General features: G+C 46.0%; 43 protein-coding genes (1 of these 43 only partly in view). 11 read left to right on the top strand and 32 right to left on the bottom strand.

Annotated elements, in window-relative coordinates; genetic code table 11:
- Together NQ564_RS15475 and NQ564_RS15470 are read left to right on the top strand one after the other, a co-directional pair.
- Window positions 1-983: the 3' portion of a helix-turn-helix transcriptional regulator gene (locus NQ564_RS15475; protein WP_008146706.1), read on the top strand. Its footprint begins 142 nt before the window's first position; 983 of the gene's 1,125 nt are visible here — the last part of the coding sequence; the start codon falls outside the window, past its left edge; its stop codon occupies window positions 981-983.
- Between the two features lie 24 nt (window positions 984-1,007).
- Window positions 1,008-2,150: an acyltransferase gene (locus NQ564_RS15470; protein WP_008146704.1), complete on the top strand. Its 1,143-nt coding sequence runs from the start codon at window positions 1,008-1,010 to the stop codon at window positions 2,148-2,150.
- 357 nt (window positions 2,151-2,507) lie between these two features.
- Here NQ564_RS15470 and NQ564_RS15465 read toward each other — a convergent pair whose 3' ends face one another.
- From NQ564_RS15465 to polA, 6 genes are all read right to left on the bottom strand, one after another.
- Entirely contained in the window at window positions 2,508-3,431 is a 924-nt protein-coding gene (locus tag NQ564_RS15465; RefSeq protein WP_039847999.1) for a TolB family protein, read from the bottom strand.
- Window positions 3,432-3,723: 292 nt separating this feature from the next.
- The gene (locus tag NQ564_RS15460; protein ID WP_008146700.1) at window positions 3,724-5,310 is read right to left on the bottom strand and encodes a TonB family protein; all 1,587 of its coding nucleotides are present in this window, start codon (window positions 5,308-5,310) and stop codon (window positions 3,724-3,726) included.
- Window positions 5,311-5,389: 79 nt separating this feature from the next.
- Window positions 5,390-6,802 carry a DUF1080 domain-containing protein gene (locus tag NQ564_RS15455; protein ID WP_008146698.1) on the bottom strand — a complete coding sequence of 471 codons (1,413 nt, stop codon included), beginning with the start codon at window positions 6,800-6,802 and terminating at the stop codon, window positions 5,390-5,392.
- A gap of 20 nt (window positions 6,803-6,822) precedes the next feature.
- Window positions 6,823-7,926, bottom strand: coding sequence for a redox-regulated ATPase YchF (gene ychF, locus NQ564_RS15450; protein ID WP_008146696.1), 1,104 nt, complete (start codon window positions 7,924-7,926; stop codon window positions 6,823-6,825).
- A gap of 144 nt (window positions 7,927-8,070) precedes the next feature.
- Window positions 8,071-8,742, bottom strand: a complete 672-nt coding sequence (locus NQ564_RS15445) for a hypothetical protein (protein WP_008146694.1) — start codon at window positions 8,740-8,742, stop codon at window positions 8,071-8,073.
- A gap of 332 nt (window positions 8,743-9,074) precedes the next feature.
- Window positions 9,075-11,897: a DNA polymerase I gene (gene polA, locus NQ564_RS15440; RefSeq protein WP_008146688.1), complete on the bottom strand. Its 2,823-nt coding sequence runs from the start codon at window positions 11,895-11,897 to the stop codon at window positions 9,075-9,077.
- 99 nt (window positions 11,898-11,996) lie between these two features.
- On the opposite strand from polA, the gene NQ564_RS15435 reads away from it, so the two are divergent.
- A complete protein-coding gene (locus tag NQ564_RS15435; RefSeq protein ID WP_008146685.1) occupies window positions 11,997-12,971 on the top strand; it encodes a polyprenyl synthetase family protein in 975 nt (324 codons plus the stop codon).
- A 391-nt stretch (window positions 12,972-13,362) separates the two neighbouring features.
- Here NQ564_RS15435 and deoC read toward each other — a convergent pair whose 3' ends face one another.
- The 5 genes from deoC to mnmG form a co-directional block, all read right to left on the bottom strand.
- Window positions 13,363-14,295 carry a deoxyribose-phosphate aldolase gene (gene deoC, locus NQ564_RS15430; protein WP_008146683.1) on the bottom strand — a complete coding sequence of 311 codons (933 nt, stop codon included), beginning with the start codon at window positions 14,293-14,295 and terminating at the stop codon, window positions 13,363-13,365.
- A 4-nt stretch (window positions 14,296-14,299) separates the two neighbouring features.
- A complete protein-coding gene (locus tag NQ564_RS15425; protein WP_008146682.1) occupies window positions 14,300-14,632 on the bottom strand; it encodes a nucleotide pyrophosphohydrolase in 333 nt (110 codons plus the stop codon).
- A gap of 6 nt (window positions 14,633-14,638) precedes the next feature.
- Window positions 14,639-15,091 carry a D-aminoacyl-tRNA deacylase gene (dtd, locus tag NQ564_RS15420; protein ID WP_008146681.1) on the bottom strand — a complete coding sequence of 151 codons (453 nt, stop codon included), beginning with the start codon at window positions 15,089-15,091 and terminating at the stop codon, window positions 14,639-14,641.
- Between the two features lie 4 nt (window positions 15,092-15,095).
- The gene (uvrC, locus tag NQ564_RS15415; protein ID WP_039848033.1) at window positions 15,096-16,901 is read right to left on the bottom strand and encodes an excinuclease ABC subunit UvrC; all 1,806 of its coding nucleotides are present in this window, start codon (window positions 16,899-16,901) and stop codon (window positions 15,096-15,098) included.
- Between the two features lie 84 nt (window positions 16,902-16,985).
- On the bottom strand, window positions 16,986-18,863 hold the full coding sequence (gene mnmG, locus NQ564_RS15410; RefSeq protein ID WP_008146677.1) for a tRNA uridine-5-carboxymethylaminomethyl(34) synthesis enzyme MnmG: 1,878 nt from the start codon (window positions 18,861-18,863) through the stop codon (window positions 16,986-16,988).
- Between the two features lie 103 nt (window positions 18,864-18,966).
- Here mnmG and NQ564_RS15405 point away from each other — a divergent pair, with 103 nt between their 5' ends.
- From NQ564_RS15405 to NQ564_RS15395, 3 genes are all read left to right on the top strand, one after another.
- A complete protein-coding gene (locus NQ564_RS15405) occupies window positions 18,967-19,464 on the top strand; it encodes a PH domain-containing protein (protein ID WP_008156152.1) in 498 nt (165 codons plus the stop codon).
- Between the two features lie 91 nt (window positions 19,465-19,555).
- A complete protein-coding gene (locus NQ564_RS15400; RefSeq protein ID WP_008146673.1) occupies window positions 19,556-20,215 on the top strand; it encodes a hypothetical protein in 660 nt (219 codons plus the stop codon).
- 12 nt (window positions 20,216-20,227) lie between these two features.
- A complete protein-coding gene (locus tag NQ564_RS15395) occupies window positions 20,228-20,650 on the top strand; it encodes a hypothetical protein (RefSeq protein ID WP_008156154.1) in 423 nt (140 codons plus the stop codon).
- Window positions 20,651-20,672: 22 nt separating this feature from the next.
- On the opposite strand, the gene NQ564_RS15390 is transcribed toward NQ564_RS15395, so the two are convergent.
- The 8 genes from NQ564_RS15390 to NQ564_RS15355 all read right to left on the bottom strand — a co-directional run bounded on the left by NQ564_RS15390 (window position 20,673) and on the right by NQ564_RS15355 (window position 29,385).
- Window positions 20,673-21,428 (bottom strand): LytR/AlgR family response regulator transcription factor, encoded by a 756-nt coding sequence (locus NQ564_RS15390; RefSeq protein WP_008146671.1) that lies wholly within the window; start codon window positions 21,426-21,428, stop codon window positions 20,673-20,675.
- An 8-nt stretch (window positions 21,429-21,436) separates the two neighbouring features.
- Window positions 21,437-24,058 (bottom strand): sensor histidine kinase, encoded by a 2,622-nt coding sequence (locus NQ564_RS15385; protein WP_039847998.1) that lies wholly within the window; start codon window positions 24,056-24,058, stop codon window positions 21,437-21,439.
- A 154-nt stretch (window positions 24,059-24,212) separates the two neighbouring features.
- The gene (locus tag NQ564_RS15380; RefSeq protein ID WP_008146668.1) at window positions 24,213-25,412 is read right to left on the bottom strand and encodes a 6-bladed beta-propeller; all 1,200 of its coding nucleotides are present in this window, start codon (window positions 25,410-25,412) and stop codon (window positions 24,213-24,215) included.
- A 41-nt stretch (window positions 25,413-25,453) separates the two neighbouring features.
- Complete coding sequence (locus NQ564_RS15375; protein WP_008146667.1) at window positions 25,454-26,617, bottom strand: 6-bladed beta-propeller; 1,164 nt, start codon at window positions 26,615-26,617, stop codon at window positions 25,454-25,456.
- 302 nt (window positions 26,618-26,919) lie between these two features.
- A complete protein-coding gene (ybeY, locus tag NQ564_RS15370) occupies window positions 26,920-27,354 on the bottom strand; it encodes an rRNA maturation RNase YbeY (RefSeq protein WP_008146666.1) in 435 nt (144 codons plus the stop codon).
- 163 nt (window positions 27,355-27,517) lie between these two features.
- The gene (locus tag NQ564_RS15365; protein WP_008146665.1) at window positions 27,518-27,838 is read right to left on the bottom strand and encodes a nucleotidyltransferase family protein; all 321 of its coding nucleotides are present in this window, start codon (window positions 27,836-27,838) and stop codon (window positions 27,518-27,520) included.
- Entirely contained in the window at window positions 27,811-28,110 is a 300-nt protein-coding gene (locus tag NQ564_RS15360) for a nucleotidyltransferase substrate binding protein (protein ID WP_008146664.1), read from the bottom strand. The genes NQ564_RS15365 and NQ564_RS15360 overlap by 28 nt, the downstream gene beginning before the upstream one ends.
- 42 nt (window positions 28,111-28,152) lie before the next feature.
- Window positions 28,153-29,385 carry a nucleoside recognition domain-containing protein gene (locus tag NQ564_RS15355; protein WP_008146662.1) on the bottom strand — a complete coding sequence of 411 codons (1,233 nt, stop codon included), beginning with the start codon at window positions 29,383-29,385 and terminating at the stop codon, window positions 28,153-28,155.
- A 175-nt stretch (window positions 29,386-29,560) separates the two neighbouring features.
- Here NQ564_RS15355 and NQ564_RS15350 point away from each other — a divergent pair, with 175 nt between their 5' ends.
- The 5 genes from NQ564_RS15350 (at window position 29,561) to NQ564_RS15330 (ending at window position 34,034) form a co-directional block, all read left to right on the top strand.
- Window positions 29,561-30,388, top strand: coding sequence for an alpha/beta hydrolase (locus tag NQ564_RS15350; RefSeq protein ID WP_008146661.1), 828 nt, complete (start codon window positions 29,561-29,563; stop codon window positions 30,386-30,388).
- A 544-nt stretch (window positions 30,389-30,932) separates the two neighbouring features.
- Entirely contained in the window at window positions 30,933-31,895 is a 963-nt protein-coding gene (locus NQ564_RS15345; protein ID WP_008146653.1) for a 2-hydroxyacid dehydrogenase family protein, read from the top strand.
- Window positions 31,892-32,599 carry a DNA alkylation repair protein gene (locus NQ564_RS15340; RefSeq protein WP_008146652.1) on the top strand — a complete coding sequence of 236 codons (708 nt, stop codon included), beginning with the start codon at window positions 31,892-31,894 and terminating at the stop codon, window positions 32,597-32,599. Before NQ564_RS15345 ends, NQ564_RS15340 begins: the two co-directional genes overlap by 4 nt.
- 3 nt (window positions 32,600-32,602) lie before the next feature.
- Window positions 32,603-33,346, top strand: coding sequence for a TIGR02757 family protein (locus NQ564_RS15335; RefSeq protein ID WP_008146651.1), 744 nt, complete (start codon window positions 32,603-32,605; stop codon window positions 33,344-33,346).
- Between the two features lie 88 nt (window positions 33,347-33,434).
- Window positions 33,435-34,034, top strand: coding sequence for an LOG family protein (locus NQ564_RS15330; RefSeq protein WP_039847997.1), 600 nt, complete (start codon window positions 33,435-33,437; stop codon window positions 34,032-34,034).
- A gap of 27 nt (window positions 34,035-34,061) precedes the next feature.
- On the opposite strand, the gene NQ564_RS15325 is transcribed toward NQ564_RS15330, so the two are convergent.
- From NQ564_RS15325 to NQ564_RS15265, 13 genes are all read right to left on the bottom strand, one after another.
- Window positions 34,062-34,928, bottom strand: a complete 867-nt coding sequence (locus tag NQ564_RS15325; protein ID WP_021862810.1) for a VOC family protein — start codon at window positions 34,926-34,928, stop codon at window positions 34,062-34,064.
- Window position 34,929: 1 nt separating this feature from the next.
- The gene (locus tag NQ564_RS15320; protein WP_081450190.1) at window positions 34,930-36,924 is read right to left on the bottom strand and encodes a DUF2264 domain-containing protein; all 1,995 of its coding nucleotides are present in this window, start codon (window positions 36,922-36,924) and stop codon (window positions 34,930-34,932) included.
- Between the two features lie 17 nt (window positions 36,925-36,941).
- Complete coding sequence (locus NQ564_RS15315) at window positions 36,942-37,988, bottom strand: aldo/keto reductase (RefSeq protein WP_008146646.1); 1,047 nt, start codon at window positions 37,986-37,988, stop codon at window positions 36,942-36,944.
- 108 nt (window positions 37,989-38,096) lie between these two features.
- Window positions 38,097-39,554 (bottom strand): RagB/SusD family nutrient uptake outer membrane protein, encoded by a 1,458-nt coding sequence (locus NQ564_RS15310; protein WP_039847996.1) that lies wholly within the window; start codon window positions 39,552-39,554, stop codon window positions 38,097-38,099.
- A 74-nt stretch (window positions 39,555-39,628) separates the two neighbouring features.
- A complete protein-coding gene (locus tag NQ564_RS15305; protein ID WP_008146643.1) occupies window positions 39,629-42,781 on the bottom strand; it encodes a SusC/RagA family TonB-linked outer membrane protein in 3,153 nt (1,050 codons plus the stop codon).
- Between the two features lie 275 nt (window positions 42,782-43,056).
- On the bottom strand, window positions 43,057-43,404 hold the full coding sequence (locus tag NQ564_RS15300) for a hypothetical protein (protein WP_129650226.1): 348 nt from the start codon (window positions 43,402-43,404) through the stop codon (window positions 43,057-43,059).
- A 154-nt stretch (window positions 43,405-43,558) separates the two neighbouring features.
- Entirely contained in the window at window positions 43,559-47,683 is a 4,125-nt protein-coding gene (locus tag NQ564_RS15295) for a hybrid sensor histidine kinase/response regulator transcription factor (protein ID WP_008146638.1), read from the bottom strand.
- A 73-nt stretch (window positions 47,684-47,756) separates the two neighbouring features.
- On the bottom strand, window positions 47,757-50,954 hold the full coding sequence (locus tag NQ564_RS15290; protein WP_008146636.1) for a cyclically-permuted mutarotase family protein: 3,198 nt from the start codon (window positions 50,952-50,954) through the stop codon (window positions 47,757-47,759).
- 173 nt (window positions 50,955-51,127) lie between these two features.
- Complete coding sequence (locus tag NQ564_RS15285) at window positions 51,128-52,747, bottom strand: sialidase family protein (RefSeq protein ID WP_008146634.1); 1,620 nt, start codon at window positions 52,745-52,747, stop codon at window positions 51,128-51,130.
- Between the two features lie 94 nt (window positions 52,748-52,841).
- Entirely contained in the window at window positions 52,842-54,092 is a 1,251-nt protein-coding gene (locus NQ564_RS15280) for an MFS transporter (RefSeq protein ID WP_008146633.1), read from the bottom strand.
- On the bottom strand, window positions 54,089-55,285 hold the full coding sequence (locus NQ564_RS15275; RefSeq protein WP_008146631.1) for an AGE family epimerase/isomerase: 1,197 nt from the start codon (window positions 55,283-55,285) through the stop codon (window positions 54,089-54,091). Before NQ564_RS15275 ends, NQ564_RS15280 begins: the two co-directional genes overlap by 4 nt.
- 13 nt (window positions 55,286-55,298) lie before the next feature.
- The gene (locus tag NQ564_RS15270; protein ID WP_008146629.1) at window positions 55,299-56,216 is read right to left on the bottom strand and encodes a dihydrodipicolinate synthase family protein; all 918 of its coding nucleotides are present in this window, start codon (window positions 56,214-56,216) and stop codon (window positions 55,299-55,301) included.
- A 132-nt stretch (window positions 56,217-56,348) separates the two neighbouring features.
- On the bottom strand, window positions 56,349-57,563 hold the full coding sequence (locus NQ564_RS15265) for an ROK family transcriptional regulator (protein WP_008146628.1): 1,215 nt from the start codon (window positions 57,561-57,563) through the stop codon (window positions 56,349-56,351).
- Window positions 57,564-57,671 lie beyond the last annotated feature (108 nt).

The following is a 57,671-nucleotide window of genomic DNA, read 5'->3' as shown; positions in this document are numbered from 1 at the left end:
CAGCCATAAGGTTGTCTGTAAACCTTTATCTGCATGAACCGAAAGAAGCTTTCCATCCGGATATCCTGATCATGGGGGCTTTGGTGGCAGCTATGCTCGCCTGTTATGTGATTGAAGTATTGCGGCCTGGCTTTCTTACCTGCCAACGTTTTCTTCTATTTATCAGTCCGGTTATTTTCGGTGGCCTGGCCTACCTGACTTATCGGTTGTCGGGAGGTGAAATTCATACCTACTATTCGATACGGGAGGTTTTCGAATATTTCAATATGGATGTCTTGCTTCGTATGACGGTCTTTTTGCTGACCTTGTTTTATATGGTTCTGCCTGTTTATCTGATAGCAAGGTATGGTAAGGATTTCAAAGTTTTTTTATCAGAGAATGTTTCCGATCCGGAAGAATATGATTTGGAATGGTTAAAGAAAACCATGATCATTTTTATTGCTCTACATGGTTTTTATCTTGTTTTATTGCTGACCAATACGCCTTTGATGTATGCGATCGACAAAACGGTCCTGCTGTTCGTATGGTATTATTTTTTCTATAAGGCGTTATTTCTGAAGGTGGTTGTCCTGGAACATTCTTTTGAGAGTGGATGGGATCTACCGTATCAAGAAGAGGAAGATGGTGATGACGATGATGAACACCGGGTTCTCAGTAAACGTTATGCAGAGGAAGTAAATGCATGGTTTGAAAGAGAAAAACCGTATCTTCGCGAAGATTTACGCCTGACGGATTTGCAACGGATCTTTCCTATCAGCCGTTCCTATCTTTCCCAATTGTTTAACCGGGAGCTGGGACAATCGTTTTCCGATTATGTCAACCAGTTCCGGATCGAGGAAAGTAAGCGTTTGATGGATACCGAGCCGAATGTCAGTATACAGGAGATTGCCGAACGTTCAGGATTCCATTCGATCAGTACGTTCCGGAGAGCTTTCCAGAAGTGTACGGGTACGATTCCGTCGGAGTATAAGAATAGCAAATAAACACATAACGATCTTTATTCTGCCATGGACACTGTTCAAACTACTACTGCCAGACCACATATTGTCTGGCTGGATGTTCTTCGTCTTGTCGCCATCCTGATGGTGATTGCCATCCATTGTACCGACCCGTTTAACGCTTCGCCTGAATCGAGGGCCAATCCGGAGTTTAATTTTTGGGGGTCTGTTTATGGCTCTATGCTGCGTGCCAGCGTGCCGCTTTTTGTGATGATGACCGGATTTCTTTTGTTGCCGGTCAGGCAGGAAGCTTCCACTTTTTATAAGAAACGTATTCCGCGTGTGTTGTTTCCATTCCTGATTTGGTCTGTCTTGTTTGATCTGGCCCCCTGGTTCATCCAGTGGGTAGGAGGTAGCCCGGAGCTGGTGACAGATTTTTTCCCTTGGGAACCGAATCCTTCGGCCTCGTTCGTAGAGGCGTTGAAGACGATCGCTTTGATTCCTCTAACCTTTACGGTCTATGCGACGCCGATGTGGTATATCTATGCGCTGATAGGGCTTTATCTGTATATGCCGGTCTTCTCCGCATGGGTGGAGAAGGCGTCGGATAAGGCGAAGCGTATGTTTTTGTCGCTTTGGTTTATTTCGTTGTTTATCCCTTATCTGACGGAGTTTGTCTCTCGTTACCAGTTCGGAACCTGCTCATGGAATTCATTCGGCTTATTTTATTATTTTGCTGGTTTCAACGGCTATTTACTGTTAGGACATTATTTAGGGAAAAAAACGGAGGGGGCGCTTGGTAAGACCTTGTTAATGACGATTCCGCTGTTTTTAGTTGGCTATTTTATTACATGGGCCGGTTTTCGCTATATGACATCCGATCCGAATGTGAGCGAGGAGGGGATGGAGCTGTTCTTTACTTATTGTTCGCCTAACGTCTTGTTGATGACGGCGGCCGTTTTCCTGTTGGTACGAAAAGTACGGATCACCTCGCCGGTTATTTGCCGTGCCCTTGCCAATCTGACCAAATGCGGTTTTGGCTTGTATTGCGTGCATTATTTTTTTGTCGGTCCTTCTTATATGTTCGCACAGTGGATCGGGACACCTGTTCCGGCGTTGGTTCCTGTTTCGGCTGTTCTTACCTTTATTTGTTCATGGTCATTTACTTATCTGGTGAGTAAGTTGCCGCATGCGAAATATATCATCGGCTAAGGCACTTTTTTCTTGTTCGGCTATTTGTACAAATGATGTTAAATAGACATTTGAGGTGAATAACGTATCTGTATTACCTCTATTTTTGTGTTGTAAAACATAATTATGCTATACTAATGCAAGTATGTTTTGCATGAATCGTTTTAAATAAGAAGAGAGAAGCTATGAAGAAGTTTTTTAGAAAGTGCCTCAGATGCCTTGAAATATTAGGTGAATATGGAATGCAGAAATATGGTATGAAATAAGAGGTAAATGTGTGTCTGGTAAGGAATGTCGTCATGGCATTCCTTTTTTTATTTCTTGGGAGTCGTGTTTATCAATGGAAAAGCTTGGCGGTTTTGACACCGCCAAGAATGTTTATTTGGAGGAAGGAGAGGAGAGGCGGTAACTGACGAATGCTACGCGCCTGCTGTCCGGAGCCCAGGAATTGACATTGATCGTTCCCTGTCCTCCGAATAGCTTGACTAATGTTTTTGGCTCTCCTCCCGTGGCTGGCATAATCCTGAGTTCTACGTTCTTGTTGGGAAGATGCTGCTCTGGTTCCAGGTCTCCTTTATAATAGGTAATAAAGATGACGGATTTACCGTCGGGAGAGATGTGGGGAAACCAGGAATTGCGGGTTTCGTCGAATGTCATCTGGGTTTGTTCGGAGCCGTCTTTTTTCATTCTCCATACCTGCATCAAACCCGTGCGTACAGAATTGAACCAGATATATTCTCCGCAAGGAGAATATTCGGGACCATCGTCCAATCCTTCTGCTGTCGTCAGGCGTATTTCTTCTCCTCCTTCAACCGGAATAACGTAAATGTCATAATTGCCTTTCCGGTCGGCACAATAGGCGAGTTGCCGTCCATCCGGACTCCAACCGTGCAGGTAGCTGGGGGCTATCGGGGTGATCAGGCGAGGTGTCCCTCCTTGCATCGGAAGGGTATAGATGCGTGATTTGCCGTCTTCTTTTGTCCCGTGGCTGATAGCTATCTGCTTGCCGTCGGCAGCTATGACATGGTCGTTGTTGCAGCGGGTGGCAAAGCCGGTGTTTATCATTTCAGGTTCGCCGGGCGAATCGGGTGAGAGTTTGTACAGTTTTCCTCCGCTATTATACACGAGCCACCGGCCGTCGGGCGTCCAGTTTGGTGCTTCGATACGGTAGGGGAATTCTTTGACTACGGTGCGCCTACCGTTTGTTACGTCCAGTACTTCCAATATGCTGGTTACGCCGTTCTGTTGGGCGGATGCGAGCGACGTGAAGGCCGCTAAAAGAATCATACAACAGGTTTTCATAATGATTGAGAATTAATATGTGCGGAAAGATACTAAAATTAGCCGGGACGATAATAACCGTAAGGGATTAATTCTTCTTTTTCTTTGATTTCCTTCAGGTAGCATTGATCCTTCTTTATAAAGCAAATCCATCCCCAGTCCGAACGTAGGGGTGAATAGCAGCATGCTGCCGATAAAATCCCTTGAATGGAGGATAAAAGCCAAGAAAGCGAGAGCCACTTCAATGACAATGCTGGTTAGCAACGTCGTACGAAAGAATACTATATAAAGACGAATACGGGTCATGACTACATTATCTGGGAGGAAAATAGACCGGGATACCCCAATTGGTTTGTTCTACATTTTTTCCATCCTTATTTTTAGCAGGAACGATCGGAGCTTCCTGTATTAGGCGCATGGCCTCTTCATCCAATTCTTTAATACCACTGCTTTTGATGATCTTAACGTCATGTGGTTTACCATATTTGTCGATATTTGCTCCGATCAGTACCTGTTTTGCGTTTTTGGAATCCCAGTCTTTGTATTTGTTATGAACAGGAAAATAGCTTTTCCAAGTCTCCAGCGTAGCGGTATAATAAATGAGGTCTGGGTTTTCCTGCTCCGTACTGTCAATGGTTCCAGTTTCTTTTGTGCTTTTTATCTGTATGGGAATTGCTTCTGCTCCTGTAGAAGCCGTCAGTTTCTTCGCTTCCTGTTTTAATTTGCCGGTGAGAAGATAATTATTGTCATCAATGGAGATGGAATTTTTGAATTCCGTTAGCTTTTGTATCTCGGCATCCGGTAGTTTTGCGGATTTTGCCAGGACAGTCTCTAAGGCATCAAGCAGATTTCCCGGGTCCATGTTTAGGGTGAACTTGCCGTCCTGGAAATAGAAAATGGGACGTGTAATGAGCATATTTCCCAGGAAATCATTGACGAGATTGAAGTAACATCCTTTTAAAGTCTGTTTGTCTACGAGTATATTCATCCCTCCCATGCTGGTTCCGCCCACGACCTTCGTTGTGATTTCGGCTATATAGTGACCAGGCAATTCTATATAGTCATGCTTGGGGATTTCCTCTGTTTCGAACGGGATTGTAAAGATAGGAACTAAGCGGTTGGCAGCTTTATCGTAATGATATAATGAGTCTTCCTGTGCTCCCCAATGGAAAATGTAGAAGTCGAACTGTCCCGTATTTTGGTTATTGCTGACTTCATTGCTGAAATCGTCATACGTGAAAAAAGGCGTGGCATCTGTTTCCTGTATAATGTTACCTTTCATATCCTGTTGCCATATTATGGATTTATTTTCCATATAGCGGAAAGGTAGAATGCCTATTGTGACGATCTCCTTGTCTGTATCTACCTGGAAAATGCCTTTGGGTATTCGAGTCGGTAGTGGAACAGGAGGGAGGTTGTTGCCATCGAAGTCATATACGAGCAGCTGTTTTGTATTCCAGGGCAGGAGGTAGACTCTCTTGTTTTTCTCGTCTATCTGACTGTCATATATCAGGGTATATTCATTCGGCCCTTGTCCGATACTCCCGATTGTACGCAGGAAATTTCCTTCTTTGTCGAAGAGTTTGTAAGGGATCATTCTCCCGGAGTAGACACCGATATAGTTATCTGTTATATGGGTAAAATAACTTTTTACCAATGCCTCGTCTTTCGAGTCTAATTTAATGATTTTGAAGTCGTCAATGAGTTGGCTGAGCGGGATGTTCAGTGTATCTTTTATCAGGTCGAGATTACAGACGACTACGCTATCGTTTCCAACCAGTTGCCGGATAGCCACTTGCGGACAGTCGTTTAAAGAGAAATTACCGGATGGATCGGTATCGGAGCAAGCTCCCAGAAGAGATGCTGCCAAAAAAGAATAGAAGATCTGTCGTACCTTCATAATATTTATCTTTGAGGTTTGCCACAAAGATAAATATTTATGCAGTACGGAATTACTAATATATCGTAAATGTATTAAGTTACCACTTATTATACAGTACCACTTCGCGAGTGCCACGTACGCTCATGGTCGGGAACCAGAGATCTTCTGTTGTCAGACCGCATTCGTCGACGGCTTGCAGACAATATTCCAGTTTGCCGAAATCGGCATCGACATTGTTCGTACCGAAAGTGAACTTGATTCCACGTTCTTTCGCTTTGCGGATGATGTCGAAGCTTGGAATCTTATAACGTGCATTGATTTCAAGTGCGATGTTGTATTTTTCCAATACATCCAGGACGCGGTCGATACGCTCGTCGGTCCAGTATTTGGCATACTCTGCATTCAGCTCTTCCGGCAGGAAAGTCGGGTTGGCATAGATGTCGGCCGGTTCGTTGGTCAGAATCTTGACGGTTTGGTCCACTAGATGGTCCATATATTGTTCTTTGGTAACACCGTCGTAGTGTACCTCTTCGGGGCGGTATATCCTTGATAGGCGCCCTTTATGGTCCACAATGGTCATTCCGTCGGTAAAGAGGTAGTCGAATACACCTAAAGCCTTTTGTGAGAAGGTGGCTGTCCATTTGCGGCCTTCACCTTGTACGCCGCGCAGGAAAGGCATGTCTTTTACTTCGTTGTAGTATTCATACACTTCCTTGTCGTCAGCAAGCATACGGCCTACGCCACCCTCGCCCGCATTGGGAGCTACACCATAGTTGATACCGTAGTTCATCGACATGGCGTGCGCCATCTCCTTCGTCAGGCCGCCTTTCAAATGCACATGGTAGTCTATCACAGGGAAGTTCTGCTGTTGGAAACGGATGACGGCATCGTTCTGTTCGTCTATCCGCGGCATTGTGTCTGCTTCATTGACCGCGTCTTTTTTCAAACGAGTCATGTTGAGGTTACGAAAAGCGACATCACCGTTCCTGCCTTTTAGCGCGATTGAACCGTTGCTGAGCAGACGCCCGGCATATTCTTTTGTCCGATAGGGATGTTCGGGCTCAGTATAACATACTACCACCGTATCGTTTATGGCAACCGATATGTTATGCCCGCGTACCGCAATTTCGAAGTCGAACCATTTTCCGTCTTCAGCCAGCGAACGGTAGAGGTTACGTACAGAGGTGAGGCTGCCGCTTTTACGTGTGCCGTCGATGGCTCCGTTCCGGAAGGCCACTTCATAGCCTGACGTCCCGTCGGTATGGAATAGCAATGCCGCTTCCGCATTTTCCTCGGTGCGGGCCTGTCCGGTTAATATGAAGTTCTCATATTCTCCTTCGGCAAACCAAGTCGATCCGGCTGTTACGGTTATTTCATTGCCGTCGGCAGTCCCCATTTCGGGGCTGCTGAAACGGTTTAACGGTTCTGCAACGTTGTATCGTACGCAGCCGGTAAGCCCTAAGATGCTGATCAAGGCTGCGATGAACACTGTACTGGTTTTATTAATCATAATGTATTTGTTTTAGGAAATTACACATTAAAGCGGAAATGCATGATATCACCATCCTGGACGATATATTCTTTTCCTTCGACACTCATCTTTCCTGCTTCTTTTACTGCAGATTCCGAACCATAGGAGATATAATCCTCATATTTGATGACTTCGGCACGGATAAAGCCTTTTTCGAAGTCGGTATGGATCACACCGGCGCATTGCGGGGCCTTCCAGCCTTTATGGAACGTCCAGGCGCGGCATTCATCGGGACCGGCTGTCAGGAATGTTTGCAGGTTCAAGAGCTTGTAAGCGGATTTGATCAGGCGGGCAACACCGGATTCTTCCAAACCGATCTCTTGTAAGAACATCTGGCGTTCCTCGTAGGTGTCGAATTCGGCAATTTCGCTTTCGATCTTGGCCGCTACGACTAAGATTTCAGCTCCTTCGTCTTTCACAGCTTCACGGACGGCCTCTACATATTTATTCCCGTTCACGGCACTGGCTTCATCTACGTTGCAGACATACATGACCGGTTTGTCGGTCAACAGGAACAGATCGTGTGCGATCTTCTGCTCGTCTTTCGTATCGAAAGAGACGGTGCGGGCACTTTTACCCTGTTCCAGTGCTTCCTTGTATTTGCAAAGCACCTCATAAGCTATTTTAGCTTGCTTGTCACCACCGGTCTGAGCCTGTTTCTGCACTTTGGCGATCCGGCTATCGATGGTTTCCAGGTCTTTAATCTGTAATTCGGCGTCGATGATTTCCTTGTCGCGAACCGGATCGACACGACCGTCCACATGAACGATATTGTCATCATCGAAACAACGTAATACGTGCAGGATTGCATCTGTTTCGCGGATATTGGCGAGGAATTTGTTTCCCAGCCCTTCTCCTTTGCTGGCGCCTTTTACAAGGCCGGCGATGTCTACGATTTCCACCGTAGTAGGGATAACACGTTGGGGATGTTCGATTTCTGCCAGCTTGTTCAAACGTTCGTCCGGTACGGTGATCACGCCGACATTCGGTTCGATCGTACAAAACGGGAAGTTAGCAGACTGTGCTTTTGCATTCGATAAGCAGTTGAAAAGAGTAGACTTTCCTACGTTGGGAAGTCCTACTATGCCACATTGTAATGCCATTCTATTTTGTTGTTATGATTTATTCAAACTTTGTTTTCAGACTGCAAAGATAAGGATTCTTTTGTATTTATGTTGCCGGATGCAGGCGAACCGAATATAGAAAATATTGTTTGGGCGAATAAGCGGGAGAGGATTTTGAGTATTCTAATAATCCAGTATAGCCCGAACTTGCCGCTTTTCCTTTTTAGGGCATATATCGAGGCTGCTGTTTGCCATATTGAACGCTACTCCTAGGTCGATCACGCTGTTGTCTTTGCACCAGTATTCCTCGTCGTATAACAAAGTTCCCTGATGCTTGGCAAGAAGCATGTTAAATTCCCGTTGCCTGGTGTGCAGCAATACCAAATTGAGCATATCCGGCAGATGCCAGTTGTCTAAAGTCCCTTCGGAAATAGACTCGCAATAAATTAAGGCATCGAAATAATCGAGTGTCTGTTCCTGTATCTCCATTACCGAACCTTTATAAGGGATTATATCGGGTTCTATCTGCTGACCGGAAGAATCTACCCCGGTCTGTATAACCACTCCGTTTGCATAAAGATCTCCGACTGTCGGAACCCGGAAGGGGGGAAGATGGATGCCTTGCGCGATCTTATATCCTTTTTCAGGATAATAGTAAATGAAATGGCTTAGGGATGTGGTGAGGCGGATGGAACGGATATGGCTGGCTTCATCCGGTATAGCGATTGAAATACCCTGATTCAGTATCTCTGTATCCGGTGTTATGTAATGATACAAGGGGAACTGTTCGGATGTGAATTCGAATGCCGCCTTTTGTACGGATACCGGAAGATTGTCTGGGAATATGAAATACATAATTTCTCGATTGCTCCATCTGTTCCCTAAGATGGAAAACAAAATAAAAGCGTGGGAACTGCCATCTATCCAAGCAAGAGGTATCGCCAAACACCTATCCAGCAGATAGACAACAGCCCACGCTTAATGTTTATATATTTATGTATATATACAAAAAACGTGAGGCAATTGTTGTCTACTGTCCTTGCTGGATGAAAAATTGGCGATTTTCTTGCTTAAGGACAATATGATAACGCTTCTGTTTTACTATGTGATATTGCAACTCTTTGCAATAAAGTTCACGACAAAGATAATGTATAAATGATATGATTTATACGCTTTATATGTTTTTGTTAATGCGCTTCCAGCCAGTTCACCCCTTCACCGCAGTCGGCGATCAGGGGAACTTGCAGTTGGATCGCATTTTCCATTTCATCCAATACGATTTGTTTTACTTTTTCCATTTCGTCTTTGTAGACGTTAAAGTTCAATTCATCGTGTACCTGGAGGATCATCTTGCTTTTCAGGCCCTCGGTTTCGAAACGGTTGAAGATGCGGACCATGGCCACCTTGATGATGTCGGCAGCACTGCCCTGGATCGGAGCGTTGATCGCGTTTCGTTCGGCATATCCCCGCACGATTGCGTTATGGGAGTTGATATCCGGTAGGAAACGTTTACGTTTGTAAATCGTCTCTACATATCCTTTTTCTTTCGCCACCTCGATGCTTTCGTCCATGTAGGCGCGGATGTCTGGATAAGTCTTGAAGTAGCCTTCGATCAACTCTTTCGATTCTGCGCGAGGGATGTTCAGCCGTTCGGCCAACCCGAAGACAGAGATTCCGTAGATAATGCCGAAATTGGCCGTTTTCGCTTTCCGGCGCATGTCGGAAGTGACTTCTTCGACCGGAATGCCGTATATTTTGGCAGCTGTGGCGGCATGGATGTCGGCCCCGCTGCGGAAGGCTTCTATCATATGGGCATCCTGGCTGAGGTGAGCCATGATACGGAGTTCGATCTGCGAATAGTCGGCGGAGAAGAAAATACAATCTTCATTTTCGGCTGTAAAGGCTTTCCGGATTTCACGTCCTAATTCGTCGCGCACCGGAATATTCTGTAGATTCGGGTTGGTCGAGCTGAGGCGGCCAGTCGAGGTGACTGCTTGGTTGTAGGACGTGTGTATCTTGCCGGTTTCCGGGTTGATCAGTTCGGGCAATGCGTCGATATAGGTGCTGAGTAGCTTTTTCAGTCCGCGATATTCGAGCAGTTTTTCTACGACGGGATGTTTGGAGCGCATTTTCTCCAGTATTTCTTCACTCGTGCTGTAGCTGCCAGTTTTCGTCTTCTTCGCTTTTTCTTCTATCTTGAGGTGATCGAAAAGAACTTCGCCGACCTGGCGGGCGGAATTGATGTTGAACTTTATTCCTGCCAATTCATAAATTTCTTTTTCCAACTTCTTGAGTGCGGTCGTCAGTTCTTCGGATGATTGCTTTAAGGCGATGGTGTCGAGCGTCACTCCCGTATATTCCATTTCGGCTAATACATATATTAAAGGCATCTCGATATCATAGAAAAGCGATTCGAGTCCTTCTTTGTCCAGACAGGGGGCAAAATAGTTTTTCAGCTTGAGCGTGATATCTGCATCCTCGGCTGCGTATTCGGCTACCTGTGGAATGGGGACATCGCGCATGCAAAGTTGTTTTCTACCTTTCGGACCGATCAGTTCCTCGATGCGTACCGTTTTATATTTAAGGTATGTTTCGGCAAGGTAGTCCATGCCATGACGCAATTCGGGATTCAAAAGGTAATGAGCGATCATCGTATCGAATAGAGGGCCGGCTATCCGGATTCCATATTTGCGGACGACAAGGATATCGAATTTTATGTTTTGTCCGATCTTGAACGATTTCGGATTTTGCAGGGCGGGGGAGAAGTGGGCAAGAACTTTGTCTGCTTCTTCGCGGGCTGCCGGAACAGGGACGTACCAAGCTTCGTTTTCCTTCACGGCAAATGACATTCCGACCAATCCGGCCTTCATTGGGTCTATACCATCTGTTTCCGTGTCAAAAGCAAAAAAATCCTGTTCGCTCAAAAAACGCCCTAATTCTATCCTCTTTTCCTCTGTATCAACAAGATGATAAGTATGAGGGGTGGATTTTAAGTTCGCGAGAGTCGAATATTTGGGAACAGTCGTAGGTTCGGCCGCAAATTCTTCAAAGAGCGAGCCTTGAATCGGGCCTGTCGGAGCTGCTTTTTTCCTTGTGCCGGTTTTTGCCGGTGCCGGTGCTGCTTTGGACTCCGTTTTGGCTTTTTCCGGTTCTCTGTCCATTCTGTTAATAAATGTTCTAAATTCTAATTCGGTGTAAATCTCTACGAGGCGCTCTTCGTTCACTTTTTCCCGGATGCATTTGGCGGCATCGAACTGGATTGGGACATCCGTCTTGATTGTTGCCAGAAATTTGGAGAAACGGATTTGTTCTGTGTTCTCCGTAACCTTCTTCTGAAGGGAACCTTTCAGCTTGTCGGTGTTTTCCAAAAGATTTTCGATTGTTCCGAATTCGGCCAATAATTTCTGGGCAGTCTTTTCACCGACACCCGGACATCCGGGAATATTATCGGAACTGTCGCCCATCAGTCCTAAAAGATCGATCACCTGGTCGACGGATGTCAGGCCGTATTTGCCCAGAACTTCGGGTATTCCCATAATCTCGTAATCACCGCCGAAGCGAGGACGGTACATGAATATATGTTCGGACACCAACTGACCATAATCTTTATCGGGTGTCATCATATAAACCTCGAAACCTTCTTTCTCGGCTTGCTTGGCAACCGTACCGATGACATCGTCGGCCTCATAGCGCGGGACTTCCAGTATCGGGATGTTGTAGGCTTCTATGATGTCTTTGATGAAAGGGACTGACTTGCGGATATCTTCCGGTGTCTCTTGCCGTTGCGCCTTGTATTGTTCGTAGGCTTCGTGGCGGAAAGTCGGACCTTTCGGGTCGAAGCCTACCGCAATATGGGTTGGGTTTTCACGTTTCAGGACATCTTCCAGGCTGTTGATAAAACCAAAGATGGCCGAAGTGTTCATACCTTTGGAGTTGATACGCGGATTCTTGATAAAAGCGTAGTAAGAACGATAAATCAATGCATAAGCATCTATGAGGAATAACTTCATCTCTTTTAACACGTTTTAGTGTGACAATTGTCGGTAAATGTACGAAAAAACTCGCTTACTCGATACTTTTTGTTACTTTTGCGCATCTTAGGATCGATTATGAAGGATAGAAGTAAAATAGAACAACCGGTTGCTGTAGAGTTTAAACGTTTTAATGATGAGTTTGCTGCTTCGCTGCGAAGCGAAACGAATCGTTTGCAATCGGCTATTGACCAGATACTGAATGCGAGCGGAAAACATATCCGCCCCTTATTGGTACTTTTGGCCGCTAAAGCATGCGGACAGGTAACGGATAATACGATTAATTCGGCTGTTTTGCTGGAATTGCTTCATACTGCCACGCTTATCCATGATGATGTGATCGACGAGACAAAACAGCGTCGCGGCGTTCCTTCCCTGAATGCCATATTCGACAACCGTATTTCGGTTTTGGTGGGCGATTATGTCCTTTCCACCGCGTTGATCCGTTCTATCCAGACAGGTAATCTACAAATCATAGGTATTGTTTCCAACTTGGGACGCGATCTTTCGGAAGGGGAGATCAAACAGTTGGAAACGGCCGAAGAAAGTATTATCGACGAATCCTGCTATATGCAGGTGATACGGAAAAAGACAGCCATGCTGCTTTCTGCGTGTTCCGAGATCGGTTCCATCTCTGCCGGGGCATCCGGTGAAATGGTGGAAAAATGTCGTGAGTTCGGCGAATATTTAGGTTACTGTTTCCAGATCAAAGATGATATCTTCGACTATTTTAAAGAAGCGAATATCGGAAAACCTACCGGCAATGATATCCGAGAGGGAAAGGTAACGCTCCCCTTGCTACACGCGTTGCAGACGGGTAGGAAAGAAGAAGTAGACCATTGCCTTCGTATCATAAATGAAAAAGACTTTACTGTAGAGAATATAGACTTGCTGATTGATTTTGCCAAAGCAAATGGCGGCATCGAATATGCCGAACAGCGGATGTTGGAGTATCATGATAAAGCGGTCGGGGTTTTGAAAACACTCCCCGAATCGGAAGCACGCGAAGGATTGCTGTTGCTTGCCGATTACATAATAGAGCGCCGTAAATAAGTTTTTACGTTTTACTGTCATACTATCATTTTCTTCTTGTATTCTTTGAATATCAAGCTGATTCAGATATGATAGTTGCTTTTCCATCTATCATACCATCATGTTCTCTTTTTTGTTAAAGTATTATTGCTTGAAATACAGCTAAATAAAGATATCTCTCTCTTGAATGTGCATAGCACCTTGGAAGAACTTCCGGAAGATACAGAGTAAAGATGAATAAACTGCTTATATAAACACAGTGACACCCGGATGTAGGTGGTTCCTGCATCCGGGTGTTTGTGTAGGGTAGATCCGGGTGTGGCGGGAGGGAACACCCGGACGTATCAAAATTTATGTCGTTGTCTTTTGAAGAAAAGACCATAGGGCTGTGAGAAATATCCCGTTGCTTTTCTTATTTTCCCAAACGGTGTTCGATGTCTTCTACCAAACTGCTGGCTCCGATGCGGAACAAGTCTTTGTTCAACCAGTCGTTACCCAATACTTCTTTGACGATGGTATAGTAGCGGACAGCCTCTTCTGCAGTGCGGATACCACCGGCAACTTTGATACCGACACGCTTTCCTGTGATGGAATGGTACTTTTTCAGAACTTGGCACATCGTGTAAACGGCTTCCGGAGTTGCGCCGGGATAGCCTTTCCCGGTCGATGTCTTGATGAAGTCCGCACCGGAATAGAGGGCGAGAATTGCCGCTTTTTGAATACTTTCGGGTGTCTGGAGAGCACCTGTTTCGAGGATGACTTTCAATTTGGCATTACGACAGCTCTCTTTGATCTCCTGAAGTTCTTCGGTAAGTTCGTCATAGTTTTCTTCGAGGAAATAACCTAAATTTATGATAACATCGATTTCATCGGCCCCCTGCATGACGGCCATCGCTGTCTCGGCAATCTTTATTTCCATGAAGGTCTGCGAGGAGGGGAAACCGCCTGCTACGGATGCAATCTTTACCTCCTGTGCGGAGAGGGCCTCTTTTACCGTTTCCACGAATAGGGGATAGGTACAGATGGCGGCAACGTTGGGTAGGTCGGGACGGGTTCCTTCGAAATCGTTCACTTTGTCGACCAGCTTCCAGATACTTTCTTTCGTGTCGATACTGGTGAGAGAAGTCAGGTCGATGAAACCGTGAATCTGTTTTAAAACGTCGGGAGTGAAGTTGTCGTTCCCATGTTTTCCGAGCAGTGTTTTTACCCGTTCGGCCACTTCTTCCGTTGTGTCGGCCGTTTCGAATTTGGCGAATGCCTGCTGATATTTATTGGTGTGGAGATGCTCGGTGTCTTCATCGTGATGATGTCCGCATCCACATCCGTGATCGTGTTCGTGTACCATAATCTTATAGCTTTTTATTGTTTATATGTCGTTCTTTATCTCGGTTCGTTTTCTTTTGCAGATTCTTTTCGAAAGCGGTGGTCAGATCGACGCCTGTCTGATTGGCAAGGCAGAGTAATACCCATAGAACATCGGCCATTTCATCGCCTAAATCACGGTGTTTGTCGCTTTCCTTGAAAGATTGTTCGCCGTATGTGCGGGCCATGATGCGAGCCAGTTCGCCAACTTCTTCGGTCAGGATGGTCATATTCGTCAGTTCGTTGAAGTAACGGACGCCATACGTTTTGATCCAGTTGTCCACCTGCTCCTGTGCCTGTTTAAGCGTAATTTCTGTCATATCTTTTCATTCTTTATTTTGTGAGTCGATCCAAATCGTGACAGGACCGTCGTTCACCAGTTCGACTTTCATATCGGCCCCGAACGTACCGGTCTGCACTTCCTTTCCGATTTGCAACCCCATCTCGGCGCAAAAGGCCTCGTACATCGGGATAGCCACGTCTGGTTTGGAGGCATGGATATAAGAAGGACGGTTTCCCTTCTTTGTAGAGGCGTGTAAGGTAAACTGGCTTACTACCATCACTTCCCCTTCCGTTTCGGTTACAGAGCGGTTCATGACGCCGTTTTCATCATCAAAAATGCGAAGGTTGGCAATCTTTTTGCACAACCATTCGATATCTTCCTGTGTGTCGCGGTCTTCAATACCGACCAGTACGAGCAGGCCTTTCCCGATTTTGGATTTCAGCTGTCCGTCTATGGTCACGGAGGCATGTTGTACCCGTTGTATCAATGTTCTCATATCTTTATTTTAAACCATTTAATAATGCTTTTGTTTTGGCTTCTCCGATCACTTCTTTCAGTTCGTCGAAGCTGGCTTCGCGTATTCGTTTTACGCTCTTAAAATGACGTAAAAGTAATACTTTTGTCTTTTCTCCGATCCCTTTTATCTTATCTAATTCGGATTTTGTCTGGCTCTTACTTCGCTTATCCTTATGGAAGGCGATAGCAAAACGATGCACCTCGTCCTGTATTTGCGTGAAGAATTTGAACATGAAACTTTGTATCGGCATGCCGATTGTTTCGGGAGGGAAGCCGAACAGGAGTTCCGAAGTCCGGTGTTTCCCGTCTTTTGCCAGCCCTGCAATCGGAATGTCCAGATGCAGTTCGTCCTGGATCACTTCGCGTACGACTTCCATTTGTCCCTTTCCACCGTCGGTGATGATCAGGTCGGGCAGGGGAGTTTCTTCGGCGATGGCACGCTGGTAACGGCGGCGTACGACTTCTTTCATCGAGGCATAGTCGTCCGGACCGACAACCGTTTTGATGTTGTATTTCCTGTAATCCTTTTTCGATGGTTTCGCCATTTTGAAGACGACACACGCAGCCACCGCGTCGCTTCCCTGTATATTGGAGTTATCGAAGCACTCGATATGAGCCGGTAATTTGGAGAGATGGAGCGTGTCCTGTATCTCTTTTAAAAGACGTGTGCTGCGTTGTTCCGGATTTAGCTTTTCCGCCTGTTTCAGTTTGTCGACCTTATATTGCTTCACGTTCATTTCCGATAGTTCCACCAACTTCTTTTTGTCTCCGCGTTGCGGAACGGTGATTGAAACGTTTTCCAGTTCTATATCCAACGGAAAAGGAACGATGATTTCGCGTGCAGTGCTTTTAAAACGATTGCGCATTTCGATGATGCCTAAGCTGAGCAGGTCCTCTTTCGACTCGTCTAAACGCTTTTTATATTCGAACGTATAGGCTTGCACGATTGCCCCGTTGCCGATATGCAGGTAATTGATGTAGGCGGAATTTTCATTTTCTGCTAACGAAAATACGTCTATATTGTGGAGCATCGGGGTGACTACTGTCGATTTGGAACGGTAATTTTCGATGACTTCATACTTTTCTTTGATCTTTTGTGCCTCCTCGAATCGTAATTCTCCGGCCAGTTTTTGCATCTCTTCATACAGATGCTTGCTTATTTGCGAGATATTCCCGCGTAGGATTTCCTTTATTTCGGAAATGTTTTGTTGGTATTCCTCCAGTGTCTGTAATCCTTCACAAGGTCCTTTGCATCGTTTAATATGGTATTCAAGGCAAACTTTATACCTTCCTTCGGCGATGGATTCGGGGGTAAGAGGGTATTTGCAGGTACGCAACGGATACAGTTCTTTCAACATTTGCAACATGACTTTTGCCGTGTAGATGGAAGGATAGGGACCGTAATAGCGCGAACCGTCCCGTACGATATTCCGGGTTTGGAATATACGCGGGAAATATTCATTCTTGACAACGATAGACGGATAGGTCTTGTCATCTTTCAATAGTACATTATACCGGGGACGATATTGCTTGATCAAGTTGTTTTCTAAAAGAAGTGCATCCTCTTCCGTGTCGACAACAAAGTATTTGATGTCCCGTATCTGTTTAACCAGGACACGTGTTTTGTTGCTGTCGTGCTCTTTGTTGAAATAGGAGGAAACACGACGTTTCAAATTCTTCGCTTTGCCTACATAGATGATCGTTCCCTTCTCGTCAAAGTATTGGTAGCAGCCTGGCGATTCCGGTATGACGGAAAGGATGCTTTTTATATGTTCCTCGGTTGCGCTCATCTCTTTTTGCATCTATTTCTATCCTATTCTCAGTCTTTTACGCTGTTTTTATTAAAGTAAATGTTTCACGTGGAACATCCGCGTTTAGCGACCTAATAATACCAAAAGGATGTTTATGTCGCTCGGTGAGATGCCCGGAATACGGCTTGCCTGGGCAATTGTGTCCGGGTCTATCCGTGTCAGTTTCTGGCGGGCTTCCGTAGACAAAGACTGGATCGAGTTGTAATCGAACTTGCCTTTGATATGGATATTTTCCAGACGGTTTATCTTGTCGGCGATGATCTGCTCGCGACGGATGTAGCCGCTATACTTGATTAAGATTTCTGCCGCCTCGATGATCTCTTCCTTTCGTGAAACAGGAACTTTGTCCAGCTCTGCCCGGAATGCCGGGACCAGTTCCGCGATATTCTCCAACGTGATTTGGGGACGTGGAATCAGTTCGATCAATTTGCATCCGTGTGCAAGCGGTGTAGTGCCCAAAGTTTCCAAGCCGCTGTTTATATATTGCGGTTTGATGGAATAGTTGGCTGCAAAAGCAATGATCGCGTCCCGGCTGGTCTTTTTCTCATTCAGCAGATCATAGCGATCCTGCTTTGCCAAACCGAGGGCATACGACTTTTCCGTCAAACGCATATCCGCATCATCTTGGCGGAGCAAGATACGGTATTCGGCACGCGAGGTAAACATGCGGTAGGGTTCGTCCACGCCTTTCGTGACAAGATCGTCGATCAATACGCCGATATAGGCTTCGTCACGTCCTAACACGAACGGTTCTCCGCCATGACAATTGATGTGTGCGTTTATTCCAGCTACCAACCCTTGTCCGCCGGCCTCCTCGTATCCGGTTGTTCCGTTGATCTGTCCTGCAAAGAACAGGTTGCGGATTTGTTTTGTCTCCAGGTTATGGTGAAGTTGTGTCGGATCGAAGAAATCATATTCGATGGCATATCCCGGACGGTAGATCTGTATGTCCCGGAATGCCGGGATCTGTTGCAGGGCACGCAACTGTATCTCTAAAGGAAGAGAGGAGGAGAAACCATTCAGATAGTATTCCTGTGTCGTTTCGCCTTCCGGTTCCAGGAAGAGCTGGTGCTGGGGTTTGTCCGCAAACGTCACGATCTTCGTCTCTATGCTTGGACAGTAGCGCGGGCCAATACTCCGGATCTGTCCGTTATACAACGGGGAGTCGGGTAGACCTTCGCGCAGGACTGCATGGCAGGCCTCGTTGGTGAACGTTGTCCAACAACTTAGCTGTTTCAAAACACGGTGCGAAGTGTCCATATATGAAAACTTATGGAAGTCGTTTTCCCCAGGCTGTTCCGCCATTTCATCGAAGTGCACGCTACGTGCGTCGATGCGCACCGGCGTCCCGGTCTTCATCCGTTCGGATTTGATGCCCAGTGAAACTAATTGTTCGGTCAGACCGAAAGCGGCCGGTTCGGCTATGCGGCCGCCTCTGATTTGTGTCCGGCCGATATGCATGAGCCCGTTCAGGAAAGTCCCGTTGGTCAGGACTACGCTTTTCGCATGGAACTCGACTCCCATATCGGTCTTTACGCCGCATATGGTGTTTCCGTCAAGCAATAGTTCGCGTACGGTATCCTGCCAAATATACAGGTTCGGGAGGTTTTCCAATATTCCCCGCCAGCATTCGATGAAACGGGCACGGTCGCTTTGGGAGCGCGGGCTCCACATGGCCGGTCCCTTACTCTGGTTCAGCATACGGAACTGGATGGCTGTCCGGTCCGTCACAATTCCCATATAGCCGCCTAATGCGTCTATTTCGCGGACGATTTGGCCTTTGGCTATGCCTCCAACGGCCGGATTGCAACTCATCTGTGCAATCTTGTTCATGTCCATTGTAATGAGAAGAGTCTTCGAACCTAAGTTGGCGGAGGCCGCCGCGGCTTCACAGCCCGCATGGCCGGCTCCTACCACGATCACATCGTAATTGAAAGTCATTGTCCTAATTGTCTTTATTTCTTTGCAAAGATAATAGATTTGTACGGGATTTTGGTTATGTTTGTAAATCTTGAAACACTAAGTAATACTAAAGAATAGCAGTATGGAACCCCGGATCTCTTCTTCGACGATGGATCGTACCAATAAGATAAAGACGTTTGCCATGCTTCTGCTTTTATATGGCATCTGTATATTCCCGGCTTGGGATGGCAACCTGCATGTCTTGTTGGGTTTGTTTGCCGTCAGTACGATCCTCTGTTTGGTTACTCGAGGATTTATGCCAAACCGTTTTATCGTGGATGGAGAAAAACTGGTAATAGATGCGTCTTTCCGGAAAACGTATATAAGCATAGAGGAAATCCTTTCGGTCCGCAAGGTCGACCGGCAGGATTTAGGAATAATGATCCGTTCATTTGGTGTCAGTTGGTTGTTTGGCGATCTCGGATATTTCTCTTCTACTGCTATCGGACATGTGAAAGTTTTTGCCCGGCGTTCTGATAATCGTATTCTGATTACGACTATCAGACACGGTAACTTTATCATTGCACCTGATGATCCTGAATTTATCCATTATCTGAACCGGGCGATACTTAGGAGATAGGAAAAACAATACGATCCTATCATAATGCCATGCAGCGTGTTACTGGTTCTGGGCATCTTATAGATATGATTATAAGTCTAAAAGAAATGTTATGAAAAAGTATGTACTTTTGTTTGGGTTGTTGATACAGGCCGTGTCGGTTTTGGCCCAGGAGGCGTCTGTTGGGAAGTCGATATTCTCCGTTCATGCAGGGGCTTCCTGGTATTTGGGGAAAATGATCGGGATCACGAACAACTCCGATGCTTATCGGAATGATTTACGGAATGGGATCGCCTGGGATGCCAACTATTATTTCTTGGGAGACAAATATATCTTCGGTTCGTTTAAACTTGCTCCCGGACTTATCTATCAGGGTGGGCGTTATAAAAACGCTCATGACGAAAGTTCTGACAAGATTCTGATGCATTATATCGCGCCTCAGCTTGCCTTGTTTATGGTGAAGCAGAAATACAATCTGTCTTTATCAACCGGGGTGGGATATCAGCATTATAAAGATAAAAGCTTTGTGTACGGAAAACCGCGGGATGTGTCTATGAATAAACTGGCCTATAACCTGTCAATGGGAGGTGAGTATCTTCTTTCTCCGCTTGTGGGAATTTCCGCAAAGTTGAATTGGATCGTTACCTCCTCCGAAAGTTATTCGGTCAGGTATCACGGTCAGAAATGGCAGGTCGAATCTCCTGAATTGAGCGGTGGTGGAGGATGTTTTTCCCAATTATCCTTATTGTTCGGTATGAATTTACACTTTTAATCAGATACGATTATGAGACATCTGTTATTGATCTGTTTGTTGTTGTTTTGTGTGGCCTGCGAAGAGAACGAATCGGTCGATCCGACGGTCATGCCTGAAGCTACTACGACCGGGGCGAATACATTCGGTTGTCTGGTTGACGGCTGGGTGTATACAAGCGGCAGGTGGGGGTTGCCTGTTGCGGAATATTTGGAGTGGGAAGAGGGTTCCAGCATGACGGTTTCGGCACAGGTCGGTCTCGGTTCGTGTATCCGTTTTACGATTGCCGACCCCAAAGAGGGAGAAACGCTTCCTTATGTGAATCTCTCTTTTGAGAATCAAAATATGGAAGATGGCAAGGTCTACATCTCCCGTATGTCGGGCGGCGTGTTCAGCGGCACTTTCGAGGGAGGACGCATTGTGGAAGGTCGTTTCGATTTGAAATATAAGGAATGAGCGGTTATGTAGATGGCTTGGTTTATAATTGCTTTAATACCTCCATCACATAGTTCCGCCGTTGGCGGGAAATGCTGACCGAGGCTCCGTCCTTCATGCGTATATATCCACCGTCGCTTTTGATGAAACTTTTGATTTCATCCAGATTGATCAGGTGCGACTGGTGGACGCGGAGGAAGTTGTAGGGTGTCAATAATTCGTCGAACTCCTTGAGCGTTTTCGATACGATCAGTTTTTCCCCCGACTTCAGATAGAAGGTCGTGTAGTTGCTTTCCGATTCGCAACGGATAATGGAACCGATTTCTACAAACTCAATCTTATCAGCGACCGACAGGGCTATTTTCTTTTGCTTGTCCAATACTTGCGTGTTTTGCAGGAGGTTCTGCATTCGTCTGTTTTCTTGTTTCCGAAGGACGACCTGGACCGCCTTGTCTACGGCATGTGTCAGTTCTTCCGGGTCGATGGGCTTTAACAGGTAGTCGAGCGCACTGAAGCGGATGGCCTGGATCGCATAGTTGTCGTAAGCGGTCACGAAGATCACCTCGAAAGGAATCTCCGGAAGATTTTTCAGGAGGGAAAAGCCGGTATCGTCGCCTAACCGGATATCTAAGAAAAGGATATCCGGTTTAGCTTCGGGCAGCACGGTACGGGCTTCGGTGACGGAGCTGCAAATGGCCGATATTTTGATTTGCGGACAATGCTTTCCGATCATACGGAGCAGGTTCTCTCGGTTCCCCTGCTCGTCATCTACGATTGCTGCGGTTATTTTTGTGTCCATATTTTATCTTATAAAGGAATGGATAGCCGGACATGGCAACCGGAAACGGATTCTTTTTTCTGCCTGTTTTCGATCGTTATGCCGATTTCCGTATTGTACAAATCCTTTAGTATCTCGAACTCGTTGCTGATGGCGCGGATACCAAAGCCACCTTCCGCTTCTGTTTCTATTCCGGGACCGTCGTCGATGATGTCGATGGTCAGCAACTGGTCTTGCAAAGATAATCGAATTATGATTTCTCCCGTACCGCGCGGAGCGATTCCGTGTTTGACGGCGTTTTCGACGAAAGGCTGTATCAGCATTCCCGGAATCTCAATCGCGTCCGGTTCGATATTTTTGTCTACCGTCAGCGAATAGGAGAAGGGGAACCGGAGCTGTTCGAGCTTCAGGTAGAGCTGTAGTTGTTCGATCTCGTCGGAGAGGGGAACCAGCTTCTTTTCGGAAGTCGCCAGCACTTTTCGCAACAGGCGTGAGAAATCGATCAAGTATTCATTTGCCTCTTGGCTGGCCGATCGGTTGATCAGATTCTGGATCGAGCTGAGCGCATTAAAAATGAAATGCGGGTTCATCTGAGAACGGATGGCGCGCAGTTCGAGTTCACGGATACGGCGGCGGTTACGTTCCTTCTTTTGCTTTTCTTTCGTCCTGAAATAGTAGGCGATACAGATGATTGCCGCGATTAAAAGTGTACCTAAGACTCCTTCTTTGAATCCTTTTAGAAAATCGTTGAAAGATTCGTCTTCCCGGTTCAGGTCGTTTTGAATGATTGCTAAGGCGGGTTTGGGATCAAACCTCCAACCCGTAAATTGCCGATAGAGGATGGTTCCGTCTTCACGCATCAGGATAGTCACTGCACCGAGTCCCTTACGCCTTAATTCCTCTATTTGCAGATCGGAAATCGCTTTAAAGGGTTTTACCCGTTCGGTATTGTTAGATTGGAATTTTGAATATAACTCGAGTTGAACGATGGAGACAAGCCCTTCCGATTCAAGACATTTTTTGAAATCAAGTGCATTTTGAAGGTTTGGCGCAGGAAGACCTTGTTCTCTTGATAAAAACAGCAGGATGTATTTCCGGTCGCTTCCTTTCACCAGATGCAAGCTATCGGCTATCATAAGGCCACTTTCCCTGATATTTTTTCCAGTTTCGAAGGGTAATAGTTTATCGTATGTTCTTTTTAGCAGATTTGTCAGACTGGTATCCGGACAGGAGCGGATAAAATCGTTATAATCTCCTTCTATTTCGGATAGCGTGTTGGTGTGCATCAACTGTTGTAGAGTTGATCCCGTTGCCATATATTTAGGAAAACCCGAAAAGAGTTGTTTATTTATGATGTATTCTTCCTGTGGGGATAGTTTTCCTTGCTTGTTCAAGCACAGGTTGTCGGATTTGAATTCTTGTTTTTTATAGTTTGAATATGTGTATAGGAAATAATAGTAGGTTGCGGCGTCTGTCTTTTGCAGGCTGTATGCAAAGTCGATAAGCGGATTGACCGATGCGAAATAAGGAGCTTGCCAGTCAAGCAAACCGCTTTCTTGCCAAGCCTGTTTGTCGGTGGCTCTCATATAAAACTCGAGGACAAACATCCCTTCAAAATATTGCTCCGAGCGTTCGAAAACCTTTCGCCAGTATGGGTCCAAATGCTTGAAATCTTTTTCTAATGCAATTTGAAAAAGGGAATCACGGGTTTGAAATGCTTTTTTTACTTGGTCAGGAGTGATAGGGTTCAAACTTCGCATATCAGGGTCATATATGTCCGCGAACCGCCGAAAACTGTATTGGATATTGTTCTGTTCGCTTCCCCGTCCCTGATAATGTCTTTTGTGAGTCGTGGCAAACCGTTCTTTGTCTTGTGTGATGGAATCCCCCGGAGTGAGTAGGAGTGTCACCCGTTCGCCCACTTTGTATTCGGTCGGGTAGGCGATGAATATCTTCTTGTGGATGGTCGAATCGTCGGACAAGTCGAAATTGACATGGCTACACGTAAACTCCGTATTTGGAGGAAGGGAAAACGAAGCGTCGATGATTCGTGTGTTTTGTGCCAGCCGAGGCATTCCTTCTTCCTGCCAGCTGGTCAGGAGAGTTTGTGCCGCCGGTATAAGCAGTTTGTCCAAGAGTAAGGAATCCCGGAGAGTCGTTTCCGGATAGGTGGATAACCCGGCCTGTCTTACTCCGAAAGGAACATAGTTTTTCGAATAAGAAAAGATAGTTTCCTGCTTGTCTAAAGTCTGTACTTCTTGGCTATCCCGATCGTATATGACACGCAGGAGCCGTTGGCCGACTTTCTCGTGGTCGAACGTGAAGTCCTGCCGGTAGCGGCTGTCAAAATAGTAGAAACCGGGCTTTCCGGCTTCGTTCCGGCAGTCGTACAGGTTCTTGAGCGTGTAATCGAGGGTGAGGGTATGTTCATTCAGATCTGTTACGGTCGCCTTAAAGATGACTCGTCGGATGTTTTCTGCCCGCCAGGGCACCTTTTCTTCGATACCCGGAGCAATGTAAGGATAGTAATGGACGGACTCGATTTCCACCCAATCGCCCTTTTTCAGAGAGTCGGGGGTATAGGGAACGAACGTTTCGGCCGAACCGCTGTTTACCAGGAAAAGGAGAAGCAATAGGAGTGCTGTTTTCATACCTGTAAAAATAAGATGAATAATTTGATTACCCTCCAAATATATCCCATAAAGATCGCTTATTGCCGACGTAATGAGCAGATGGCCGGTTTGGACGAGTATCAGGGATAAAAACTTGTTGCATATTGTTGATTACTCTTAAAAAAGATGTGTTTTATAAGCTCCTATTTTTATGTTTTATCAACATAATCACCGGATTGGAATCTTCGTCCAGTTTAGATGCGATTTCTTTGAGCTTCCCTTTGAGTTCTCCTTTGTTGTAAGATTCGACAAGTTGGTAGGCTTCTAAAGAGTTCCATGATGTAATTTCGTGATTAATGGGTTTAATCATACTCATATAGATTTCTTTTTTTGCCAAAAAATCACCGTTGTATATGGTGTATCCGGAAAAAGATAGCTCTTTTGTATCGTATACGAAATACTTACTTGGAAATCCTTCTTGTGCATTCCAGTCATATACATTTTTGATTGATTCCATAAAATAATAACGATCCGAAAATAGCCGGAGAATCAAACATTCCTCCGGATTCATGGATTGAATTGACGGCGTTCTTACAATAAAGGGACGCAAATTGTAGTCCGGCATAAAGGTGTATACCGTATCTGACGAAAGTTCTGAAAGTAGCCAATTGTCATTGAAAGGGAAGATGGAATAGTAATGACCGGGTCCGACACCGATCACTGCCCGCCCGTTATTTTCTCCGGTTTTCCTTATTTGGCTTAAGAATTTCTTTTCTTTAAATGGAATTTTTATCTCTTGAGTAATGCTTCCGTCCTGTTTGGATATAAGTACAAACGGAAGCTCTTTATCGTATTCGTCATAACAAATCAGATGCTGTCTGTCATAATTGAATATATCGCTATAAAATTGGGAATCCGTACCGTTTTTGTGTTTAAAGCTTCTTTTGAAGTTCCCATACAAATCATATACAACAATTTTTTTTCCTAAGATATCGTTTACGAACATTTCTTTGTTCTCTTCATCTAAAGTGACGGTGTAAAGACTTATGTATTCTTCCCCGCTTTGTCCTTTACGATTTATCTTCCGGATGGCTTTCCCGGTCCGGTCATACACAAAAATATTCCCGTCATTGATCCGGTTACTGTTTTTTACTAATACGAATTCGTTGCCTATATCTAATACGATACCTTGATTTATGAAATCATCGTTCGTTTCCAACGCAACATATTCGACATCCATAAAGTCCTGAAGTATCAATTCCTTTTTTGGGGAATAATCCTTAACGACATTAACCGTAATGAAATCATTACTGCCTGTCTGTTTTTGTCCTCTACTTTCCGTCGCGATCGCTAGAAAAAGAATGATCACTGAAATAACATTGATTCTTTTCATTTTTATACCTGTATTTGATAAGCGATAATATAACCAGAAGGCTACTTTCTGTGTTTGACCAACATGATCACCCGATTGTCATCCTCTCCCAATGTCGCAGCTACCTCCTTTAGTTTGCCTTTCAACTTTCCTTTTTTATAGTCCTCGCAAAGGTCGAAAGCATTTATAGTCGCCCATAATTCCCCTTTGGAATTGATAGGGGTCAGCATGACCATATAAAATTCTTTTTTATAAGAATAATCGCCATTGTATATGATATACCTGAAGAAATCCTTTTCCTGTGTATCGTATACAAGGTAGGTTCTCGGAAAACCATCTTCTTTGCTGAAATCATATACATTTTTTATGCTTTCCATGAAATAATAACGATCGGAAACTAATTTTAAAGTCAGGAAAGATTCCGGGTTCATGGTGTGGACAGGTGGCGTTCGCACAATAAATGGACGCAAACTGTAATCGGGCATTAATGTGTAGATCGTATCCGATGAGGGTTCTAATAGGATCCAGTTACCTTTAAAGGGAGTAATCCTACTGTATTCACCTGGTCCGGCAGCCCTTGTTCCTCCTTCATGCCTTAAAAGTTGAATAAACAACTTCTTCTCTTTAAAGGGTGTTTTGATCTCTTTGGTTATGCTTCCGTCTTGTTTTGAGACGAGCAGAAATGGAATCTCATCATTACATTCATCGTAACAAATCAGATTTTCTTTATCATAATTGAATATATCCCAATAGAATTGGGTATTACCCTCTTGTTTCTGCTTAATACTTCGTTTAAAATTTCCTTCTAAATCATAAACCTTTATTTTTCTTGTCCAAAAATCGTTTATAAACATTTCATTGTTTTCTTCATCCAATGTAACACTTCTACAAGATGTGTATTCTTCTCCCCCTTGTCCTTTACGATTTATTTTCCGGATGGCTTTCCCGTTTCGGTCATACACAAAAATATCACCGTCGTTCCTGTAATTTTTTACTAATATGTATTTTTCACCAACTGCCTGCACGCATCCTTGATTGATAAACTCATCATTTGTTTCCAGCGGAATATACTCCACATCCATAAAGTCTTGAAGGATCAATTCCTTTTTGGGAAAAGAATTTTTTGTGACATCTACTGTGATCAAGTCATCTGCCGTTTGGTTCTGTCTTTTGCAACCTGTCGTTGTTAACAGAATAAATAGAAAGAAAATAGTTGCGCCTTTCATACCGGATAATTTAATTGTTACCAACCTTTTATTTGCCTGTTTCCAGGATTAGGTTGATAATAGAATTATAAATCCAAATCTATGTGATAATGCCAGGGGATATCCGGCAAATGAGTAGATGGTCGTTTGGTATGAGTATTTGTGATGGTGATAGCGAGTAATCGGTGTACAGGTTTTATCAGGTCTATGTGTAATTTTGGGTATTTTCGAAACAAGAAAATGTGTCAAAACCCCTTGTTACCGTGTCAAGCGCGGAGACAGGATAGTTTTGACATTTTCTTTTGGAGATTCGGCAGGTGTTTTTATATTTTCCGGCATTCCTCCGGCAATATTGCCAGTGCTTTGTTCTCGTTAGCCTCCATGATTTCGCGTTCTCCGGGGCCTTTGTCGTTGATGCCGCAGAGGTGGAGGATACCGTGAATGATGGTACGGTGGAGTTCCTCATTGTAGGAGGTGTTGAAAGTTTCGGAATTAGTCTTTACCGTGTCGAGGCTGATAAACAGGTCTCCGGAGATCTTGTCGCCACTGGTATAGTCGAACGTGATGATATCCGTATAATAATCATGTTGAAGGTACTGGCGGTTTACTTCCAGTATCTTTTCATCGGAGCAGAAGATGTAGCTGATATCGCCGACTTTCTTCCCGTATGTAGCGGCAACCTCTTTTACCCAATTGCCGACTGCTCTCTTTTTGATTGCCGGAAGCTTGATGTCTTCCGCATAAAATGCTATTGCCATATTGCTATTCTTTTTGTGTTTTATCTTACCGAATGATATGTTAAAAAAAATTACCCGCTATACTAATTCCAAATAGATGCACTACTAATCCGATTTACATGGGGTGGCAGTATCATTTTGATAGTAGGTGAAAGATGGATTTGCCATACATTTCTTGTCGTTTCTACTGTTTGTAAATTGTTATTCCGACCCTGTCGATATGTGCTTTTAACTCAGGGTTGGAAATGGACGAGTAGGCAAGAAGGTCGACGAAAAAGGGTAGGAGAGATTCTTCGAATGCCCCTGCAAGGCTGCATATATCCTCTCTTGTCAAAGCAGAGCCTTTAATGGCGATGTCTATATCCGAACCGGGCTTATGGTTGCCTTTGGCCCTCGAACCGAATACGATCGCTTCCTCGACATGCGGATATTGGGAAAAGATCCGGTCGATAATTTCCTGATGCCTTGATGTAAGCCCTAATCGTGTGCTTGTATTTCCAACCATGTATGCAATGCTTTTAGTAAAGGGAAATAGCTCGTTTGAATGTTATTCGCCACCGACAGAGCCGTTTCTTCGTCATATGTGTGCGTCGTCAAATTCCGGTCGTTCAAGGCTTGCAACCACAAATCGCCCTCTTGGATGTACCCGGATTGGAAGGCTTGCAGGAGAAAATTGTCCGGTTCTTTCCGTATGATTTGCATCGCCTTGCTTAATCGGAGGAAGGCTTTGTCGAAATTCTGAAAACGCTGTTTCCAGCGGATATCTTGTTGTTCCATACTTTATTGCTATGTTAGATAGGACGAAGATACGAATTATTTTCAGGTAAAAAACAGATACGTCATAGCGACCGCTGCCACTGCCCCGGCTAAATCGGCCAATAGCGAACAGGGGATCGTATAGTAGGTGTTGCGTATCTTAACACTCCCGAAGTAGAGGGCGACGACATAGAAAGTCGTATCGCTTGATCCCTGCACGATGGAGCAGAGGCGGCCTATGAACGAGTCTGCTCCGTAGGTGTTCATCGCATCCAACATCATGCCCCGTGCTCCGCTGCCGCTAAGCGGCTTCATTAGCATGGTAGGCAGGCCTTCCACAAATTGCGTGTCCAGTCCTGCTGCCGCGACTCCCATGCGAATGCCGTCGATCAGGAAATCCATTGCTCCTGAAGCTCGGAAAACGGCAATGGCGACCAGGACGGCGATGAGGTAGGGGATGATCGTTACGGCGGTCTGGAAACCTTCTTTCGCTCCTTCGATAAAAGTGTCGTATACGTTGATTTTCTTGCGAATACCGCTGATGATGAATCCGCATATGATGGAGAAAAGTAAAATGTTGGCAAACAGGGTAGAGTAGAGGGAGACCGATTGCTGGCTCATCATCCCGAAAAGCAAGGCCAGGCCACCGACGAACGTGATCATGCCGCCGAAGAAAAGCAATAGGTTCCGTTGTAGAATGTTGATTCGTTGCTTGAAACAGACCGCCAATATGGCCACCAGGGTGGAAGAGAAGGTCGCGAGCATAAGGGGCAGGAAGACATCGGCTGGGTTGGCTGCTCCCATCTGTGCCCGGTAGGTCATGATGGAGACAGGAATCAGTGTCAGTCCCGAAGCGTTGATACAAAGGAACATGATCATCGGATCGCTGGCGGACTCCTTCTTCGCATTCAGTTCCTGCAACTCTTTCATGGCTTTCAGTCCCATCGGTGTAGCTGCATTGTCCAAGCCTAACAAGTTTGCCGAAAGGCACATGAAGATGGAGCCCGTAGCCGGATGGTCTTTCGGTATTCCCGGAAAGAGCTTGCTGAATACAGGCGCCGTCAGCCGGGCAAACGCCTGTATCACGCCTCCTTTTTCCCCGATTTTCATGATGCCGAGCCAAAGAGCCAGCACCCCCGTCAATCCGAGGGATATCTCGAATCCAGTCTTTGCCGAAGCAAAAGAAGCGTTGATGATATGGGTGAAAACTTCTGTGTCTCCACCGATGACCAGCTTGCAAAGCGCCACCACGAAGGCGATCAGAAAGAAGGCGATCCAGATATAATTTAGAACCATAGTAGTTGTTGACAGGTAATAAGATACTCGTTATTAGATTACAAAAATAGGAAATAATCGGGTTCTGCAGGAAAAAGAAGGCGGGAAATGGGAGATTGTTTGTTTTGTTGGAAAAAGCTGGTTACTTTTGAGACTCGAATTTTTGTGTTTAATCAATTCAAATTTAGAACAGAATATGATGAATAAAACCTGTCTGACCTTCCTGCTCATCCTGGTTTCCGTGGCGGCTTTCGCTACCGGTTATACCTACGAGCGTAATGTCCCGTATCGTGAAAATGCAGGAGATGAATACATATCCAAGATGTGTCGCCTGGATATTGCCTACCAGCCGGACGTACAAAACGCACCTGTCGTTGTCTGGTTTCATGGTGGCGGCTTGACTGGTGGCAGCCGCGAAGTACCATCCGGGCTGTTGACGGACGGTATGATAGTCGTAGGGGTCGAATACCGCTTGTCACCGCATGTGGAAACAATGGAGATCGTGGATGATGCTGCCGCCGCCGTTGCCTGGGTATTCGATAATATCGGAAAATACGGAGGTGACACTTCCTCTATCTATATCGCCGGCCATTCCGCAGGCGGCTATCTGGTCGATATGGTCGGGCTGGACAAGAAGCTGTTGGCGCGTTATGGTAAAGATGCTGACAAGCTCGCCGGGATCATCCCTTTCAGCGGTCAGGTAATCACCCATTTCGAAACCCGCAACCAGTGGGGACTGAAACCGTTGCAGCCGACTATCGATGAAACGGCTCCCTTGTATCACGTCCGTCCGGACTGTGCTCCTATCCTGATCCTTTCCGGCGACCGTGAAAAAGAACTGTATGGCCGTTACGAAGAAGCCGCCTATTTCTACCGTCTTTTCAAACTGCTCGGCCATCCCGATGTGACCCTTTATGAGTTAGGCGGTTTCGACCACGGCACTATGCGGGATGCCGCTTTCCCTTTGGCTGTCCGGTTTATCCGCGACCATACACTTTCGAATCGACCCGGAAGTAACAGATAATTTTGTATTTTTGCAAAGTATTAAAATGTATAATAATTTAACTATAAGCGAATAAATGATGATTTATCTGTTACTTTTGGCTTGATCCAAAAGTAACCAAAAGATCAAGGCTTAACCGTCCGGTCTACTCCGGGCAAAGGTTTCGCTGTCGCCTGCGAAACTCGCTTCGCTCAAACAGCAGACGCTCCGGACGCTACACCTTTGCCCTCCGCTTGACGACCGTCCGCTTAGGCCTTTCTTAGAAAGCTACGCTTTCTCTTGGGATTGCCGATACCGCTTCTTGTATAGGTATCGGTATCGGCAATCCTCAAAGAGCCGTCAGGCTCTATCTCCGGCCTAAGCTGATGAGCGTTAAGCGCAGTGACCGGAGTGAGCGTCCGGAGCGTCTGCTGTTTGAGCGAAGCGAGTTTCAGACGCGACAGCGAACGAAGGGAACGAAGTAGTGAAGCAGGTTCGGCCTTGATCTTTTGGTTACTTTTGGATCAAGCCAAAAGTAACAGACAAATCATCATTTACCTGCACAAATTAAATATAAAGAATAATTATGACAAAGATATTAGTTACTTATGACATGTTCCGCGAAGGTTTTACCGAGCTGGAAAGCAAGTATGAGGTTACTTTTCCCGAAGGAAGAGATTTCACGTACGAAGAAGTTTTAGAGATGATACCGGAGTACGACGTGTTGTGCTCGATGTTCGATTTCCCGGTAAACAAGGAATTGATCGACCATGCCCCCAAACTGAAAATGGTGGCAAACTATGCCGTCGGTTACAATAATATCGATGTCGCCTATTGCCTTGAAAAAGGAATCACGGTTGCCAATACCCCCGACCCTGTGACGGCTCCTACCGCCAATCTCGCGCTCGGTCTGATGCTCGATGTGGCACGTCGCATTACCGAATGCGACCGTAAGTTGCGCCGGGAAGGTCTTGATATGAAAGTCGGCGTCTTGGAGAATTTAGGTATCAACGTGACTGGGAAGACGCTGGGTATTATCGGTATGGGGCGTATCGGGAAAGCCCTTGCCAAACGTGCGAATGCCTGTGGCATGGAAGTACTCTATCATAACCGTCGGCAACTGTATGTCGAAGAAGAGACAAAGCTGAACGTGACATACGTTTCCAAGGAGGAACTCCTCTCCCAATCTGATTTCGTCTCCCTGAATGCCCCTTATACACCGGAAACCTACCATATCATCGGTGAAGCCGAGCTGAAGCAGATGAAACCGACGGCTGTCCTGATCAACACCGGCCGCGGTCCTTTGGTCGATGAAAAGGCTTTGGTGCGGGCGTTGAAAGACGGGACGATTCATGGCGCCGGCCTGGATGTATTCGAGTTCGGCGATTATCCCTCGCCGGAGTTGCTGGAAATGGAAAATGTCGTCCTGACTCCCCATATCGGAACGCAGACATTGGAAACGCGTATTATCATGGCGCGTACGGTTTGCAACAATGTAATCGGATTCCTGGAAGGCGACCGTCCTGTGTCCCGGGTATTGCGTCCATGACGGCGGAGTTTGTGTTGAGTGAACTGCAATCGGTCGGTTCACCCGAAAAGGCGGCCCATCTGAGCCGGTTTTTCAAAACCGGACCGGGGCAGTATGGCGAAGGCGATCGCTTTTTAGGAGTCGTCGTCCCGCAAACTCGCAATATAGCGAAAGCTAACAAAGCGATGCCTCTCGATGAATTGCAGCGCCTGTTGGATAGTCCCTGGCATGAGGCCCGCCTTTGCGCCCTGTTGGTTCTGGTCTATCGATTTCAGGATAAGAAGACGACGGCAGATGAACGGGAAAAGATGTATCGTTTCTATTTGAAGAATACCCGCCGTTGCAATAATTGGGATTTGGTGGATTTGTCCTGCCGGGATATTGTCGGCGAATATTTGGTGAACCGGGACCGTTCCGTCCTGTATGAGCTGGCTGCCAGCGATAACCTCTGGGAACAGCGGATTTCGATCGTCTGTACCTGGGCTTTTATCCGCCGTTCGGATTTTACCGATACGTTGGCGTTGGCCGAACGGTTGATGACGCATAAACATGACTTGATGCATAAAGCCGTAGGTTGGATGCTTCGTGAAGTGGGCAAAAGAGACCGGGATACCCTCACCGACTTTCTTGAACGTTATGCGACCCAGCTTCCGCGTACGGCTCTTCGCTATGCCATCGAGCATTATCCCGAAGACCGGCGCCAGTATTTCCTAAAGATGAAGTAAGGGATGGACGAACAACTGACAGCGAAATTGAAGGAATGGGCCGGAACCTATAATGTGAAGTCTTTTATACCTGATGATCCGGTTCAGTTCCCCCATCGGTTTACAGAAAAACGGGATATCGAAATATCTGCTTTTATCACTTCCTGGATCTCTTATGGACGCCGGGAACTGATCCTCCGCAAGGCGGACTGGTTACATAGCCGGATGGGTGGAAGTCCTTACGAATGGGTATTGTCCGGGCGGTACCGGGAACTGGTTTCGGATGTCCCGGCCGGCAAACGCGATACGTTTTACCGTTTTTATACGCATTCGGATCTGTGTGCCCTCTGTGACCGGTTGAAAGAGATATATGAGCGGTATGATTCATTGGAAGACGCATCGGCTGCAAGCCCTTACCCGAATCCGGTTCTTAAGTTGCAGGGTCTCTTTTCCGGTATAAACGGTATTCCGGTGATGGGCGGCACTTCTGCCTGTAAACGCCTGGCTATGTTCCTTCGTTGGATGATCCGGACCGATGGAATCGTCGATTTCGGGATTTGGAAGACTGCTTTTCATCCCCGCCAATTGATTATTCCGCTGGACACGCATGTTCACCAGATTTCATTGGAACTCGGCTTGACGCAGCAACGGACCGCCACCCTGAAAACGGCGCTCGAGATAACCGAGGCCCTGTCGCATATCTTCCCGGATGATCCTTGCCTGGGCGATTTCGCCTTGTTCGGATATGATATAAATAAGGGAAAATAAGCGGTTTTGGAAGGCGGTGAGTCCGATGGTTTCAGGTGATGGCTTGTCAAAGCCACTTTGTTTTAAAATCATAATGCAAAAAAGAAAGATGGAAAGAGAAAGAAATAAGATAACTTCCGTTTGCGTGTATTGTGCCTCCAGCACGCAGGTCGCTTCGGCATATCGGGAGGCTGCGACCGAGTTGGGACGTCTGTTGGGCGAACGGAACCTGAGGGTGATCAACGGGGCCGGCAATTCGGGCCTGATGTGCGCCGTATCGGATGCTACGCTGGCAGCCGGCGGAACCGTAACCGGTGTGATCCCTCGTTTTATGGTGGAACAGGATTGGTGTCACAAGGGGCTTACCGATCTGGTCGAGGTCGACAGCATGCACGAGCGCAAGCAACGGATGGCTGATCTTTCGGATGCCGTGATCGCTCTTCCGGGCGGATGCGGTACTCTCGAAGAGTTGTTGGAAGTCATCACCTGGAAACAGTTAGGCTTGTATCTCAACCCGATTGTCATCCTAAATATAAACGGCTATTTCGATCCCCTCTTGGAGATGTTCCGCCGGGCCGTCGACGAGCATTTCATGCGCCCGCAGCATGCAGCACTTTGGGCGGTCGCCTCTACCCCGGCCGAAGCTGTCGAACTGATCTATTCGGAACCGGTTTGGGATGCAAGCCTCCGTAAGCAGGCTTTGGTTTAGCCATAGTCCGTATCCGTTTTGTCGGTTCTATTTTATACAATAGGCCTCTGTAAATTCAACTCTCGTCTTATCTGGAGTCTGGAGATTCAGCAACCAACGCTTTGTTTTACCGATGGAGGGACGGTTTACGGTTTGTCCGTTTCTTCTCTCTTTTAAGGTGTAGATCGTTTCCTGCATATCCTCGACCAGGAAACATGGATGGCTGAAATTCTCATCACAGGGTGAATAGTGTTCGATATTCTCGGTACAGTCGCCTAGACCTAGGTATTGGATAATGCCGGGTTGGATTTTGTCCAGTGGATATCTGACGATTTCTTTGCATTTCAGTATCTTTACCCAGAAAGGATCCTGTTCGTCGATCTTTTCGGCGTATAAGCCTGCATGGTGTATCCTTTTGGATATTCTGTTTTCAGACAAAAATTTCCCTTTTGATTTCCGGTGTAGCCCGTCTGCTTTCAGATTGATAAATTCGACATTGTTCCCAGCTGCATCTTGCGTGACAATGACTTCGTTTCCTGCCCCATCCGTGATACATGGAGAAACTTTCACTCCTTGCGCTTTCAAGTAGTGTAACATATCCGGTACCGACTCTGTTTCCAGTGATATAGAAACGAGGCGTTTTTTTTCTTTTGCCTGTTTATCGACGATAAATTCTAAAAACTGTCGGTCGTTTATCTTGAATGACACGACTGTTCCTGAAGGGGACGGGTAGGAAAAGGCTTCGTCAAACCCTAGGAAACGCCCGTAATACTCCCGTGCCATCTCCATATCGCTCACGAGGAATGTCATTTTGGCAATTCCCCATACGGCAGGGCGTTGTACTTCCTGGGCTATAAGCGAGCATATGGAAATTAATCCGGTGAAAAGGATTGTAAATATTCTTTTGTATGTCATATCAGTCGATTATTTTGATTTGAAATTGTTTTCCTTCAAAAGTAATAACTAATCCGTTGTATGTTCGTGCTACGTTGATTTTTACGTTTGCCGGAACACGGTCTTTTGTCCCGTTTACATATACGACAACTGGAGTGTGAGGCGGTACACCTGCTTTGCTTTGCCAGGAGCAATAAGCTCCTAACCCTCCGAAAAGATGTGTATGTTTCCATCCCTTACGGGGTGTGAGCAAAGTGGAATACAGATTGCCTTCTGGTGCGCAAACGGCCTGTATGGTTGAGTGATAATCTCCGCCGTGAATACAAAGTCCTTGTTTTGATGGGGTTTCCTGTAACGTGTCGCCGTTAGGAATGCTGATTCCATACCCTCCGACCGATAAGTATAGCGGATCGGGATAATTATGCCAAAATACGTGAACTTCCCCGTCGTTTCCGATCAGTGTATGGGTAATCAGTTCGTCTTTCTGGAATTCCGGCGTGCGATCCTCTTTTCCAATGGATTGCAGGTGATATATGCTTGCGATATGATCCGGTTTTATAAATAACGTCCGGCTACGTAACCTGTACATCCACTGTTTTCCGTCATAGGAATATCCGGTTCGTCCTGCCCCTATATCTTCTCCTCCTTCTCCTGTCAGACAAAAGCCTATTGTGGCCGAATAGGCATGTTGGTTATATTTGACCGGGCTTTGCCAGATTGTTCTATCAAAAGGTTGCCCTGCCGGATATAGACGGGCGTCTCCGTCAACAGGACTTACGTTGAGGGAGAACTGTGCTCCTTCGACAGCGACTTTTCCTCCTGCTATATCTGCTGGCATCGGTTCTTCTTTTACCTTCCAGAACAGATGGTTTTCCGGAAGTAATAGGCAGCACAGACCATGCATGGCGAAGTAGGGATCACCTGGGACAATATAGTTTTCAGCAAGGCTTTGGTTTTTGCCTAAATAGCCGATATTCAACAGCCCGTTTTCTCCCATGCATCCATTTTCCCAGAAGTATTTTAAATCACCAGACAGAATGCGCCTGGCTATTCCCGGAGATAGTGTGCTGTTCCCGTTTATCATAGCCCATCCGATGGCAGCATTACTGGCAAACCGGTATGTCAGTGATCTGCCCCAGGGAATATGCCCTCCGTTACGGGCATATTGGTAAGGTACGGTTTCCAGAAGACGCGAAGAGATATCTTGTATCCTTTTCCCGAATTGCTCTTTCCAAACGGGGTCGTATTGATAAACCATCTGATTGAATAACTGGAATCCCCAGAAATTGTAATAATCGAATCCCCGGTTGTTACCGTCTATGAACCAGCCATCTCCTCTGTACCATCCTAAAAGCCTTTCCATCATTTGAGTATGATGCGCCCGGTTGGAGTCGATTCCATTCCCGTATTTTTCGATAAGACTGGTTGCAAATAAGTGAAAAAAATAGTGGTTGTTATGATAAGTCGTGTTGAATGACTGTTTTTGAAAGAATTTGATCAGGTTCTTCTTCTGTTCGTTCGTGAGCGGATTCCAGAATCGTTCAGGACAGGCGTATATACCTAATGCGAACGATACTCCTATCTGGTCGTTGGGATCGGGATCTCCCCAATACCCTTCGCTCTTGGGATCTGTTCCCCTTGTTATGGCGTTTATAAAAGGCTTTGTGATAGAACCTTTGTATCCCGGAACTTCATCTTTGCCTGTTGCCGTTGTATAGATGATGACACCGACCATGATGCGTTCCATGATTCTTGCCTGATTTTCGTTTCTGAAATCTTCAAGCTCCCGGTAGGCACCGGTGGATTCGGGCAAACTGAATATGCCGGTTTCCGGGTTTACATAGTTTAAAGCTCCGGCTATCAGTTGTTCGTTTATTTCTAACCAGTGTGCTCTTGTATACCCTGTATACGGGCTTGTTTGCCGGTCTTCCTTTGCATTTAAGGGGGCGGCGGACAACATATGGGGTGAAAATAAACCGAAGCAGATAATGGAGATAGATATAAAGAACTTTCTCATGGCATTAATTTAATTGATTATACGGATATTGTTTCCCACATACCGTCTATATAATTATCCTGCATCCAAGGAAGATTCTCATGACGATAGAACGGTTCAAGCTGTACGGCCAGTTCTTTCATCTGTTCTGGCGACAGTTTCTTGAAATTGCGGAGGATTTCCAAGTTGGAGTTTACTACCGCTTTACTGTCCATACCGATTACGACGGCATCCGGCCCTTTTAGCGAAAGGGCATATCTGATGAGATCGGGAGCATGCAGTCCGGGGATCGTCTCCTTGGGACGTACAGCCTTCATGATGAGTACGCCCATTTTATTTTTCTTACCGGCGGGAACAGCAATTTCCTGGCGGGGTGAAGGTTGCTTAGGGTTCCAATGGTTCATAGCGACAAGCATGCTGTCAAAATCTCCCCTGTTTGCCAATTCTTTTAAGGCCTGTGCATCACCATGTCCGGAAAAACCGATAAAACGGGTGATGCCTTCCTCCTTCAACCGATGGAGAATGTCGATTAAATATCCTTTACGACTCATTTGATTGACATCCTCGATGGATTGAACGTCATGTATTTTCAACATATCCAATTTATCCGTATTGAGCCGTTTTAAACTCAGTTCAATTTCTTTCATGGATTCTGCTGGTTCGCGGGCTGTCACTTTGGTCGAAAGAAATATCTCTTTCCGCCTGTATTTGACTACTTCTCCTACACGTACTTCACTGATAATATGGCGGGGAGATTTTTTCTTTCCGGGAGGAACAGCGATGGTATTATCGTAGGCGTGTGCCGTATCCCAATAATAGAAACCGTTGTCAAGAGCATAGTTTAGCATCTCGTACGCTTCTTCATCTTCGTCGATATGGCAGAACCGGCTTCCCAATCCTAAAACCATTTTAGGGATGATGACACCTGTTTTTCCCAGCTCCGTAGTTGGCAATCCTTTGGCATCATAGGGGTTCTTTATTCTTGCCAGGTCCATCGATACAGAAGCTAAGCTGTCTGCCGTGATTAATGAAATCCCCGCACCGACTACTCCTTTGATAAAATCTCTTCTGTTGAAATCTTCCATTTCTGTTTTCTTTAAATTGCTGAATAATTGGGGTTGTGTCGAAACTGTCCTGTTTCCGCGCTTGACGCGGAGATAAGGGGATTTCGCACAGCCCCATGATTTATTTTCTTATTTCCATAGCGGATGCTGCTCCAGTTTCGGATTCCTACTTAGTTCGTTAACCGGAATCGGATATACATAATATTTCTTGTCTGTTCCGATATTGACCCCTTTGCGGGCAACACGCTCTTCCATGCAGTTCATGCGTTTATAATCATACCAAAGATGACCCTCGTAGCATAATTCAACGACCCGTTCCCAGATGAGCGCTTTATTGAATGCATCCTTGTCCAAATTAGTAATACCTGCAAGACCGGCACGTTCCCTTACCAGGTTGATACCGTAATATTTGTCATAGGAACCACTGAATCCGGTAGCGTTATTGACCGCTTCAGAGTGCATCAGCAACACGTCTGCGTAGCGGGTGAAATGGTAATTCAGGTTGGAATTCTGATCACCGACCCCCGTCTCTTCCGGATCAATGTATTTCCAAGTATGTACCAATCCTTTGTTTACGTCAAAGTCTTTTCCCCATATTTTTTCCTCTCCTGTTTTTGTGTCGATGAAGGACAAGATGATGTTGGTGGCAAGACGTTTGTCACCTGGATTATTCTTTAACATGTCTTCATAGAAGTTCATCGTCCCTCCGAATGAGGACCAGCCGGCCATACCGCAAACATTCTGGTCACGTATGCTGGACATATTTACCCAATTCGATCCGTTTAGATTCTGCTGAAATTCGGCATCGAAGATGTATTCTTTGTTGTGCTCTCCGGCTTCTTTGAAATTCATGGCGTAGTTGGGATCCAGGTCGTAGTTTCCCGATTTGATGATATCTTCGCATTTTGCAGCTGCCAAAGCATAATTTTCTGTCTTGTTCCAGGGATATCCGGCCATTGTCAGATATGTTTTGGCTAGAAATGCCTGAGCGGCCCCTTTGGTGGCACGTCCTACATCTGTTCCAGTATATGAATCCGGCAATGCAGATTCAGCAAAGGTTAAATCTTCGATGATTTGTTTGAATACGGCATCGCTTGTCCCCATATTCGGAAGGTTTTGGTCATCCTGTTCGGATGCGGTAGTGAGCGGTACATTATCGAACAAGCGTATGAGGTAGAGATAAGCAAGCCCTCTCATGAACCGTGCTTCTCCTTCTAAACGCTTAATTTTGGCTGGATCGCCGCCGATATTCGGAATGTTTTCAATCGCTACATTCGTACGAAAAACGACCTGGTAGAAGAATTTCCAAACTAATTCTATACCGTCCGTATTAGGAGTCCAAGTATAGAATTCGAATGCGAGCCGGTAAGGCACAGTCGAGGTTTGAGCGGATGAACATTCCGCTGGGTATTCTCCGATCATTAATGCGGCTCGGTGAAACGAGATATCATTGTCTTCAGAGGATACGAGTCGGCTGTATATGGCATTTACAGCAGCTTCCGCATCTGCTTCCGTTTTGTAGAAGTTGTTTGGAGAAAGAAAATCGTATACGTCTTCTTCCAGGAATTTATCAAAACAGGAAGTCATTAGGCCCATTAAAATAAGGCTAGAAAATATGATTTTATAGATTGATTTCATAACAAATCTGATTTATGAATTATTTAAAAAGCAATGTTTACTCCCATTGTAAAAACTTTACTTGTTGGATAGGCATTGTAGTCTACGCCTAACTGACGGTTATTTTGTCCTTTACTGTTCACTTCCGGATCAAAACCCGAATAGCCGGTTATTGTGAACAGGTTTTGGGCACTGACATAAAGCCTTAATGACTCGATGTGTTTCCGGATCGGGAAACGATATCCCAATACGATATTTTTTAAGCGGACATACGAGCCATCTTCGATCATGTAAGATGACAATGGCAGATAAGCATGTGGTGCAAGGCGTGGGGCTGGAATATCCGTTTGTGTGTTGGCCGGAGTCCAGTAGTTCAGCATATCCCTGCGTTGTGATGCAAACGGAGATACCATTGCATACTCTCCACGTCCGAGATTCATGATGTCGTTTCCGATACTTCCGTTAATGAAGATACTTAAATCGAAATTCTTGTAGGTGAAGTTGTTTGTCCAACTGAAAATGAAATCGGGATTTGGATCTCCGATAACTGCCCAGTCTTCACGGTCAATTTTACCATCCTGGTTCAAGTCTTTGAATTTAGGAGAACCTAACCCGTCCGTCGTTAATGCTTTTGGATGTTTGGCAACGGTTTCACCATTGGTATTTATGATAGTAGCATCCATCATTTCTTGGTTTTCAAAGACGCCGTCATAAACATAATATTTCCAAATGCCTACCGGATAATTTTCTTCCAGCCAGCTACCTTCTACTCTCAAGTGCCCGGAGAGGTATCCGTCCGGTCTGCCCGGTGTTACATCAGGCATGCTCAATACCTTATTTCGGTTCATAGAATACATAAGTATGGTATTCCAGGTGAAAGCACCCGGTTTATTACTGGTGATCAGGTCATAACTGACACTGGCTTCGATACCCCAGTTACGAAGTGTTCCGTGATTGCTGAAGATAGAACCAAATCCGGAAGAAAGAGGGATTGATACGTTCCAAAGAAGGTCTTTCGTCTTTTTGTAGTAATAGTCGACATTGAAGTTCAGTCGGTTGTTTATAAAGCCGAAATCTATACCAAGGTCTAAGTTTGAGGTGGTTTCCCATTTCAAGTTTGAATTCGGAATCTTATTCGGGGCGAATCCGGTTGCTTTATCGCCGCCCAGATTATAAGAATACTGTGACAAACTGGCAACGGAAGAGTAACTTCCGAATCCCTGATTACCGGTTAAACCGTAACTAGCACGTAGTTTCAGATTGCTAAGCCAGTCTGCCTCTTCCATGAATGCTTCTTCCGTAACACGCCAGGCTAAAGCTGCTGACGGGAAGAATCCCCATTTGTTATTGACTCCGAATTTGGAGGAACCGTCGGCACGTCCAGTCAAAGTCAATAAATACCGGTCTGCATAGTTGTAGTTAATACGTCCCAGCCAGGAAGCCATTTGTGAAGACCATCTGGACGAGGTCGGAGTTCCTTTGGTCGTGCTTGCTGACCCCATGCTGTTATCTTCCAATACGTCGTTTACAAAGCCGGAAACGATCGTCTTTCCTTTTATCTCTTCGTCATACTGGATCGTCAGACCGGCAACAGCATTGATGGAGTGAATTCCGAATTTCTTCTGATAGGTTAATAAGTTCTCGTTCAGATAAACCGAACGTCTGTTCCAGCCTTTGGTTGCGATGCCGTTATCACTCTCTCCTTGGAATACAGTAGAAGGAAGATACGAGTCACGAAAAGCATTCGAATAGTCAGTGCCTCCGCGGATTTCGAGTGCGAGTCCGTCCGTCAGCTTATTCAGATTAAATTTGATGTTGACATTTGCGATGACACGATTGATGGTCGACTTGTCTTTTGCCAGTTCAGCCAAGGCATAAGGGTTGCCCGTTGTTACTCCGTAAGGAGTCTGGTTCATGGTCGAAAATGTCCCGTCTTCGTTATATACATACATGGTGGAAGGTATTGCCAATGCTCCGTTGATCACACCTCCCCCTTGTGCGCCGTCGCCCTCAGAAAAGGCCACATTCGAAAAGGTCCGGCTTGCGGTAAGCGATGTTTGTACATTGATCCAGTTCGAGATTTTAGAATCGATATTGGCTCTCAAGGATGCACGTTTCAGATCTGAGTTGATCACAATACCGTCTTGATCGAAGAAGTTTCCGGTGACGGCATATTGATTGTTTTCAGATCCTCCGCTCAAACTTATTTGGTGATTGTGCATGAGAGCTGTACGGAAAATCAGATCTTGCCAATCCGTACTGTTGTTCCGGTAATAAGAGGGTTCTTTCCATTTCTCGTTGGCTCCTCCGTAAATGGGAGCAACGCCTCCGTTTTCGGCTGCAATATTGGACATGGTAGCAAACTCTTCGCCATTCATCATCTCCATTTTATTAGCAATGTTCTGGACTCCGAAATAACCGTCATACGTTACTTTGGTTTTTCCTGTTTTTCCTCGTTTGGTGGTGATCAGAACGACTCCGTTTGCTCCTCGGGAGCCATAGATGGCAGCAGATGATGCATCTTTTAATATTTCAATGGATTCGATATCATTTGGATTGATCGTTACCATTCCGTTGTTGGCGATTGCACCGTTTTGGTTTCCTTCTGCCATCGCTCCTGCTCCGACAGGGAATCCGTCGATTACATATAAGGGTTCATTACTGCTGGAAAGAGAATTTCCGCCACGTACACGAATGGAGACCTGGCCTCCCGGAGCACCAGATGTGTTGGTGACCTGTACACCGGCTGCTCTTCCTTGGATACCCTGGTCTAAGGAGGTCATCGGTAACTTTTGCAATTCTTCTGATTTGATCGATGATACGGCGCCTGTCAAGTCGCTTTTCTTGACCGTACCGTAACCTACAACGACCACCTCTTCAAGAGCTTTGGAATCTTCTATAAGCGTAATGTCGATGGTCGATTTATCACCAACAGTGACCTGCTGTGAGACGAAACCGATGTAGGTGAATTCTAATATCGATTTACTGTCGGGCACATCGATGGAATAATGGCCCTCCAAATCTGTAACAGTACCTTGCGTACTCCCTTTTACAACTACATTTACACCGATTAGCGGTTCATTGTGTGCGCTTTTTACGACTCCTATCACTTTTTGTTGAGCAAACATAATAGTAGTGCTCAACAAAAAAGCAAGTATGATGCCAACTTGCCGAAATGAATCAATGATCTTTTTCATATAATGCTAATTTAAAGTTTAACAACATTTGATTATCTCCTTTGTCAAGCTTAAAATTATTGATAAGATATGGAGGACGGTAGAATAAAACGGTCATTAACTAATACTTTTTTGCATATTATGCCTTCTTTGCCATAAAATGCCGATTAGTGCAATTGAAATGCACGCAGGAAAAAATCTTGTCAACGGAATAATGACTTTTGCTGATTGCTTTTTGTCAAAAATACGCAGAAATAATTTGCAAATCCATGATAAATATTTTGCGAACGGTTGTTTCAAGGGTAAAAAGAATGAGCGCTGAAGGTCGTTTTTCCGTGAGGTGCGCAGAAAATTGCGGCAACGACCGTCTTCATCGCCGTGAAGTCAATGTTTATATGCCATACATTCGGCAGCTCGCAGTAACGAAGACGGTCGTTATGGCGATGAAGACGGTCGTCATGGAAATAAGGTGCCGAATGCCCTGAAAGTATCTCTCGGGTGCTTCGCATATTACTGTACACTCTCCGGCTACTTTCTGTATTTTCGATTCTCCAGGAGTTAAGGTTGTCCAGAATGCTGGAAATACCGAGAAATAGGTTGACGTATGCAATCTGATTCGGGCGGAATGGACAGGTGGTTGTCATATGTGTCAGAAAAATCGACTTAACGATGTGAAAAAGGTAGATCGAAATGGATCGTTTTTTTCTTGAAATGGGAAAATAGTGAGGTTATTGTAAAAAAGGGTGCATGCTTCCGGTAAAAAAGATGCATCCTCTTGCCAGTGGACAGTTCGGGGGTTTATTCTTCATCAGACTTTTTATGATGGCGGAAGACAAATTCGGACGGAGATTCTCCGAACTCTTTTTTAAAGATTCGTGAAAAATAAGAGGCGTTGTCTATTCCTACCCGATCCATAACCATACTGATAGATATGTCTTCTTCTGCCAATATTTGGGCGGCCTTTCTTAGCCTGTAATTACGAATGAATTCGACAACAGACTGTCCAGTCAGGGCTTTTACTTTGCTATAAAGCGTACGCCTGCTCATTGCCAGAGTGGATGCGATCTGTAAAACATCGATATCGGCATTAGACAGATTTTTTTCGATGACTTCTGTCAGTTGTTTCATAAACTCGGCATCTCTTTTATTTATAGACGTGTCGGTGTTGTTCGTTTGTGCAAAATAGTGTTTGGCATAGTATTCCCTTATTCTTGCCTGTTGTTTGAATAGATTGGACAGGCTCAATAGCAGGATTTGTTTGTTAACCGGTTTTTTCAGATAGATATCGGCCCCGGAGTAGAGCCCTTCTATTTGGTTCTCATCTCCTGTTTTAGCGGTTAATATAACAACCGGTATGTGGGAACTGTCAATATTCTCTTTGATCTTTTTACTTAATTCGATACCATTGATTCCTGGCATCATAATGTCTGTCAGGACGAGATCGATATTTTTATTTGCAAGCAGTTCTAAGGCTTCCCGGCCATTCACCACTTCTTCAACATTATAGTATTCCCGGAGAGTTTCGGATAAAAGTTCTCTCAGATCATTATTGTCTTCCGCAAAGAGAATGTTCTTTTTCTTTGAATCTGGTAAGGGAGGGGTAATCGGACTTATCTCATGATCCATAAACTTGGAATTATTGTCGAGCTTACTCTCTGGATTATGGGGATCGGCTTTATTATTATTATGAAAATCATTTGCTTCATAAACAGATGCATCGTCGGGAAAACCGATCACGATGTCGGAACCCAGATCTCTTTCACTGTAGACGGCAATATATCCTTTGTGTAATTCAACCAGGCTTTTGACTAATGCCAGCCCTATACCTGATCCTAAATGCTGTGTTCCGCTCGATTCGCTGACTCTGTAATAACGTTCGAATATATGTCGGATAGAAGCTTCTGAAATACCGACTCCACTATCACTTATGACCAATCCGAAAAGATTTCGAGTTTCATTTCCCGATTGGATGATGATTTTATTCGCATGCGTGCTTGTGAAATTCCTGATGTCAGATAGGGTCTCGACTTTTATGTATCCTCCTTCTGGAGTATATTTGAATGCGTTGTTGAGCAGATTCAGAAGTATTTTTTCCATTATTTTTTTATCAAAATAATAATTTGCAGCAATAGACGGGTCCTGTTCTACCGTATACCGTATTCTTTTCTGTTCTGCCGATTCTGAGAAATCGGAGCAATTGTCCGATACGAACTGATTCCAATTACCGATTTGTATATTGAGTTTGATTTTATTGTTCTGTAAAGAACGGAAATCCATTACTTCATTTACCAGAGCTAATAATCGTTTTGCATTATTTTCAAGGATCGATATGTACTTCCCGGCGAGATTCCCGGCTTTGATCGGTTCCAGTGCTGCGAGGATGAGCGAAAGAGGTGTCCGAAAATCATGTGAGACATTTGTGAAGAATGTTAATTGTGCCTGGTGGTATTCTTCTTTTTGTTCTCGTTCCCGTTCTTCCAGATAGTAGTACATTTTAAGCTTGCGCTGGTAATTGTAGTAACGGATGAGTGCATAGAGAATGAGCAAAACTAAAAGAATATATGCGACAATTGCCCAGTTGCTTAACCAGGGAGCTGGTTTGATAATGATTTTGAGAGAAGTCAGTTCACCCCATACCCCATCATTGTTAGCGGTCATGATTTCAAAGTTGTATGTTCCTTTTGGTACTTTGGAATAGGAGACAGACCGATGGCTGGCATCCGTCTCGATCCATTTGTCGTCATATTTCTCCAGACGGTACCGGAAACGGTTTTTGCCCGGATTCAAGTAATTCGTAGATGTAAATTCGAAAGAAAAATTATTCTGGTTGTAATCGAGCACCAGTTCTTTTGTCTGAAAGATGGAAGATTTCAGAGGTGAGTTCTTAGTATTGGGAATGACGGGGATGTTATCGAGTAAAAAGTCGGAAAGGATTACGGTGGGCTTATAGTTGTTATAAGAGATTTTGGACGGGCTAATAATAGAGAATCCCTCATTTCCTCCGAAATATAACTCTCCGTTGGTCGATTTGAATGTGGAGAAAGGGTAATAAGTTTGTCCCTGTGCTCCGTCGGCTTTATTGAACTGCTGTAGCCTGTTGGTCTTGATGTCCATACGGAATAAGCCGTTATCGGTTCCCAGCCATATATTGCCTTCATTGTCTTTATTGATACTGTAAATAGAGTGGACTTTATATTTTGACAAATCGGCTTTTAAGGACAGGCTCCGGTTCGGGATATCGTAAATAAGTAGGCCGTTACCGTGTGTCCCTATCCATATGGAGTGTTTGTCGTTGTCAACGTAAATTGTTTGGATGTTCATGCCTTTTGGATTCTTGATATCCGAATACCTGTAATCCGCCACTTGTACATGGTGGGTCCGGACATTCATGATTAATAACTGATAGGCGGAAGCGATCCAGAGGGTATCGCCATTTCCTCTTCTGATATCACTGATATTTCCATTTGATTGAATTGGAGGAGCCAGGAAATTAATATGTTCCGTCATATTATCCTTGATTGATAAATAGGTCAGGAAATCCCGGTTCATCAGATATTTTATCCAAAGTCCGGAGTCAGCTTCGGCAACAATTCTTTCAACATGGTCGTTTATCAGCATGTTGTTGTTGAGTGTGTAATGGGTAAAATGTTCGTTCCGAGTATCGAGACAATCCAAACCTCCTCGCGACATGCCTATCCACAGTTTGTTGTCGGTGTATAAAAGGCTCTGTATATTATCGTAAGAGAGGCTGTTTTCAGTAGGACTATATTTGAAGTGGGTAAAGCTCCCGGTTTGTTTGTTGTACCGGTTAAGCCCCCCGCCTTCCGTGCCGATCCATAAGAATTTTTCATCTTCGGCGAAACTACTGACGACCGAATAGCTTAAATCGTCCGTCCTCCCGTTGAATGATTTCAGACTTTTCTGTTCGTCAAGGTTAATGAAGCAAAGACCTCCCGAATAGGTTCCGAACCATAGGCATCCTTGTGTATCTTCGGCAATTCTCCAAATAGAATTGCTAGGTAATCCGTAAGGATCAGTTTTTTCATATGAATAATGAGTAAATTCGTCGGTTTCCGGATTCAGTATATATATTCCCCGTTGTCCGGTAATCCATATATGGTTAAATTTATCAATGAATAGAGCCCTGGCGGAAACTCTTGTGTCTCCCGCCGGATAAAAGAAATCATATTGTTTGATTGGCTGATAGCTGTTAGTCGAAATGACGACCAGGCCTTTACTCTCGGTCAGGGCATAGAGTAAGGAATCTGCTTGGATAATGTCGGCAATATTGTATTCGGGAATATGAAGGACCTCCTGAAACCTGTTTCCCGTTTCGTCATATAAGTAGATTTTTCCTGTTGCCGTCCCGATATAAATCTTGTTATGCTGGGTACAAATGCCTGAAATGTCGGGTATGTCGCCCGTTTCCGATTTTATAGCCGTAAACCGAAAAGTTTCCCGGTCAAACAAACCGATGGAGGAAGGATTGGATATCCATAATCTTCCTTTCATATCCTCTTTAATGAGTGAACATCTCCCTGGTTGCAGACGGTCGAAATTATCGGTCAGCGAATTGTATTTGAGGAGTCCGTTGCTGGTTGTCACGTAAAGGTCACCTTCCTTATCGATCTCCAATCTTTCGAAAGTCAGTGAGGTGAAGGGAATTGTCTTATTGATTTTTTCTGTATAAGGTTTAAAGGTGTATCCGTCGAATCGGTATAGATTGTTGACAGTCGTCACCCAGATAAATCCCCATTTGTCTTGCCGGACGTCGCGTTGTCCGTTTATGCTTAATCCTCCGTCAGGAGATATCCGTCTGATTTTGTAGTTTGATTCTATTTTATTAGGGTGGCTACTTACTGCGGACAAATGTGCCAATGTTATGATCGCAAAAAAGAGAAGAAGTATGATTTTTCTGAACATGACAAAATAGTATTACTTTGATTCAACCGATAGTGAGACAAAGTTATAGAAAGATATGAGAAATAAATCATTCTTAATTGTTATTTTGAGCGATCGAGTATTTTCGGGGGAGTATTATAAGTTCAAACGCATTGACTTCCGGTGTGCGGATGCCCGGCTTTAGCTCTCCACCAATTATGATTGTCATATTTGCATTGTTTGCGATGCCGGCACCGGCACGTGCCAGTTCTTTGTAGTCGCCTAAGTGGGTCCAGCGTTTTGTGAAAGTATTGTATTGTAACAGGGAGGTATTGAATTTATACCAGTCGGTAGGATGTCGCAGATAATCCGGCTCGGGGTGGTTAAGAGCGTCACGGAAACGGTTGTAGTTTACGCCTCCTATCAAAAAGATGGAGCTATCGCCTGATGCGATGGCGCAGCCTCCTGTAATGGTACGGTGGGAACCGTCTGCAAAAGAAGGTAAAAAAACTTCATTTTTCCACTGTTTTGTTTCCGGATGATAAGAAAGCATATCTGTACAGACAATGGCTTCCTGATGGGGGGATACCGGCTGGAAACCGCCTGCCAGATAGAGACGTATGCCATCCCCGGATTGCTGTGCTGTGAGGACAGGCTGTACCCGGACAGGTCCGGGGAAGTCTGGAAGCCGTACCCATTCCTTTTGAAGTGACGGTGTTAGCTGTAATGAAAAGAGCGGGTTTGTAGGGGCGGTTTGCGAGCCGTCCTTACCTATTGGAGCCGTTTGCGACTTGCCTTTACCCCCGGCGACATATAGGTGACCATCGGCGTATGTGGCTGAGAGATTATCCAGCGGTGTGGGAAGTGATGGCAGTTCGGAGATATGCAGTTGTTGCTTTTCCCCGTCCCAATTGACGAAGAAGACCTGTCCAGAGACCTCCTCATTGTTGTTTCCTCCGATCCAGACGAGTCCTTCGGGTGTTGTGACTGATGCCCCGTAAGCAAGCGGCAACGGTAGTTTGCCGATCCTTCTCCATCCGGCAGGAGATCGGGTGGTGATATCTAATGCATATATATCGCTGTAATATTCTTTTGTACCCCCTTCGGCCGCTGGTTTGTTGGGGAAGTTACATCCGCCTGCCACGAGCAACTGTCCGCCACTGATACCCGTAAACGGAGCAGATACGCCTGATGACGGACTTTTTTCAGTACCGGGTAGGTCGGGTAGCCGGAACCAGCTGACCGGAGACGCTTCCGAACGGAATGTCGAAGCCGGAAGTCCCGCTTCGTTCACTAAATTGGCGCGGGTGAAAGGTTGCCAGCCGTAACGGACGAATCTCGGATTTTGTATTTGGTCACTCCATATTTTTACGGTCTTTCCATCGATGATTTGTGCCTCTGCGGGGACGAATGAACCATCGTGTCCGGCTACTTCGAAAGTGCGCAGTTCGCCTCCGTCGGAACTGTGCATGCCTTTCCCGTAATCGAATGTGATATAGGCTGCGCCGTCTTTGAATTTTACCGAGCGGTAGAGCGGGCCGGACGGCAGGCAGTCGTGCCCATACGTCTTGTTGAGCGCCCAATGAGCGAGGCGTTCCCCTATTTCACGTTTGTGGCGTGGGTGGACATCCAGGGAATCGCCGTGATCGCTGCTGACCGCCATGCCGCTGTTGGGGATCGACCGGAGCATCCGGCGCTGGCTGTCTCGGAACCAGGGCCAGCTGGGACGGTCGATGCTGGAAAGTTGCACATAATAAAAAGGCAATTCTTCCGCCCAGTTCTCCCGCCAGTTTTTTGTCAAAAGATGAAACAACCTCTCATGTGCTTCCATATTGTGAGCATTCGATTCTCCCTGATACCAGATGACACCCCGTATCGGGAACTTTTCGAGCGGCCGGATACCAGACTCGTATAAGTAGCAAGGCTCGTAGGGATGCCGTTGCTGTTTGTTTGCCGATTTACGAATGTTCAGGGCGGCACGTTCCCGTGCCCAGCCTTGAATGAAATCATTCTGTTTCCAATCGTAGAGGATATCGGGAAATTCGAGTTCCAGAGTTCTGCGGTCTATCCAAGCCTCCGCCGGTGAACCGCCTATGGCGTTCAGGATAAGCCCGACCGGGACCTGCAAGCTGTCTGACAACATCTGCCCGAAGGCAAAGGCTACGGCGGAGAAACGATTTGCCGTCTCTTCGTTGCATTCCTTCCATTCGGTATCCCGGTAATATTGAAGCCTGTTAAGGGAGTCCAGTGTCGAAATATCCCATTCCACCGCACTTGTCGCCCACCGAGGCTTCATATCGAAAAGACGGATTTCCGGTTTCCGGGCGGCAAATTCCAGAAAAGCCTTCCGCTGGCTGTCCACGGCACTGCTGACTTGGAACGCCATATTCGACTGGCCGGAGCAAAGCCAAACTTCGCCGATCAGGACATTTGTATAATCCAGTTTTCCGGATGCAGCCGAGATACTCAACGTGTACGGACCTCCTGCCTTCATCGGCGGCAGGGTGACTGACCATTTCCCGTCCGGAGCCGTTACCGCTTCGCCTTTCTGTCCGGCGATGTCGACCGTTACTTTTTCTCCGGCATTGGCTGTCCCGGCTATCCTGAGCGGTTTTTCCCGTTGGAGTACCATATTGTCCGAATAGGTCATGGGCATTTGAAGACCTCCATAATCTCCGGTTAACGCCTGGCAGACTGTCCGTGCAATGATTCCGGCTCCTTCGGCTGTGGGATGCAAAGCGTCAGGTAAGAGGTCGGGACGGTCGTAAAGTCCCGCTTGTAGGTTGATCAGCCCGGTATTGGCGAGTGTTGCGATATCTTCGATGTTTTGTTGTATCTGCCAGTACCAATCGCGTGTACCCGATTTAAAGCGTGTGTGCCGGTGGGAAATCGGCGTCAGACGGCAAATCCAGATTTTACACTTCGGGTTCGCTTGCCGGAATGCATCGATCAGGGCCAGATAATCCTTGGTGAAGTCATCCCGGTAATTCGGCCAGTCACGCGGGTCGGTGTCATTCAGTCCGAGATGGATGACGACCCGGTCGGCAGCAAAGTCGAGAGCTGCCTTGTATTCCTCCTGCTCGTTGTAAGGACAGTGTCCCCTTCGCAATAGCGTTGCCCCACTTTTTCCGAAATTGACAACTTCGTATCTTTCGCCCAACATCCGTTGAAGCTGGGTGGGATAACTGTTCTTTTCGCGGTCCTCGATTCCGTGGCCGTACGTTACACTGTTACCGACACAGGCCACCTTGATCTTTTGTGCCTGGATCGTGGCACTCAATAGGATGAATAAGCAGAGCAGGATCTTTTTCATTTACTAATTGTTTTTTATGAACTATCTGACCAGTTGTTTCTCTATAGGGGAACGACAGTTTCATACAAGGGAAACAACAATTTCTCTATAGGGAAACAAGATTTTCCTTATAGAGAAACTGTTCCTCCATCCCTGTATGATTTGCTGAGGGTTGGGAAGTAATTCATGCAGGACTACTTGACTAGGTCAGTCAGTCTGATGGCCTGGAAAGTCATGTGAGCGACGCTCGATTCGTAGAAGATGCCGACTGTCTCCTTGTCGATCATGGACAGGCAGGAGTAACCCCAGCCTTCGTCTTCGTCCAGCGTCACCTGATTGGAGAGCGGCCAGGTCATACCTCCGTCCGTACTTACCTTTATGGTGATATGGTTACGTCCCTTTGTTGTGTTTGGGTTGGAGAAGATCAGCAGGTCTTTTCCGGTGATGTTGTCTTTGGCATCTACGTGGATGAGGCTTGCCATACAGACCGGTTCCTGCAGGGCACTGCGGCTGGACGGATGTTCGTACCAGGTCTTGCCCAGATCACGGGTGGTGGCCACGGCGCGGCTGCCTCCCCGATTATCACGCATATTCAACATTAGGACACCCGGTTCGACTTCGGCTACCTGCGCTTCGGTCGTGTTTGTGCGTGCCAGGTTATGCAGATGCCAGGTGGTTCCCCGGTCTTTGCTGTACATGATGCCGGCATTCGGTATGCGGGTGGAATCGATGAACTGGATAGGGAAAACCAGCGTCCCGTCTTTCATCGTGATACCCCGTCCCGGTCCCTGTAACAGGAAGTACCAGGAAGGATCTTTCACCTGCGAAGTAATATTGATCGGCTGGCTCCAGGTCTTGCCGTCATCTTCGCTTTTGACAAGCATCAGTTGGGCAGTGCTGTCAGCTGACATACCCGGCATGGAATTCCACCAGGCACGTCCGTTCCCCATGCCATGTGTCCAGGCGGCAACGATCCAGATCGTATTTGTTTTTTCATCCACCAGGATAGATGGGTCGCCCACACCATTCTGTGAGTGAGGCAGGCCCCCCGTTTCGCCGAACGTCATCGCAACGCGCATCGGCTCCCAGGTCTGCCCCTTGTCAGTGCTGCGGCTTACCCCTATATCGACCATTTCCTGCAGGTCCACACTACTGTTGTAGCGGATATCGTACACGCCCAAAAGTGTCCCGTTATTGGTCGTTACCAGTCCCGGAATACGGAAAGCCGCAGCCCCGTCGTCACCGGCATGGCGGACACCGATTCCCATGCGGCGGACATCCGATTTGCCATCCCACACGATTGTCGCCGGCATATTGTTGACCTCCGCCATCGGCATCTGGACAGTAAAAGTGGTCAACAAGGAAGCCTCCGGTTTCATCTCGATGCTGATCCAATAGTAGTTGACTCCTTCCACCATCGGTTGGTTGCTGGTGAAGGTCACGACATTGGAGATATCCGTCACCTCGCTTTGTTTAACGGAATAGGAGGGATTGGCAGTCTTTGTCTTGCCTTCCGCGTGGCTGGATATGTAGGAAACCGGACGGTAATGCTTTCCCTGTCGGGAAGTCGCTTCCGTTCCACTATAGAAAAAGCGTAAAGCCTTTATGTCGTTTAAGTTGATCCCCTCTTTGAATTGCAGGGAAAGTTTGTTGAGCACATCCCCTTTGTGGCCCTGTATACGCATTTCCACTAAGATATTGTCTGTCCGGTCGATCAGTATCGGGATCTGCGGCTTTCTGACAAACAAGCTGTCGGCAGCAAAGGCAGTTTGCATGAAGAGAAGGAGGCTGAAGTAAAGAAAGATTTTTCTCATGATGTTTTTTGTTGATTAGATTATTATAAAATAGGATTTCCAAAGATAATGACATTTGTAGGAAAAGTCAATACCTTTGGAAACCTTGCAAGTTTTACTTGTCGGTCATGTTGACCGTTTTCGGGCGTAAGAAGATGACTTCCACCATTAAGGCGACGAATACCAAGCCGGCCATCATCGCAAAATCTTGTCCTAAGTTACCGGCATCCGTCGATTCACCCAGCAGTTTTGTGATGATCGCTCCGGCAAAGACTCCGGTCATGTTCATGATGCCGTAGGCGGTCGCCCGGTAGCGCGGCGATACGAATTGGCAGAGGATCGGCATGTTGTTGGCGTCGAAAATGCCGAATCCGATACCGAAACAGAGCCCACCGCCGACAATCATGGCGAAACTGTCGCCGAACCCTAACAGCAGGAGTGCCGGAATGGTCAGGGCAAGTCCGATGGAACCGGTATAAATGCGTCCCCGTACATTCCGTTGAATCCACTTGTCGGACAAGATGCCGCCTGCAATTACCCCGATAAAGGAAGAGATTGCGATCGTAAAGGTGGACAATGGCCCGGCTTCCGACATATCGATGGACAAATTCTCGGAAAACAAAGTCGGCAACCAGTTCTTAGTCGCCCAACCCGGCAAGCTCGAAGTGGCGAAGTAGAGTAGGATAATCCAGAATGAAATGTTGACGAACAACATTCCCATTCCCCTTATCGCCGCTTTCACCGGATTCTCTTTCGGTCCGGGTTCCAAATCCAGTTTGGTGACCGTATGATCTTTTTTCTCTTTCAGGAAAAAAATCAGGACGAGACTGTATGCAATCCCGATAATTCCGAACCAGTGGAAAGTCGTTTCCCAACTGTATGCCCCCGCGATGGTGGCCCCGAAACCACCCAATGCCTGTCCGGTGTAGAGCCCGGTCATGTGGATCCCGACGGCTAATGATCTCGTTTTTTCTTGGTGATAATCCGTGATCAGCGAAAGTCCGGCAGGGATGTACAAAGCTTCGCTGACTCCCATAATAGCGCGGAGAATATAAATCTGGTTGAAATCGGTCGAATATCCCATCATCAGTGTAACGAACGACCAGACGAAGAGACTGCCCACGATCAGCCATTTCCGGTTGATCCGATCGGCGATCATACCGGCGACAGGGCTCATCAGGCCGTATATCCATAAGAATACCGCCATCAGGCGTCCGAAGTTTGTGGCAGATTCCAGTTCGGTAATGTCGATCATCATAGCAGACTTCATGGTCGAAAGCATCTGTCTGTCCATGTAGTTTAACAAAGCTACGCCCCAAAGCAGGGCGACAACGATCCAGGGGTAATATTTCTTATTGTTTGTCATAGCTCTGAAAGAATTTCTTTACATAAAAGATTACATTTCAGAAGCATCCGGGGTATATGGAACGGACCTTTGTACATATTCCCTTTTGCCGGTTGCGAGAGTGTCCCGTCATAATGGAAGTAGCCGAACCATTCGCCGTATTCTTTATCCGGGAAACGGGCATACGTGTATTCGTTTATCAGTTTGTGCATTTCCAAGTATTTGGGATCACCTGTGGCTTCGTAGGCATATAGTGTGGCGATGATGGCCTCACACTGTGGCCACCAGAACTTCATGTCGTGCCAGTATTCCTGCTGCGGACGGTTCTTGCAATCTCTGAAATAGGTGATTCCACCGTGTGTTTTATCCCAGCCCCATTCCCAGGACCAGTCCAGGATTGTGAGTCCCATCTGCTTCAACTGCGGGTCCCAGTTCCGGTGTTTGGCCTCTTCGAGGATGAACCAAGCAGTCTCGATGGAATGGCCCGGATTGATGGTCCGGCCTGGAATCGAATCGATGAATTCGCCGTTCGGCCCGACTGTTTCCAGAATGGCTTTAAACTCCGGCTTCATGAAATCGCGATGCAGTTCGGCTATCGACTCGTCGATCTGGCGTGTCAGCACAGGGTCGTCTATCGCTTCCCGGATGCGGGCGGCGGTGTCGATCAGGATCATGCAAAAGGAATGTCCTTTTGCTACGAATCCTTCTCTGAATTTGGGCTCTAATGTGCCCGGTGTGTTTTTGTAATAGAGAATTTGGTTGAACAGCTTGACCGCCTTTTCTGCATAGCTCTTGTCGCCGGAAGCGATTGAATACTGAGCCATTGCAATTGCGGCAAACGTTTCAGAAAATACATATCGGCGTTTTCGTACGGGAGTTCCTGTTTTAGTCACTTCATAAAACATGCGGCCGTCGGTATCGAAACAATATTTCTCGATAAAGTCGATCCCGTTTTTACAGGCTACCAGCCATTCGGCCCGTTTTTCGAGGTTGTTATAAGCATAGGCGAGGATAAAGGCGAAACGGCCCTGGAACCAGACCGATTTGTTCGTGTCCAGTAGCGAACCGTCCCGATCCAGACAGGTAAAGTAGCCTCCATTCTCATGATCGATACCATATTTCAGCCAGAAAGGCAGAATGTCGGTCAGTAAATCATTTTTGTATTTTTCGCCCCAATATCCGAGGTATTCGGAGGGTTTTGTAATGTCGTTCATGGCGTTTATGGATTTAGAATTTATTGCATCTGTCGAAAAAATGAATTGCTTCCAGTTCAGCTTTCATGGCCGCCTCTTCCGCATCCGTCATATTCTGGAACGGTGTTCGGTTTTTACCTAAATCGAGCCCGATCAGCTTCATGATCCGCTTGCCACCCACGATATTACCGCGATAATGGCAGATCACATTGATCACTTCCTGTGAGAAGTTCTGACGTTCGCGTGCTGTTTCGAGGTCTCCGGCAGCCCAGGCTTCGAGTATTCCGGTCAGCTCTTTACCGTTGTAGTTGGTTGTCCCGCCGATGCCGCCTTGTGCACCGCCCATCGCCAGGCATGGAAGGATTGTCTCGTCCTGTCCGTGAAGCATATCGAATTTGCCGTCTTTATACAAGCGGCACTGGTTGTATTCGTAAAGGCTTTCGTATGTATATTTGATACCGGCGAAGTTTGGTATACGCCCGTCCACCGCTTTCAGCAGTTCGACCATCGGCAGGAAAGCACCGTTGAAAGCCGGGATGTGATAGTAATAGAAAGGAAGTTCCGGAGCGCCGGATGCGATTTCTTCGCAGTATTTCACCAATTCTTCTATCCGGTTCACTTTCGGGAAAGGAGAGGCCATTGCGCCGATTCCCCAGGCACCTATCTTTTGGGCATGTGCAGCCAGCTTATGGCTCGATTTTACGCATGTGCTGCCTACGTGTACGATGACCTTGAATCCGTCAGGCGCCACTTCTACCCATCTTTCGGCCAGTTTCATGCGCTCTTCGTCGGTCAGCATATAGCCTTCTCCCGAAGATCCGTTGATAAACACTCCCTTTAAACCGTTTTTAACCAGAAGCTTGGCGTATGCTTCTATCGGTTCGTAATTTACTTCCCCGTTTTCGTAGAACGGTGTGAAAGGTGCATCAATTAAGCCTTTAATCTTTTCCATTATCTGAGCGATTTAATGTGTTTTACTATCCGATGTTTTTAAATACTCGGCAAATATAAATAAAATATTTTAATAATATAGCCTGGATTAAAATATTATTACAAATAATGGTCTAAAGAAAAGAAGGTTCTATTAATAATGTATCATACCAAGCAGCTTGCTTCTTGATAAGAGGCATGCTCCGAATGAACCTGCCCTTTCTCCTAATTTGGATATTTTGATTTCTGTGTCCTGATTGACTAAGTTGAGCGAATATTTACGGATGGCGCTCTTGATCGGCAAACTGATATACTCGCCTGCCAGTGAAAGTGTTCCGCCCAGTATGACCAGTTCCGGATTGAAGATGTTCATCAGCCCGGCAATACCTTTTCCTAAATTTACGCCCATTTTTTCGAGAATGTCGATGCATAGCACGTCTTCTTTCCTCACCGCTTCGAGCAGGTCGCCGAGTGAGATTTCCTCTCCGCTGTCCAGTTTCCCGGCGAGTATGGTGTTGCTGCCTTTCCGGTAACGTTCCATCAGGATACGGTGGAAAGCCGATCCGGAAGCCTCTGTTTCGAGGCACCCTTTCTTGCCGCAATGGCACAGCACCTCGTTTTCGAACATGCAGAAGTGTCCGAGTTCCCCGGAAAATCCGGATTTCCCGTAGTATAAATTGCCGTCGATGATGATGCCAAGTCCCAGTCCCCATGCCATATTGACGAACAGGATATTCTTTTCTCCCTGCACGACTCCTTTCATATATTCGCCGTAGGTCATGGCCCGGCTGTCGTTTTCAATGAAGACCTTTGCCTGCAACCGTTCCTCGAGAATCTGTGCAAGAGGTTTCTCTTCGAAATAGAAAATGCTGTAGCTATAGCCCGATGCTGGGTTCACGCGGCCGGTGATATTGACTCCGATCGCTAATATCTTATTCCGTTCGACAGGCAATGAAACGATGAAATCGTCAATAATCTTGCAGAACTGCTCCAGTGAGGCTGGTGTATTTTCAAGTTGGTACGGGATGTTCTCTTCGAGTTGTACTTTGTCGCCTTTAAAGTCGATCGCTGCGATATTCAACTTGTCCTTAAGCATATCGACTCCCACAAAGTAGCCGGATGCCGGATTGAGGCCATAAATGTTCGGTTTGCGTCCCCCACTGGTTTCCTGTTTCCCGAAGTCCAGGATATAACCGTCTTCTTGAAGCTCTGCAACCAGCTTGGTGACAGTCGGAATACTCAGGTCCATTTCACGGCCCAGGTCGGCGATGGTCGCGTCGCCATTGGCGATATAATAGTGGATGATCTTCTTTTTCAGAAGTTCACTGCGGCTGTTATTATCGGAAGACAGTAAAAAATTTGTATTCATGGCCGTTAGAATGTTATAATAATAATATAGCTCTACAAAAGTATATAAAATTTTTTCAAATATGGGACTATGAAAGTAAAATTTAGGGTGAACGTGCCAAAATATGCG

It is taken from the genome of Parabacteroides johnsonii DSM 18315 (genome assembly GCF_025151045.1).
In the GTDB taxonomy this organism is placed as follows: domain Bacteria; phylum Bacteroidota; class Bacteroidia; order Bacteroidales; family Tannerellaceae; genus Parabacteroides; species Parabacteroides johnsonii.
The sequence above is the reverse complement of the archived record's forward strand: the minus strand, read 5'-3'. Positions and strand labels throughout refer to the sequence as shown.

Excerpts from the sequence above, each read along its gene's own strand:
- NQ564_RS15470 (WP_008146704.1), top strand. The coding sequence starts at position 1,008 with ATGGACACTGTTCAAACTACTACTGCCAGACCACATATTGTCTGGCTG.
- NQ564_RS15465 (WP_039847999.1), bottom strand. The coding sequence starts at position 3,431 with ATGAAAACCTGTTGTATGATTCTTTTAGCGGCCTTCACGTCGCTCGCA.
- NQ564_RS15460 (WP_008146700.1), bottom strand. The coding sequence starts at position 5,310 with ATGAAGGTACGACAGATCTTCTATTCTTTTTTGGCAGCATCTCTTCTG.
- NQ564_RS15455 (WP_008146698.1), bottom strand. The coding sequence starts at position 6,802 with ATGATTAATAAAACCAGTACAGTGTTCATCGCAGCCTTGATCAGCATC.
- ychF (WP_008146696.1), bottom strand. The coding sequence starts at position 7,926 with ATGGCATTACAATGTGGCATAGTAGGACTTCCCAACGTAGGAAAGTCT.
- NQ564_RS15445 (WP_008146694.1), bottom strand. The coding sequence starts at position 8,742 with ATGTATTTCATATTCCCAGACAATCTTCCGGTATCCGTACAAAAGGCG.
- polA (WP_008146688.1), bottom strand. The coding sequence starts at position 11,897 with ATGAAGTTATTCCTCATAGATGCTTATGCATTGATTTATCGTTCTTAC.
- NQ564_RS15435 (WP_008146685.1), top strand. The coding sequence starts at position 11,997 with ATGAAGGATAGAAGTAAAATAGAACAACCGGTTGCTGTAGAGTTTAAA.
- deoC (WP_008146683.1), bottom strand. The coding sequence starts at position 14,295 with ATGGTACACGAACACGATCACGGATGTGGATGCGGACATCATCACGAT.
- NQ564_RS15425 (WP_008146682.1), bottom strand. The coding sequence starts at position 14,632 with ATGACAGAAATTACGCTTAAACAGGCACAGGAGCAGGTGGACAACTGG.
- dtd (WP_008146681.1), bottom strand. The coding sequence starts at position 15,091 with ATGAGAACATTGATACAACGGGTACAACATGCCTCCGTGACCATAGAC.
- uvrC (WP_039848033.1), bottom strand. The coding sequence starts at position 16,901 with ATGAGCGCAACCGAGGAACATATAAAAAGCATCCTTTCCGTCATACCG.
- mnmG (WP_008146677.1), bottom strand. The coding sequence starts at position 18,863 with ATGACTTTCAATTACGATGTGATCGTGGTAGGAGCCGGCCATGCGGGC.
- NQ564_RS15405 (WP_008156152.1), top strand. The coding sequence starts at position 18,967 with ATGGAACCCCGGATCTCTTCTTCGACGATGGATCGTACCAATAAGATA.
- NQ564_RS15400 (WP_008146673.1), top strand. The coding sequence starts at position 19,556 with ATGAAAAAGTATGTACTTTTGTTTGGGTTGTTGATACAGGCCGTGTCG.
- NQ564_RS15395 (WP_008156154.1), top strand. The coding sequence starts at position 20,228 with ATGAGACATCTGTTATTGATCTGTTTGTTGTTGTTTTGTGTGGCCTGC.
- NQ564_RS15390 (WP_008146671.1), bottom strand. The coding sequence starts at position 21,428 with ATGGACACAAAAATAACCGCAGCAATCGTAGATGACGAGCAGGGGAAC.
- NQ564_RS15385 (WP_039847998.1), bottom strand. The coding sequence starts at position 24,058 with ATGAAAACAGCACTCCTATTGCTTCTCCTTTTCCTGGTAAACAGCGGT.
- NQ564_RS15380 (WP_008146668.1), bottom strand. The coding sequence starts at position 25,412 with ATGAAAAGAATCAATGTTATTTCAGTGATCATTCTTTTTCTAGCGATC.
- NQ564_RS15375 (WP_008146667.1), bottom strand. The coding sequence starts at position 26,617 with ATGAAAGGCGCAACTATTTTCTTTCTATTTATTCTGTTAACAACGACA.
- ybeY (WP_008146666.1), bottom strand. The coding sequence starts at position 27,354 with ATGGCAATAGCATTTTATGCGGAAGACATCAAGCTTCCGGCAATCAAA.
- NQ564_RS15365 (WP_008146665.1), bottom strand. The coding sequence starts at position 27,838 with ATGGTTGGAAATACAAGCACACGATTAGGGCTTACATCAAGGCATCAG.
- NQ564_RS15360 (WP_008146664.1), bottom strand. The coding sequence starts at position 28,110 with ATGGAACAACAAGATATCCGCTGGAAACAGCGTTTTCAGAATTTCGAC.
- NQ564_RS15355 (WP_008146662.1), bottom strand. The coding sequence starts at position 29,385 with ATGGTTCTAAATTATATCTGGATCGCCTTCTTTCTGATCGCCTTCGTG.
- NQ564_RS15350 (WP_008146661.1), top strand. The coding sequence starts at position 29,561 with ATGATGAATAAAACCTGTCTGACCTTCCTGCTCATCCTGGTTTCCGTG.
- NQ564_RS15345 (WP_008146653.1), top strand. The coding sequence starts at position 30,933 with ATGACAAAGATATTAGTTACTTATGACATGTTCCGCGAAGGTTTTACC.
- NQ564_RS15340 (WP_008146652.1), top strand. The coding sequence starts at position 31,892 with ATGACGGCGGAGTTTGTGTTGAGTGAACTGCAATCGGTCGGTTCACCC.
- NQ564_RS15335 (WP_008146651.1), top strand. The coding sequence starts at position 32,603 with ATGGACGAACAACTGACAGCGAAATTGAAGGAATGGGCCGGAACCTAT.
- NQ564_RS15330 (WP_039847997.1), top strand. The coding sequence starts at position 33,435 with ATGGAAAGAGAAAGAAATAAGATAACTTCCGTTTGCGTGTATTGTGCC.
- NQ564_RS15325 (WP_021862810.1), bottom strand. The coding sequence starts at position 34,928 with ATGACATACAAAAGAATATTTACAATCCTTTTCACCGGATTAATTTCC.
- NQ564_RS15320 (WP_081450190.1), bottom strand. The coding sequence starts at position 36,924 with ATGAGAAAGTTCTTTATATCTATCTCCATTATCTGCTTCGGTTTATTT.
- NQ564_RS15315 (WP_008146646.1), bottom strand. The coding sequence starts at position 37,988 with ATGGAAGATTTCAACAGAAGAGATTTTATCAAAGGAGTAGTCGGTGCG.
- NQ564_RS15310 (WP_039847996.1), bottom strand. The coding sequence starts at position 39,554 with ATGACTTCCTGTTTTGATAAATTCCTGGAAGAAGACGTATACGATTTT.
- NQ564_RS15305 (WP_008146643.1), bottom strand. The coding sequence starts at position 42,781 with ATGAAAAAGATCATTGATTCATTTCGGCAAGTTGGCATCATACTTGCT.
- NQ564_RS15300 (WP_129650226.1), bottom strand. The coding sequence starts at position 43,404 with ATGACAACCACCTGTCCATTCCGCCCGAATCAGATTGCATACGTCAAC.
- NQ564_RS15295 (WP_008146638.1), bottom strand. The coding sequence starts at position 47,683 with ATGTTCAGAAAAATCATACTTCTTCTCTTTTTTGCGATCATAACATTG.
- NQ564_RS15290 (WP_008146636.1), bottom strand. The coding sequence starts at position 50,954 with ATGAAAAAGATCCTGCTCTGCTTATTCATCCTATTGAGTGCCACGATC.
- NQ564_RS15285 (WP_008146634.1), bottom strand. The coding sequence starts at position 52,747 with ATGAGAAAAATCTTTCTTTACTTCAGCCTCCTTCTCTTCATGCAAACT.
- NQ564_RS15280 (WP_008146633.1), bottom strand. The coding sequence starts at position 54,092 with ATGACAAACAATAAGAAATATTACCCCTGGATCGTTGTCGCCCTGCTT.
- NQ564_RS15275 (WP_008146631.1), bottom strand. The coding sequence starts at position 55,285 with ATGAACGACATTACAAAACCCTCCGAATACCTCGGATATTGGGGCGAA.
- NQ564_RS15270 (WP_008146629.1), bottom strand. The coding sequence starts at position 56,216 with ATGGAAAAGATTAAAGGCTTAATTGATGCACCTTTCACACCGTTCTAC.
- NQ564_RS15265 (WP_008146628.1), bottom strand. The coding sequence starts at position 57,563 with ATGAATACAAATTTTTTACTGTCTTCCGATAATAACAGCCGCAGTGAA.